General features: G+C 71.5%; 52 protein-coding genes and 2 pseudogenes (2 of these 54 only partly in view). 27 read left to right on the plus strand and 27 right to left on the minus strand.

Annotated features, from left to right (window positions below; all coding sequences use genetic code 11):
- Nucleotides 1-829 carry the 5' portion of a M28 family peptidase gene (locus OG738_RS26730; RefSeq protein WP_329044966.1) on the minus strand. Its footprint begins 812 nt before the window's first position, so only the first 829 of its 1,641 coding nucleotides appear in the window; it begins with the start codon at nt 827-829; its stop codon lies beyond the left edge, outside the window.
- A 742-nt stretch (nt 830-1,571) separates the two neighbouring features.
- Here OG738_RS26730 and OG738_RS26735 point away from each other — a divergent pair.
- On the plus strand, nt 1,572-2,516 hold the full coding sequence (locus tag OG738_RS26735; RefSeq protein WP_329044967.1) for a LysR family transcriptional regulator: 945 nt from the start codon (nt 1,572-1,574) through the stop codon (nt 2,514-2,516).
- Here OG738_RS26735 and OG738_RS26740 read toward each other — a convergent pair.
- Together OG738_RS26740 and OG738_RS26745 are read right to left on the minus strand one after the other, a co-directional pair.
- A complete protein-coding gene (locus OG738_RS26740; protein ID WP_329044968.1) occupies nt 2,494-3,999 on the minus strand; it encodes a FadD7 family fatty acid--CoA ligase in 1,506 nt (501 codons plus the stop codon). The two genes, OG738_RS26735 and OG738_RS26740, sit on opposite strands and share 23 nt — an antisense overlap.
- Before the next feature lies 1 nt (nt 4,000).
- Nucleotides 4,001-4,780: a YoaK family protein gene (locus OG738_RS26745; protein ID WP_329044970.1), complete on the minus strand. Its 780-nt coding sequence runs from the start codon at nt 4,778-4,780 to the stop codon at nt 4,001-4,003.
- Between the two features lie 160 nt (nt 4,781-4,940).
- Between OG738_RS26745 and oxc the strand changes: the two genes are divergently transcribed.
- Both oxc and frc read left to right on the plus strand, forming a co-directional pair.
- Entirely contained in the window at nt 4,941-6,710 is a 1,770-nt protein-coding gene (gene oxc, locus OG738_RS26750; protein WP_329044972.1) for an oxalyl-CoA decarboxylase, read from the plus strand.
- A gap of 35 nt (nt 6,711-6,745) precedes the next feature.
- Complete coding sequence (gene frc / locus OG738_RS26755) at nt 6,746-8,002, plus strand: formyl-CoA transferase (RefSeq protein WP_329044973.1); 1,257 nt, start codon at nt 6,746-6,748, stop codon at nt 8,000-8,002.
- A 338-nt stretch (nt 8,003-8,340) separates the two neighbouring features.
- On the opposite strand, the gene OG738_RS26760 is transcribed toward frc, so the two are convergent.
- The 4 genes and pseudogenes from OG738_RS26760 to OG738_RS26770 all read right to left on the minus strand — a co-directional run bounded on the left by OG738_RS26760 (nt 8,341) and on the right by OG738_RS26770 (nt 11,984).
- Nucleotides 8,341-9,888 (minus strand): MFS transporter, encoded by a 1,548-nt coding sequence (locus tag OG738_RS26760; RefSeq protein ID WP_329044974.1) that lies wholly within the window; start codon nt 9,886-9,888, stop codon nt 8,341-8,343.
- A gap of 58 nt (nt 9,889-9,946) precedes the next feature.
- On the minus strand, nt 9,947-10,615 hold the full coding sequence (locus tag OG738_RS26765; protein ID WP_329044976.1) for a signal peptidase II: 669 nt from the start codon (nt 10,613-10,615) through the stop codon (nt 9,947-9,949).
- Between the two features lie 453 nt (nt 10,616-11,068).
- Nucleotides 11,069-11,338: pseudogene (locus OG738_RS44720) on the minus strand (KUP/HAK/KT family potassium transporter); the annotation flags it as partial.
- A 151-nt stretch (nt 11,339-11,489) separates the two neighbouring features.
- A complete protein-coding gene (locus OG738_RS26770; RefSeq protein WP_329044978.1) occupies nt 11,490-11,984 on the minus strand; it encodes a hypothetical protein in 495 nt (164 codons plus the stop codon).
- A 133-nt stretch (nt 11,985-12,117) separates the two neighbouring features.
- On the opposite strand from OG738_RS26770, the gene OG738_RS26775 reads away from it, so the two are divergent.
- On the plus strand, nt 12,118-12,504 hold the full coding sequence (locus OG738_RS26775; protein ID WP_329044980.1) for a response regulator: 387 nt from the start codon (nt 12,118-12,120) through the stop codon (nt 12,502-12,504).
- Here the strand turns inward: OG738_RS26775 and OG738_RS26780 are convergent.
- Nucleotides 12,482-13,135 carry a response regulator transcription factor gene (locus OG738_RS26780; protein WP_329044982.1) on the minus strand — a complete coding sequence of 218 codons (654 nt, stop codon included), beginning with the start codon at nt 13,133-13,135 and terminating at the stop codon, nt 12,482-12,484. The two genes, OG738_RS26775 and OG738_RS26780, sit on opposite strands and share 23 nt — an antisense overlap.
- A 35-nt stretch (nt 13,136-13,170) precedes the next feature.
- Between OG738_RS26780 and OG738_RS26785 the strand changes: the two genes are divergently transcribed.
- From OG738_RS26785 to OG738_RS26800, 4 genes are all read left to right on the plus strand, one after another.
- Nucleotides 13,171-14,592 carry a CHASE3 domain-containing protein gene (locus OG738_RS26785; RefSeq protein WP_329044984.1) on the plus strand — a complete coding sequence of 474 codons (1,422 nt, stop codon included), beginning with the start codon at nt 13,171-13,173 and terminating at the stop codon, nt 14,590-14,592.
- Nucleotides 14,593-14,897: 305 nt separating this feature from the next.
- Nucleotides 14,898-17,234, plus strand: a complete 2,337-nt coding sequence (locus OG738_RS26790; protein WP_329044986.1) for an FdhF/YdeP family oxidoreductase — start codon at nt 14,898-14,900, stop codon at nt 17,232-17,234.
- Nucleotide 17,235: 1 nt separating this feature from the next.
- Nucleotides 17,236-17,415, plus strand: a complete 180-nt coding sequence (locus tag OG738_RS26795; protein ID WP_329044987.1) for a hypothetical protein — start codon at nt 17,236-17,238, stop codon at nt 17,413-17,415.
- Between the two features lie 86 nt (nt 17,416-17,501).
- Nucleotides 17,502-18,605 carry a lysylphosphatidylglycerol synthase transmembrane domain-containing protein gene (locus OG738_RS26800; RefSeq protein WP_329044988.1) on the plus strand — a complete coding sequence of 368 codons (1,104 nt, stop codon included), beginning with the start codon at nt 17,502-17,504 and terminating at the stop codon, nt 18,603-18,605.
- Nucleotides 18,606-18,736: 131 nt separating this feature from the next.
- Here OG738_RS26800 and OG738_RS26805 read toward each other — a convergent pair whose 3' ends face one another.
- The 3 genes from OG738_RS26805 to OG738_RS26815 form a co-directional block, all read right to left on the minus strand.
- Nucleotides 18,737-19,204 (minus strand): DUF6069 family protein, encoded by a 468-nt coding sequence (locus tag OG738_RS26805; RefSeq protein WP_329044990.1) that lies wholly within the window; start codon nt 19,202-19,204, stop codon nt 18,737-18,739.
- 122 nt (nt 19,205-19,326) lie between these two features.
- Nucleotides 19,327-20,526, minus strand: coding sequence for a cytochrome d ubiquinol oxidase subunit II (locus OG738_RS26810; protein WP_329044991.1), 1,200 nt, complete (start codon nt 20,524-20,526; stop codon nt 19,327-19,329).
- On the minus strand, nt 20,519-21,883 hold the full coding sequence (locus OG738_RS26815; RefSeq protein WP_329044992.1) for a cytochrome ubiquinol oxidase subunit I: 1,365 nt from the start codon (nt 21,881-21,883) through the stop codon (nt 20,519-20,521). Before OG738_RS26815 ends, OG738_RS26810 begins: the two co-directional genes overlap by 8 nt.
- A 187-nt stretch (nt 21,884-22,070) precedes the next feature.
- On the opposite strand from OG738_RS26815, the gene OG738_RS26820 reads away from it, so the two are divergent.
- Nucleotides 22,071-22,334 (plus strand): DUF2180 family protein, encoded by a 264-nt coding sequence (locus tag OG738_RS26820; RefSeq protein ID WP_329044993.1) that lies wholly within the window; start codon nt 22,071-22,073, stop codon nt 22,332-22,334.
- Nucleotides 22,335-22,650: 316 nt separating this feature from the next.
- On the opposite strand, the gene OG738_RS26825 is transcribed toward OG738_RS26820, so the two are convergent.
- The 5 genes from OG738_RS26825 to OG738_RS26845 all read right to left on the minus strand — a co-directional run bounded on the left by OG738_RS26825 (nt 22,651) and on the right by OG738_RS26845 (nt 29,227).
- Nucleotides 22,651-24,123: an MFS transporter gene (locus OG738_RS26825; RefSeq protein ID WP_329044994.1), complete on the minus strand. Its 1,473-nt coding sequence runs from the start codon at nt 24,121-24,123 to the stop codon at nt 22,651-22,653.
- Entirely contained in the window at nt 24,120-25,898 is a 1,779-nt protein-coding gene (ftsH, locus tag OG738_RS26830; protein WP_329044995.1) for an ATP-dependent zinc metalloprotease FtsH, read from the minus strand. Before ftsH ends, OG738_RS26825 begins: the two co-directional genes overlap by 4 nt.
- 137 nt (nt 25,899-26,035) lie before the next feature.
- Nucleotides 26,036-27,076 carry a S1C family serine protease gene (locus OG738_RS26835; RefSeq protein WP_329044996.1) on the minus strand — a complete coding sequence of 347 codons (1,041 nt, stop codon included), beginning with the start codon at nt 27,074-27,076 and terminating at the stop codon, nt 26,036-26,038.
- Nucleotides 27,077-27,263: 187 nt separating this feature from the next.
- Nucleotides 27,264-28,496 (minus strand): sensor histidine kinase, encoded by a 1,233-nt coding sequence (locus tag OG738_RS26840; RefSeq protein ID WP_329044997.1) that lies wholly within the window; start codon nt 28,494-28,496, stop codon nt 27,264-27,266.
- Between the two features lie 41 nt (nt 28,497-28,537).
- Entirely contained in the window at nt 28,538-29,227 is a 690-nt protein-coding gene (locus OG738_RS26845) for a response regulator transcription factor (RefSeq protein ID WP_329044998.1), read from the minus strand.
- Between the two features lie 121 nt (nt 29,228-29,348).
- Here OG738_RS26845 and OG738_RS26850 point away from each other — a divergent pair, with 121 nt between their 5' ends.
- The 6 genes and pseudogenes from OG738_RS26850 (at nt 29,349) to OG738_RS26875 (ending at nt 32,757) form a co-directional block, all read left to right on the plus strand.
- The gene (locus OG738_RS26850) at nt 29,349-29,711 is read left to right on the plus strand and encodes a hypothetical protein (RefSeq protein ID WP_329044999.1); all 363 of its coding nucleotides are present in this window, start codon (nt 29,349-29,351) and stop codon (nt 29,709-29,711) included.
- Nucleotides 29,708-30,646, plus strand: coding sequence for an FAD:protein FMN transferase (locus OG738_RS26855; RefSeq protein ID WP_329045000.1), 939 nt, complete (start codon nt 29,708-29,710; stop codon nt 30,644-30,646). The genes OG738_RS26850 and OG738_RS26855 overlap by 4 nt, the downstream gene beginning before the upstream one ends.
- Complete coding sequence (locus OG738_RS26860) at nt 30,643-31,224, plus strand: ferric reductase-like transmembrane domain-containing protein (RefSeq protein WP_329045001.1); 582 nt, start codon at nt 30,643-30,645, stop codon at nt 31,222-31,224. The genes OG738_RS26855 and OG738_RS26860 overlap by 4 nt, the downstream gene beginning before the upstream one ends.
- Nucleotides 31,221-31,822, plus strand: a pseudogene (locus OG738_RS26865) (NADH-ubiquinone oxidoreductase-F iron-sulfur binding region domain-containing protein); the annotation flags it as partial. The gene OG738_RS26860 and the pseudogene OG738_RS26865, both read left to right, overlap by 4 nt.
- A gap of 165 nt (nt 31,823-31,987) precedes the next feature.
- Nucleotides 31,988-32,551, plus strand: a complete 564-nt coding sequence (locus OG738_RS44725) for an NADH-ubiquinone oxidoreductase-F iron-sulfur binding region domain-containing protein (RefSeq protein ID WP_442875956.1) — start codon at nt 31,988-31,990, stop codon at nt 32,549-32,551.
- Nucleotides 32,548-32,757: a ferredoxin gene (locus OG738_RS26875; RefSeq protein WP_329045003.1), complete on the plus strand. Its 210-nt coding sequence runs from the start codon at nt 32,548-32,550 to the stop codon at nt 32,755-32,757. Before OG738_RS44725 ends, OG738_RS26875 begins: the two co-directional genes overlap by 4 nt.
- Here OG738_RS26875 and OG738_RS26880 read toward each other — a convergent pair.
- The gene (locus OG738_RS26880; protein ID WP_442875811.1) at nt 32,738-33,313 is read right to left on the minus strand and encodes a DoxX family protein; all 576 of its coding nucleotides are present in this window, start codon (nt 33,311-33,313) and stop codon (nt 32,738-32,740) included. The two genes, OG738_RS26875 and OG738_RS26880, sit on opposite strands and share 20 nt — an antisense overlap.
- Nucleotides 33,314-33,590: 277 nt before the next feature.
- On the opposite strand from OG738_RS26880, the gene OG738_RS26885 reads away from it, so the two are divergent.
- Nucleotides 33,591-34,169, plus strand: coding sequence for a hypothetical protein (locus tag OG738_RS26885; protein WP_329045004.1), 579 nt, complete (start codon nt 33,591-33,593; stop codon nt 34,167-34,169).
- On the opposite strand, the gene OG738_RS26890 is transcribed toward OG738_RS26885, so the two are convergent.
- The 4 genes from OG738_RS26890 to OG738_RS26905 all read right to left on the minus strand — a co-directional run bounded on the left by OG738_RS26890 (nt 34,166) and on the right by OG738_RS26905 (nt 38,082).
- Nucleotides 34,166-34,474, minus strand: coding sequence for a hypothetical protein (locus OG738_RS26890; protein ID WP_329045005.1), 309 nt, complete (start codon nt 34,472-34,474; stop codon nt 34,166-34,168). The two genes, OG738_RS26885 and OG738_RS26890, sit on opposite strands and share 4 nt — an antisense overlap.
- Nucleotides 34,475-34,591: 117 nt before the next feature.
- Nucleotides 34,592-35,533 (minus strand): acyl-CoA dehydratase activase, encoded by a 942-nt coding sequence (locus OG738_RS26895; RefSeq protein WP_329045006.1) that lies wholly within the window; start codon nt 35,531-35,533, stop codon nt 34,592-34,594.
- On the minus strand, nt 35,530-36,900 hold the full coding sequence (locus OG738_RS26900; RefSeq protein ID WP_329045008.1) for a 2-hydroxyacyl-CoA dehydratase subunit D: 1,371 nt from the start codon (nt 36,898-36,900) through the stop codon (nt 35,530-35,532). The genes OG738_RS26895 and OG738_RS26900 overlap by 4 nt, the downstream gene beginning before the upstream one ends.
- Nucleotides 36,901-36,921: 21 nt before the next feature.
- Nucleotides 36,922-38,082: a 2-hydroxyacyl-CoA dehydratase subunit D gene (locus tag OG738_RS26905; protein ID WP_329045009.1), complete on the minus strand. Its 1,161-nt coding sequence runs from the start codon at nt 38,080-38,082 to the stop codon at nt 36,922-36,924.
- Between the two features lie 88 nt (nt 38,083-38,170).
- Here OG738_RS26905 and OG738_RS26910 point away from each other — a divergent pair, with 88 nt between their 5' ends.
- Nucleotides 38,171-39,178 carry an NAD(P)H-dependent flavin oxidoreductase gene (locus OG738_RS26910; RefSeq protein WP_329056849.1) on the plus strand — a complete coding sequence of 336 codons (1,008 nt, stop codon included), beginning with the start codon at nt 38,171-38,173 and terminating at the stop codon, nt 39,176-39,178.
- A 7-nt stretch (nt 39,179-39,185) separates the two neighbouring features.
- Here the strand turns inward: OG738_RS26910 and OG738_RS26915 are convergent, their stop codons facing one another.
- From OG738_RS26915 to OG738_RS26925, 3 genes are read right to left on the minus strand one after another with little or no spacing between them, the layout of a single operon-like run.
- Nucleotides 39,186-39,947, minus strand: coding sequence for a PaaI family thioesterase (locus OG738_RS26915; protein WP_329045010.1), 762 nt, complete (start codon nt 39,945-39,947; stop codon nt 39,186-39,188).
- 28 nt (nt 39,948-39,975) lie between these two features.
- Complete coding sequence (locus tag OG738_RS26920; protein ID WP_329045011.1) at nt 39,976-40,821, minus strand: PaaX family transcriptional regulator; 846 nt, start codon at nt 40,819-40,821, stop codon at nt 39,976-39,978.
- Nucleotides 40,822-40,877: 56 nt separating this feature from the next.
- Entirely contained in the window at nt 40,878-41,660 is a 783-nt protein-coding gene (locus tag OG738_RS26925) for an SDR family NAD(P)-dependent oxidoreductase (protein ID WP_329045012.1), read from the minus strand.
- A gap of 150 nt (nt 41,661-41,810) precedes the next feature.
- Between OG738_RS26925 and OG738_RS26930 the strand changes: the two genes are divergently transcribed.
- The 4 genes from OG738_RS26930 (at nt 41,811) to OG738_RS26945 (ending at nt 48,289) form a co-directional block, all read left to right on the plus strand.
- Nucleotides 41,811-43,457, plus strand: coding sequence for a class I adenylate-forming enzyme family protein (locus OG738_RS26930; RefSeq protein ID WP_329045013.1), 1,647 nt, complete (start codon nt 41,811-41,813; stop codon nt 43,455-43,457).
- A gap of 22 nt (nt 43,458-43,479) precedes the next feature.
- On the plus strand, nt 43,480-44,766 hold the full coding sequence (locus tag OG738_RS26935) for an MFS transporter (RefSeq protein ID WP_329045015.1): 1,287 nt from the start codon (nt 43,480-43,482) through the stop codon (nt 44,764-44,766).
- Complete coding sequence (locus OG738_RS26940) at nt 44,763-46,586, plus strand: AMP-binding protein (protein WP_329045016.1); 1,824 nt, start codon at nt 44,763-44,765, stop codon at nt 46,584-46,586. The genes OG738_RS26935 and OG738_RS26940 overlap by 4 nt, the downstream gene beginning before the upstream one ends.
- A gap of 83 nt (nt 46,587-46,669) precedes the next feature.
- Nucleotides 46,670-48,289, plus strand: coding sequence for an AMP-binding protein (locus OG738_RS26945; protein ID WP_329045017.1), 1,620 nt, complete (start codon nt 46,670-46,672; stop codon nt 48,287-48,289).
- Here OG738_RS26945 and OG738_RS26950 read toward each other — a convergent pair.
- Nucleotides 48,276-48,824: a TetR/AcrR family transcriptional regulator gene (locus tag OG738_RS26950; protein WP_329045019.1), complete on the minus strand. Its 549-nt coding sequence runs from the start codon at nt 48,822-48,824 to the stop codon at nt 48,276-48,278. The two genes, OG738_RS26945 and OG738_RS26950, sit on opposite strands and share 14 nt — an antisense overlap.
- Nucleotides 48,825-48,944: 120 nt before the next feature.
- Between OG738_RS26950 and OG738_RS26955 the strand changes: the two genes are divergently transcribed.
- From OG738_RS26955 to OG738_RS26970, 4 genes are read left to right on the plus strand one after another with little or no spacing between them, the layout of a single operon-like run.
- Nucleotides 48,945-50,054 carry a LuxR C-terminal-related transcriptional regulator gene (locus tag OG738_RS26955; protein WP_329045021.1) on the plus strand — a complete coding sequence of 370 codons (1,110 nt, stop codon included), beginning with the start codon at nt 48,945-48,947 and terminating at the stop codon, nt 50,052-50,054.
- A 53-nt stretch (nt 50,055-50,107) separates the two neighbouring features.
- The gene (locus tag OG738_RS26960; protein WP_329045022.1) at nt 50,108-51,076 is read left to right on the plus strand and encodes a zinc-binding dehydrogenase; all 969 of its coding nucleotides are present in this window, start codon (nt 50,108-50,110) and stop codon (nt 51,074-51,076) included.
- A 10-nt stretch (nt 51,077-51,086) separates the two neighbouring features.
- Entirely contained in the window at nt 51,087-51,869 is a 783-nt protein-coding gene (locus OG738_RS26965) for an enoyl-CoA hydratase/isomerase family protein (protein ID WP_329045023.1), read from the plus strand.
- A 60-nt stretch (nt 51,870-51,929) separates the two neighbouring features.
- Complete coding sequence (locus OG738_RS26970) at nt 51,930-53,558, plus strand: AMP-binding protein (RefSeq protein WP_329045024.1); 1,629 nt, start codon at nt 51,930-51,932, stop codon at nt 53,556-53,558.
- Here OG738_RS26970 and OG738_RS26975 read toward each other — a convergent pair.
- Entirely contained in the window at nt 53,542-53,943 is a 402-nt protein-coding gene (locus OG738_RS26975) for a MaoC/PaaZ C-terminal domain-containing protein (protein WP_329045025.1), read from the minus strand. The two genes, OG738_RS26970 and OG738_RS26975, sit on opposite strands and share 17 nt — an antisense overlap.
- On the minus strand, nt 53,940-54,365 hold the full coding sequence (locus OG738_RS26980; RefSeq protein ID WP_329045026.1) for an FAS1-like dehydratase domain-containing protein: 426 nt from the start codon (nt 54,363-54,365) through the stop codon (nt 53,940-53,942). The genes OG738_RS26975 and OG738_RS26980 overlap by 4 nt, the downstream gene beginning before the upstream one ends.
- A 63-nt stretch (nt 54,366-54,428) precedes the next feature.
- On the opposite strand from OG738_RS26980, the gene OG738_RS26985 reads away from it, so the two are divergent.
- Both OG738_RS26985 and OG738_RS26990 read left to right on the plus strand, forming a co-directional pair.
- Nucleotides 54,429-55,598 (plus strand): acyl-CoA dehydrogenase family protein, encoded by a 1,170-nt coding sequence (locus OG738_RS26985; RefSeq protein ID WP_329045027.1) that lies wholly within the window; start codon nt 54,429-54,431, stop codon nt 55,596-55,598.
- Nucleotide 55,599: 1 nt separating this feature from the next.
- A protein-coding gene (locus OG738_RS26990; protein ID WP_329045028.1) for an AMP-binding protein crosses the window boundary here: on the plus strand, nt 55,600-56,014 show its 5' portion. The gene runs 1,463 nt beyond the window's last position; only the first 415 of its 1,878 coding nucleotides appear in the window; it begins with the start codon at nt 55,600-55,602; the stop codon falls past the right edge of the window.

The raw sequence follows: 56,014 nt of genomic DNA on the forward strand, positions 1-56,014 counted from the left end.
CGTCGGCGTTGGGGTTGACGACCGCCTTGACGGCGAGGTTGAGCACAGGCAGGGCGGTCGCGCCCTGTACCGCCGCATTGTACTGGTTGAAGAGGTCCTGGCCGGTCGCGAACGAGGTGAACGAAACCGGGATCGTCGGGACGATCCGGTTGCCGGCGGCGTCGGACAGGGTGCCGTTGAGCACGGCCGTGCGTCCCGGGTTGCCTTCGTTGAAGATGACCACGCCGGTCGCGCCGGCGGCCTGTGCGTTCTGGACCTTGACGCCGAAGGGGCACGTGCCCCGCTGGATCAGCGCGACGCGACCCGGGACGAACCCGGTGAAGTCACCGGCCGTGCAGCCGCTGGCCGAGCTGGGGGCCGGTGTCGGCGGGATGACGATGCCGCCCGCGGGCTGCAGGGCCGCGGTCGTGGACCCGGTGGCCTGGCCCGGGTTCCAGTCGGTGACGGCGGTGTAGTCGTGCGATGTCGGCGATACCTCGCTGAACGTCGGCACGGCCGTGTAGGCGAAATAGAAGAACTTGTAGTTCTGGATCGTGACGTCGTAGCCGGCTTGGCGCATCACCCTGGCGACGTAGTCCGCCGACGCCTTGTAGCCCGGCTCGCCGGAGTTGCGCGACGGATGGCCGTCGGGTCCCGGGTTGGCGTTGGCGATCCCCTGGAAGACCCGCATGTGGTGCCAGAGATCGTCGGTTCTGATGCAGGGCACCAGTTTGCTCGCCGTGTTGTTGACCCGGTCGGCGCAGCCGGGTGGCCCGCCGCCCCCGTCCGGCGCGGCAGCGGCGGCTTGCGCTGTCGTGAACCCCACGACGAGCGCGGCAACCGCGGCCACGACGCCGACCCGACCCGATGAACCCCGCAGAAAACCGGACATTCGGCAGCTCCCATCCTGAGCGATCCGCATTCGCCAACCGACCGAACCTTCCCACCGTCCCACAGTCTGGACCAACTGGCCAGATGCACATTTCGTGACGAATAGTCACGTCCTGGATTCAGGGTTCGGGAAAACGATTTCAGGATCTCGAATGTGGGTTAGTAACTGTTCGAAAAGCGAATCACGCCGGGAACGATGAACGCGCGGTGTATCCGAAGTCGGAGAGCAGATTGACGCCGTTGACGGCGCGGGAGCGCGCGGAGCTTGAGATAGCGGACGCGCCAGGCGACGTCCCCCGGGGGTGTGCACGGGATGGCCGACACCCTGGAAGGACTCGCCCTCGACGCCCGCGCTCGCCGCGCCGAGCCGGTTGCGGGCTCAGAGTCCGCTGACGAGAGCGTGCATGGCGTTGAGGATGTCCGCCGGCTTGGCCCGCTCCCGGGCCACTTGCGACAGTGCGGACCGGATCGCCCCACGAGGAGTTCGCCGATCGCCTCCGGCGGGGCCGTCGTCTTCACGTGGCCGGCCTTCTGCGCCTCGGTGAGGTCCTTGGCACCACGGCCTGGCGTCCGGCTGGGCGTTCGCGATTCCGGTTAGCGGGTAGGCGAATTGGTGCCAGCGGTGCAGACAGCGCGACCGGCGGCGGCGATGGTGGCGGAGGTGCGGCGTCACTGCCGGCGGCGCGGTCAGGAGGATGTTCATGCTGTTCCGTCAGTTGGAGTACTTCGTGGCGGTGGCCCGGGAGAAGCATTTCGCGCGCGCCGCGGAGGCCTGTTACGTGTCCCAGCCCGCCTTGTCGGTGGCGATCGCCAAGCTCGAGCGGGAGCTGAACGTCACGCTGATCAACCGGGGGCACAACTACCAGGGCCTGACCCCGGAGGGCGAGCGGCTGGTCGGGTGGGCCCAGCGGCTCCTCGCGGAGCAGGAGGCGTTCAAGGCGGAGGCGGCCGCCGTCCGGTCGGGGGTCACCGGGACGCTTCGCGTCGGCATGGAACCGACCGCGTCGACCACCCTCGCGCTTCCGCTGGCGGCGTTCTGCGCCGAGCACCCGCGGGCCAGCGTGCGGATCAGCTCGCGGCGGTCCGCCGCGGAACTGCGCCGCCGGCTGGAGGCGTTCGAGCTGGACGTCGCGATCGCGCACTTCGCGCCGGATGACTGGGAGGGTCTGGAGGCGGTGCCGCTGTACACGGAGCGGTACCTGCTGCTGGCCGCCGAGGGGTTGCTGCCGGGGACCGAGTCGCTGACGTGGGCGGACGCGGCCCGGCTCCCGCTCGCACTGCTTGAACCCGACATGCGCATCCGCCAGGTCATCGACCGCGCGTTCGCGGAGGGCGGGGCCCGGGTGACCCCGCAGCTGTCCACGGACTCGGTGGCTTCCCTGTACGCCCAGGTCAGTGTCGGTGCGTGCGCGACGATCGTGCCGCACACGTGGCTGGGGGCGATGCCGGTGCAGGACGGGATCAGGGCCGTTCGCCTGGTCGCCCCGGATGCTCGCGCACAGGTCTCGGCGGTGGTCCACGCGGGGCCGTGCGGGTCGGTCACGGCACGCGCTTTCGTGGCCGCGACGCGGGGCCTGGCGCTGGACGACTTCTTCGGCACGGTTCTGCCGGCCGGTGGCGGGGTCAGTGCCCGAACCGGGCGGTGACCGCCTTCCGGTCGAGCGCGCCCTTCGGCGTGTGCGGCAGGGCGTCGACGATGTCGATCCGGTCGGGCACCTCGAACGCCGGCAGCCTGCCGCGGCAGTGGTCGAGTATCCCCAAGGGCGTGACGTCCGCGATGGCGTGCTCCGCCGTGACGACCACGGCGGCGCCGACCCGTTGCCCGTAGACCGGGTCGGGGATGGCGAACACGGCGGCCTCCAGCACGCCCGGACACCCGGCGAGGACGTCCTCGACGTGCTCGGGCGCGATCTTCTCCCCGCCACGGTTGATGAGGTTCTTGATGCGCCCGGTCAGGAACAGGTACCCGTTCGCGTCCAGGCGGCCGAGGTCTCCGGTGCGGAACCAGCCGTCGACGAAGCTTTTCGCCGTCTCGGTGGGGCTGTCGAGGTAGCCGCGGGCGACGGTCGGCCCCTGCACCCACACCTCGCCCTCGTCACCGGTCGCAACATCCTGCCCGTCCCGGTCGAGCAACCGGACGTCCACGCCGGTCGCGCGGCCGCACGAGCCCTGCACCAGGGACCCGAGGGGCTCGGCGGCGGCCTGGTGCGCGGTCTCGGTCATCCCGTACGCGCCCAGCAGTGGTACGCCGAGCAGCCGTTCCATCGCCCGTGCGGTGGCCGTGTTGAGGGGAGCGCTGCAGCTGCGTGCGAACCGCAGTGGTGCGACGCCGGGACCGGGGAAGTCGCGTGCGGCCCGGTTCAGCAGGATCTCGTAGATCGTGGGGACGGCGGTGAACCACGTCGCGCCCGCCGCGCGCAGGTCGTTCCAGAACGTGTGCGCCGAGAACCGGCCGGTCGCCGGCAGCAGCACGCGGCCGCCGGTGGCGAGGGAGGCCAGGAGCGTGGTGAACAGCCCGTGACCGTGGAAGAGCGGCATGACGGCGACCGTCGCGTCCGCGGGGCCCAGTTCGTAGGTGGTGCAGATGTTCCGGATGGACGCGGCCACGTTCGCGTGCGTCAGCGGCACCGCCTTCGCCCGGTTGGTGGTGCCCGCGGTGAACAGGACGAGCGAGTCGTCGTCGGTGAGCCCGTGGTTCGCGTGGCGCGGCCCCGGCGGCGCGGTCGTGTCGAGGGTGGCCGTCGCGGCGGCCGCGTCGACGCGCAGTGGCCAGCTGGGGATGGCGGCCTGCCCCGGGCCGGTGGTGATCACCGCCCGCGCGCCGACCGCGCCGACGCGGGCCGCGAGTTCCGCCGGCGGCAGGGCGGGGTCCAGCGGAGCGACCACCCCGCCGGCCCGCGCGGCGCCCAGGAGCCCGACGACGAACTCGGCGTTGTCGGCGCACACGAGACCGACCGGGTCGCCACGCCGCAGGCCCGCACCGCGCAGCCGGCCGGCCACTTCGTCGACCATGGTGGCCAGGGCGCCGTAGGAAATCGGTGTCCGGTCGGCGGTGACCACCAGTGCCGTGGTGCTGCGCACCTGCCGGTCGAGGAGATCGGCGATCTCGGTGCTGGTCGTCGTTTCCATTTCACCACTCCTGGGAATCAGCTTGCCGTTGAGTCTTTTTCAGCGCCGCCGAGGCAATCACGATCACACCCGCGATCACGAGCACCGGGAGCACCGGTGCGTAGAAATGCGCGTGGCCGACCAGCCACGCCCCGGCCAGTGCCCCGGCGACCATGCTCACGAGGACTCCGGCCAACCGGCGCGCCACATGTCCCTTCAACGACCACGACGCGAGGCCGCTGGTCAGGCTGATGAGGGTCGCCGACGCCGCGGTGGTGGAGACGGCGGGCACGTGGAGCGCCCGGATGGCGTTCATCTGCAGCCCCATCCCGAACGCGTTCAGGCCGAGCAGGGCGTAGGTCACCGCGGGGGAGGGCGAGGTCGCCATCCACACCACGAGGAAGCCGACCTGCGCGAACAGAACCGCCACGAGCGTGCGGGACACCCCGGTGGGCCACACCGTGAAGACGTTCTCGTCCTCCACCTCCTCGTCCCCGTCGAACCGCCGGAGCAGCCACATCGCCACCGCGGCGCCCGCCATGAACGCGGCGAGGGAGACGATCACGGAGACCGGGTTCGGGCCGGCCGGTGGTCGCACACCGGCGAGGCCGAGTCCGAGGAACACGACGTTCCCGGTCTGGAACCCGGTGAACACCTTCCCGAAGGACAGGAAGCAGATCGCGTCGTAGATACCCGCCGAGAACGCCAACGCCACCAGTAGCCGGTCGCGAACGGCCACGAGCTTCGGCGTCGCGTGCACCGCGGCGTGGTCGACGTGCCGATCGGATAGCTCAGCTGTCATCATTCCTCCTCATTTCCTCATTCGCGAGTTTGTGCCCGCACGCGGCCACGCGTCCAATGAAATCCCTGTATCGAGCGATTACCGGTCAATCTTGAAAACGCGACCGCTCGCGCCGGAATGTGGACGTAACGGCACATCCACCGAAACAGGAGGACTCCGGATGACCACGACTTCCGAGCCGGCGGTGACGCCGGACGCCGGTGCCGCCCGGCCCGCGCTGACCGACGGGTACCACCTCGTCGTCGAAGCGCTCAAGCTCAACGACGTCGACACGATCTACGGCGTCGCCGGTATTCCCATCACCGACCTGGCCAGGGTCGCCCAGGCCGAGGGCATCCGCTACCTCGGCTTCCGGCACGAGAGCAACGCCGGGCACGCGGCCGCGGCGGCCGGCTTCCTGACGAAGAAGCCGGGCATCTGCCTCACGGTGTCCGCGCCGGGCTTCCTCAACGGGTTGACCGCACTCGCGAACGCCACCACGAACTGCTTCCCCATGGTGCAGATCTCCGGGTCCAGCGAGCGGCACCTCGTCGACCTCAAGCGCGGCGACTACGAGGAGATGGACCAGATGTCCGCGGCGGAACGGTTCGCCAAGGCCGCCTACCGGGTGGACCGGGCCGAGGACATCGGCCGCGGCGTCGCCCGGGCGATCCGCACGGCGGTCTCCGGCCGGCCGGGCGGGGTCTACCTCGACATCCCGGCCGCGGTGCTCGGCGAGGTCGTCGACGCGGCGGTAGCCGGGACGCTGTGGGGTGTCGTCGATGCCGCGCCGCGCCAGTTGCCCGCGCCCGAGGCCGTGGACCGGGCGATCGCCCTGCTCGCCCACGCACGCAAGCCCCTCGTGGTGCTCGGCAAGGGAGCCGCCTACGCCCAGGCCGACACGCAGATCCGGCGGTTCGTGGAGACCACGGGCCTGCCGTACCTGCCCATGTCGATGGCCAAGGGCCTGCTGCCCGACGACCACCCGCAGTCGGTGGCCGCGGCCAGGTCGCTGGCGCTGCGCGAGGCCGACGTGGTGCTCCTGGTCGGCGCGCGGCTGAACTGGCTGCTCGCGCACGGCGAGGCACCGCAGTGGAACCCGGACGCGGCGTTCATCCAGGTCGACATCCAAGCGTCCGAACTGGACAGCAACCAGCCGGTGGCCGCACCGCTCGTCGGCGACGTCGGCTCGGTGATGGCGGCGCTGCTCGACCGGCTCGCGCCTCCGCAGGTCACGGTCCCGGAGCCGTGGCGGCGCCAGGTCAGCGCCCCGCAGGCATGGCGGGACCGGCTTTCGGACAAGGTGGCGCAGAACGCGGCCAGGATGGCCACCCGCCTCGCGGCCGACCCGCACCCCATGCGGTTCGACGGCGCGTTGCGGGCGATCCGGGACGTCGTCCACACGCGCCCCGAGGTCTACGTGGTCAACGAGGGCGCCAACGCGCTCGACATCGCCCGCAACATCATCGACATGCGGGTGCCGCGCCATCGCCTCGACAGCGGTACCTGGGGCGTGATGGGCATCGGGATGGGCTACGCCATCGCCGCCGCCGTCGAGAGCGGCGCGCCGGTGGTGGCCGTCGAGGGCGACAGCGCGTTCGGGTTCAGCGGGATGGAGCTGGAGACGATCTGCCGCTACCGGCTGCCGGTCGTCACCGTGATCCTCAACAACGGCGGGATCTACAAGGGAGACGGCGTCAACCAGGTCTCCCCGGACCCGTCCCCGACCACGCTCATGCGGACCGCCCACCACGAACTGCTCATCGAGGCGTTCGGCGGCAAGGGTTACCGCGTGACCACGCCCGCCGAGCTCGCCGACGCGCTCACCGAGGCCCTGGACTCCGGCGGCCCCGCGCTCATCGACTGCGAGATCGACCCGACGGACGGCACCGAGAGCGGCCACCTCACCAACCTCAACCCGGCGGGCATCACCGTCGTGCCGGCCAAGTGACCCGGCGAACCGCTACTTCGAAGGAGACGGAAATCATGACCGAACTGCCTCTCACCGGCACCAAGGTGATCGACTTCACCGGCGTCCAGGCCGGCCCGGCGTGCACCCAGATGCTCGCCTGGTACGGGGCGGACGTCCTCAAGGTCGAGCGCGTCGACGGCGGGGACGTGACCCGCACCCAGCTGCGTGACATCCCCGACGTCGACGCCCTGTACTTCACCATGCTCAACAGCAACAAGCGGTCGCTCGCGATCAACACCCGGACGCCGGAAGGCCTGGCCGTCATGGAGCGGCTGATCCGGGACGCCGACATCCTGGTCGAGAACTTCGCGCCGGGCGCCATGGACCGCATGGGACTTTCGTGGGAGCGTATCCAGGAGCTCAACCCGCGCCTGATCTTCGGCTCGGTCAAGGGCTTCAACGACGAGTCCTCCTGGGCCGACCTGAAGGTCTACGAGAACGTGGCGCAGTGCGCCGGCGGCGCCGCTTCGACCACCGGCTTCTGGGACGGCCCGCCCACGATCAGCGCCGCGGCGCTCGGTGACAGCAACTCCGGGATGCACCTGCTGATCGGCCTCCTCACCGCGCTCGTCGACCGCGAAAAGACCGGCAAGGGGCAGAAGGTGTCGGTGTCCATGCAGGACGCCGTGCTCAACCTCTGCCGCGTCAAGCTGCGCGACCAGCAGCGGCTGGAGCGCGTCGGCTACCTGGAGGAGTACCCGCAGTACCCGAACGGGACGTTCACCGACGTGGTGCCGCGCGGCGGCAACGCGGGTGGCGGCGGGCAGCCCGGCTGGGTGCTGAAGTGCAAGGGCTGGGAGGACGACCCCAACGCCTACATCTACTTCACGATCCAGGAGCAGAACTGGGCCCGCACCTGCGAGGCCATCGGCAAGCCGGAGTGGGTGGCCGACCCCGAGTACGACACGGCGCGGGCCCGCGAGACGCACATCTTCGACATCTTCGCCGAGATCGAGAAGTGGCTGGCCGACAAGACCAAGTACGAGGCGGTCGACATCCTCCGGACCTTCGGGGTGCCGTGCGCGCCGGTGCTGTCCATGAAGGAGATCGCCCACGACGCCGACCTGCGCAAGAGCGGCACCGTGATCGAGGTCGAGCAGAAGGGGCGCGGCACCTACCTCACGGTCGGCAGCCCGGTGAAGTTCTCCGGCTTCACCCCCGAGATCACCGGCGCACCGCTGCTCGGCGAGCACACCGACGAAGTCCTCGCGAGCCTCGGCTACGACGCGGACGCCATCGCCCGGTTGCGGACCGAGAACGTCGTCGCTTGACCGTCCCGCCGAGCGCCCGGTGTGCGGATGCCCGCACACCGGGCGCTCGGCGTGCGCCCGGCCTGGTGCCGGGCGGCATGGCGGCCACGGAGGAATTGAGCCGGGCCCCGTGCTGGTCGTGGAGGACGACACCGAACTCGTCCGGATGATGACCACGTTGCTCTGACTGCGTTCCCGAGGCCGGCGCCCGCCACCTCATCGTGGTCCTGGAGAACCTGCTGCTCGCCGCGGACCGGGACGGCGAACGTGTCATTCCGTTCGCTCTCGGGTTTCTCGCCGAGGATGTGACCGTCGCAGTGGTAATTGCCTGGCCGTGGTGACACCCTTGCCGCAGCGAATCACGCCTGGTGGCGCGGAGAGAAGGTCGTCGTCGCGCCGGCTGCTCCCGGGGTGGCGATGCCCGGCACCGTGGACAGCGGGCGGGCGACGCTCTCCAGGGGCACGCGTTCGGCGCGGATGCCGAAGACGAGCTCGGCGACGCCGCCGATGACCATGACGCCGCCGCCGACGAGGTAGCCGACGAACAGGCGGGCCGGGTCGGATCCGGTGCCGATGAGGTCGCCGTAGAGCACGGGACCGACGGCGCCGAAGCACTGTGCGACGGCGAAGAACACCGCGATCGCCTGCCCGCGGACCTCGAGGGGGAAGATCTCGCTGACCGTGAGGTAGGCGGCGCTGGCGCCGGCCGAGGCGAAGAAGAAGATGACGCACCAGGCGATGGTCTGGGTGACCGCGGTCAGCAGGCCATGGTCGAACAGGTACGCGGTGACGGCGAGCAGCACGCCGGAGAGGAGGTAGGTCCCGGCGATCATCGGCTTGCGCCCGATCGTGTCGAACAGGCGCCCGATCGTGAGCGGGCCCAGCAGGTTCCCGGCCGCGAACCCGATCAGGTAGAGCGGCGCGTCGGCGCCGTCCACGCCGTAGAACTTGGTGAGGACCAGTACGTAGGTGAAGAAGATGGCGTTGTACAGGAAGGACTGGGTGATCATCAGGGTGGCGCCGAGCACGGACCGGCGCCAGTGCTGGACGAACAGCACCCGCAGCACGGCTGCGTACCCCACCTTGACCGGTTCGACTTCGATCGCGTCGTGCGGGTCCACCGGCGGCAGTGACCGTCCGGTCGCCGCTGCCCGCGCCTCGATCGCCGCCATGGCCCGTTCGGCCTCGGCCGCGCGGCCGTGCATCACCAGCCAGCGCGGGCTCTCCGGCAGGTTGCGCCGAACGTAGATGATCGCGACGGCGAGGACGGGGCCGAGCAGGAAGCCGAGCCGCCAGCCCCATGACGGGGGGAACACGTGCAGGAGCAGCAGGGTGCCGAGCGTGCCGAGGATCGCACCGGCCCAGTAGGTCCCGTTGACGCCGATGTCGACCCGGCCGCGGTACCGGGCGGGGATCATCTCGTCGATGGCCGAGTTGATCGCGGCGTACTCGCCGCCGATGCCCATGCCGGCGACGAGCCGCGTGGCGAACAGGAAGACGACCCAGCCCGTGCCGTGGCCGAGCGTCAGCGCGGTCAGCCCGCTGCCGACCAGGTACACCCCGAGGGTGACCACGAACAGCCTGCGCCGCCCGAGCCGGTCGGACAGCCTGCCGAACACGAGGGCGCCGACCACCTGGCCGACCAGGTAGACGGTGGCGATCATGCCGACCGCGGTGGTCGACATGCGCAGCGTGTCGGCGTCCCCCAGAACCCCGCCGACGGAGCTGGCGACGGTGATCTCCAACCCGTCGATCACCCAGGCGACACCGAGTGCCAGCACCAGGCGGGTGTGGAAGCGGGTCCACGGCAGCCGGTCCAGGCGCGCTGGGATCCGGCTGCGGACGACTCTGGACGATGCGTCGGCGACGGCGGCCTTTCGCCCGTGCGGTGCGGAGGAAGTCCTCATCGAGCACCTCGGCGAGCCGGCTTCCCGGTGAAGACGGACAAGGTTCTGTTCCGCACGTTCACGCTCCACTCCCTGGTGCGGTGATCCCGCCGTAGTTCGCGACGCCGAGCGCCACGGCGACGATCAGGCCGGTCGCGCCGACCGCGACCGCGATGCGCACTCGTGCGCGCACTTGGCTGAACGCGCCCGCCGCCGCTGCCTTTGCGCCGGCCGGCACGGCGGTCATCCACCGGTAGCCGAGTGCCGGCAGGAAGACCACCGTCGCGGCGATGATGACGAAGTCCGCGACGTTGAGGTAGTAAGCGCCGACGTGGATGAAGTCCACGGCCCCGCGAATGCTGCCCGGCGCGGTGACGCAGTGCAGGCCGAGGCGGTCGAGCAGGTTGCTGCTCCAACCGCCGACCGCCAGGGCCGCGGTGGTCCGGAGGACGACCGGGTAGCGGTTGCGCGCCAGGACGAGGACGGCGGCGGTCAGGACGAGGGAACTCACGAGGTCGAGCAGCCCGCCGGTCACGCGATTCGCGAACCAGGCGCCGACCGTGGACCCGACGAGCGGGTCGCCGCCGAAATTGATTTCCGCGTCGGAGACATCCCGCCAGGCCCACCACTTGGTCGCCTGGTCCACGATGACCACCGCGGCGACGAGGAACACGACCGTCCACTGTGGCCTGCTGAGCGTCGTTTCCCGGGGCGGGTCGAGGACGGCTGCGCCGATGTCGGGGTTCATGGGATGTCCTCCACGTGGTCCGCGAATGAGGGGCTCGCTCCCAGCGTCGCGTCCCGGTGCCCGTCGGACATCGCTGCCTGCGGCCGACTTTGACGGTGGCCAGCGGGGAATCCGGGCTTCCTGCGGGCTGCCCCCGCGGCCCCCCGCTGGCAGGGGGGACGACACCTGCCAGCGGGGAGGAACGGAACCGGCGTCTCCGGTGCGGTCGCGCGGACCTGAGTTCTCCCTACCCCGTAACGGGTTCGTCCACGGCAGAGCGACGGCGGCACGAACTCCGCTCGGAGCGCAGACGCCGTGAACGACAACGCCGCACCGACACAGTTCCTGGACCAGTGCGGGATCGACCACGCAGCCACCCCGTCCCGGGTGTCGAGGAAGTCCGCCACGGGCGATGCGGCTCGGCCGGCAGCCCCATGGCGTGGTGGCCGCGGGCTGGAGCGGAACCTCGGTGCTGAGGACGATGGTCCGCTGCCTGGGCAGGTTGACCATGAGGGCCTTGCCCGGGCCGTTGTTGGCGAGTGCGACGAACAGCCGTTTGCGCCACGCAGCCATGCCTGGTGTGCCGTCGCGGAGCACCAGCGGGCGGGACACGAAGCAGGTGGCCTCGTCGGGGGCGAAATCCGTTTCCGGGTACCGGCCGGCGACGTGGCGCAGGACATCGGGCAGGTCCGGCGTGTCCAGGAAACCGAACGTCACGGCGAGGTGGACGGTGCCGTCGTCCACACTCCGGCCACGGCACGTGTGGCACCTTTGCCGTGCGGCTGGACACGATCACGACGCGCTCGTGCCGGACGTGGTTGCCGGCGACGTTGGCCCGGAACGCCGGCGGGGTGCTTCGCCGAGACGCGATTCCCTTGCCTGGAAAGGTATGGGGTCATCCCGCCAGTCCGCCCAGTGCCGCACTGAGACCGGCGATGATCACGCCGGCCAAAGTGATCGAGGCGACCGAGGACAGGAAGCGGGTGCCGAAGAAGCGCCAGCGGATCCAGGCCAGTGCGAGCAGTTCGAACGCGATCACGCACACCGCCACGATCAACGCGGCCTGGTAATGGGGGATCAGGAACGGCAGCGTGTGCAGGATTCCGCCCAGCAAGGTGCCCGCGCCGGTGATCGCGCCGCGCACGTAGGGGTTGCCCCGGCCGGTGAGGTCGCCGGTGTCGGACAGGCCTTCCGAGAACGCCATGCTGACGCCCGCGCCGAGCGCGGTCGCGAGGCCCGCGAAGAACGCGTAGTGCGGGCTGTGCGTGGCCAGCACCACGGCGAAGATCGGCGCCAGCGTCGACAGTGAGCCGTCGATGAGTCCGGTCATCGCGGGCTGGATCCGCTGGAGCAGCACCGAGCGGGTCGGTGCCGGAATGAGGGCCGTCATCACGCCTCCGTCGTATTGTTGGGTCTCCTTCCAGCGTGCGGCTCCAGGCGGCGCACGTCGTCACCGCTAGCGGCGACCTCGGATTCCGGGTAGCCGCAATGCAGGGCGCCCGCGCACTTGAGATGCTGGTCTCGTGGTGAGCTGCATCATCGTCGACGACAACGCGGCGTTCCTGAACGCCGCGCGGCGATTGCTGCGGCGGCAGGGGATGACGGTCGCGGGTGTCGCCTCCACCGGAGCGGAGGCGCTGCGGCTGGTGGCGGAACAGCGGCCGGACGTGGCGCTGGTGGACATCGGCCTGGGCGCGGAAAGCGGTCTGGAGCTGGCCGGGCGGCTGGACGGGGTCCGGACCATCCTGATCTCGACGCGGTCCGGACAGGACTACCGGGACCTGATCGCCGACAGCCCCGCCATCGGGTTCCTGCCCAAGACGATCCTGTCCGCCCGCGCGATCCTGGACCTGCTGGACGGTGGCCGGGACGGCAGCAACGGAGCGCCTACTGGGCATCCAGGAACGTGACCACGGCCAGGACCCGCCGATGATCGTCCCCGGTTTCGGGCAGGTTCAGCTTGGAAAGGATGCTGCGTACGTGCTTCTCCACGGTGCCCTCGGCGACCCACAGCCGCTTCGCGATGCCGGCGTTGGAGCGGCCCTCGGCCATCAACGCCAGCACCTCCCGTTCCCGCGCGCTGAGCACCGCGAGCGGATCCTCTTTGCGGCGCACCGACACCAGCTCTCGCACCAGTGCCGGGTCCACCACGGAACCGCCGCGGGCGACGCGGTCCAGCGTGTCGAGGAACTCGGCTACGTCGGCGACCCGGCTCTTGAGCAGATAGCCGATGCCGCGGCCGCTGGCCAGCAGCTCCATGGCGTGCTCGACCTCGGCGTGCGCGGACAGCACCAGGATCGCGGTGCCGGGCAGTTCCGCGCGGATGACCCGCGCCGCCGCCAGGCCCTCCGTGCCGTGGGTGGGCGGCATCCGGATGTCCACGACCACGAGCTCCGGCCGGTGCTCGCGGACCACGTCGAGCACCCCGGGGCCGTCCCCGGCCTGCCCCACCACCTCGTAACCGGACCGGGCGAGCAGGCTCGCCAGCCCCTCGCGGAGGAGCACGTCGTCGTCGGCCAGGACTACCCGCGTTGCGGTCATACCGCGCATTATCGACCAGCGTGGGAGCCGGACGGGTGCGCGACGTGCGCGGCGGGCTGACCTTTCGCCTGGTCGTGGCCAGCGCCGTGCTCGCGGTGGTGGTCGCGGTGGCGTTCGCGGTCCTGCTGTCGTCGGTGGGCCGGCTGCGGGACCTCCAGCAGGAGGCCGGCCGGTCCGGCGAGGTCCTGGTCGGCGCCAACCACCTGGAGAAGCTGGTGGTGGACCTGGAGGCCGGCCAGCGCGGGTTCATCATCACGGCGCAGGAGGCGTTCCTGGATCCGTGGACGACCGCGCGGGCGGCGATTCCCGGGCAGGTGCGCGAGCTGGCGGCGCTGGTCGCGGACAACCCCACCCAGCTGGCCGCCGTGCGGCAGATCGACCAGACCATCACCTCCTACCTCGACGACTACTCGATCCCGCTGCTGAACACCACCCGCACCAACCCGGCCGCCGCGCGGACCATCGCCGTCACCCAGGAGGGCAAGGCCCGCATCGAGACCCTCCGCGCCGACTTCGACCGGTTCGGTGCGACGGAAACCACCAAAGCGGATCAGCGGCAGGCCCAAGCCGCGGCGGCCGACCACCGGGCGAGCGTGGCCGCCGCGTTCGGGCTGGCCGGCTCGCTCGCGCTCGTCGTGGCCTTCGGGGCCTATCTCACTTGTGCCATCGCCCGCCCGGTGCGCCGGGCCGCGGTCATGGCCGGCCGCATCGCGGGCGGTGACCTGGACGTCCAGCTCCCCGGCCACGGCCCCGGCGAGGTGGGCGTGCTGGAGCGCAGCTTCAACACCATGGCCGCGTCGATGCGCCGGAACCGGGCGGAGCTGGCCGCGTCCCGCGCCCGCATCGTGGCCGCCGGCGACCAGGCCCGTCGCCGCATCGAACGCGACCTGCACGACGGCATCCAGCAACGCCTCGTCTCGCTCGTGCTGGATCTGCGCACCGTCGAGGCCGAGCTGCCCGAGGACAACGCCGTGCAGGCGGGGCAGGTCGCGGACGGGTTGGCGGCCGCGCTGGACGAGTTGCGCGAGCTGTCCCGCGGCATTCACCCGGCGATCCTGTCCGAGGGCGGGCTCGGCCCCGCGCTCAAAGCCCTCGCCCGTCGCTCGCCGGTGCCGGTCGAGCTGGACCTGGACGTGCCGCAACGACCGGCCGAGCCCGTCGAGGTCGCCGCCTACTACGTGGTGTCCGAGGCACTCGCCAACGCCGCCAAGCACGCCGAGGCCACGGTCGTCACGATCGAGGCACGCTCCACAGTGGACCGCCTGTGCCTGAGGGTCCACGACGACGGCGTCGGCGGCGCGAGCCCCACGCCGGGCTCCGGGCTGGCCGGGCTGGTGGACCGGGTGGAGGCACTCGGCGGCACGCTGAAGCTGACCAGCCCGCCGGGAGACGGCACCGAACTGACCGTCGAACTGCCCTTGCTGCCCGCCGGCGCGGCGCCGGGGGACGCCCGCTAGGCCCGGTGCTCGGCGAGCAGCCGGCGGTCGCCCCGTCGGCGGTGACGCCGGCGACGTGACGTCGTCCGCCGGCACCAGGTCGACGCCGTGTTCGAGGGTGTCTCCGGCACGCGGGCGAGCGGGGATCGCACCCGCGGTGACCACGCTGCGCACGACGGCATCGGTACCACCGGTCGAACCGATCACCCACCAGCCGAGCCGGCGCCTTACCGCTAGCCGGTAGCGGGATTGGCCGCTGGTCGGGAAGGCAGCACGGCCGCGGGGTGGAAACGTGTTCGGTGCGCACCGGCAGAGAGGAAACGCCCATGTCACAGACGGACGAGCCCGAGGACCGGATGCTCGGCGCGACACCGGGGGAGCCGGCGCTGGGCCGGGGACCGGTGCCTCGCGGTGACCACGCGCGGCACGAGTACCACCATCCCGCCGCCGGGTGGGGTGCGGCCCGCAGCGTCGCCCAGGTGCTGAGGCGCGCGGGTGAGCCGGTGGACGGCGTCCGCGCGCTGTTCGTGATGAACCACGAGAACGGTGGTTTCGACTGCCCCGGGTGCGCGTGGCCGGACGACCCGACCGGGCTGCGCCTCGACATCTGCGAGAACGGCGTCAAGCACGCGACCTGGGAGCTGGCGCCGGCGCGGGCGAACGCGGAGTTCTTCGCCGCGCACACCGTCCGCGAGCTGGCGTCCTGGACCGACTACGACCTGGAGGCCGTGGGCCGGCTCGCGGAGCCGCTGTCCTACGACCCGGCGACGGACCGGTACGAGCCGATCTCCTGGGACGACGCGTTCGCGCTGGTCGGCGACACGCTGCGGGCGCTGGACAGCCCGCACCAGGCGTCGTTCTACACCTCGGGGCGGCTGTCCAACGAGGCGACGTTCCTCTACCAGCTGTGGGTGCGTGAGTTCGGCACGAACAACCTGCCGGACTGTTCGAACATGTGCCACGAAGCCAGCGGCCGCGCGATGACGGCGGCGATCGGCAGCGGGAAGGGCACGGTCGACCTGCACGACTGGGAGGCCGCCGACGCGATCTGGGTGCTGGGCGACAACGCCGCGTCGAACGCGCCGCGCATGCTGACCTGGCTGGCCGAGGCCGACCGGCGCGGCGCCCAGCTCGTCCACATCAACCCGCTGATCGAGGCGGCGTCCCGGCGCACGATCGTGCCGCACGAGTTCGTCGACATGGCGACCTTCCACACCACGCGGGTCGGCACGATGACCGTGCAGGTGCGGATCGGCGGCGACCTGGCCCTCCTGCGCGGCGTCGCGAAGGCGGTCTTCGAGCAGGACCCGGCCGCGCTCGACCACGACTTCATCGAGCGCTACACGCGCGGCTTCGCGGACTACCGCGCGCTGGTCGAGGCCACCCCGTGGGCCGACCTGGTCCGGGGCTCGGGCGTCCCCGAGGCGCGGATCCGCGAGCTGGCCGGCTCCTACCTGCGCTCGGAGCGGCTGATCATCGCCTGGTGCCTGGGCGTCACCCAGCACGAGCACGGCGTCGACACGGTGCGGGAGATCACCAACCTGTTGCTGCTGCGCGGCCACATCGGCCGGGAGGGCGCGGGTCCGTGCCCGGTGCGCGGGCACAGCAACGTGCAGGGCAACCGCACCTGTGGCATCACCCACCAGCCGCCCGAGCAGTTCCTCGACCGGCTCGCCGAGGTGTGCGGCATCGACCCGCCCCGCGAGCACGGCCTGGGCACCGTGGACACGATCGAGGCGATGCGCCGCGGCGACGTGAAGGTCTTCGTCGCGCTGGGCGGGAACTTCGCCCTGGCCACGCCGGACCAGCGGTACACGTACGCGGCACTGCGCACCTGCGAGCTGACCGTCCAGGTGAGCACCAAGCTGAACCGCAGCCACCTCGTGCACGGCCGGCGCGCGCTGATCCTCCCGTGCCTGGGCCGCACCGAGAAGGACCTGCAGGCGAGCGGCGAACAGGGCGTCACGGTCGAGGACGCGATGTCGATGGTGCACATCTCGTCCGGGATGCGGAAACCCGTGTCGCCGCACCTGCGGTCGGAGCCGGCGATCCTGGCCGGCATGGCCAGGGCGACGCTGCCGGACAGCGCGACACCGTGGGAGGAGTACGTCGCCGACTACGACCGGATCCGCGACACCATGGCCCGGGTCCTGGACGGATTCGAGGACGTCAACCGCCGCGCCCGCCAACCCCACGGCTTCCGCATCCACCAGTTCGCCCGGGAGCGGGTTTTCCGCACCCCATCGGGGATGGCCGAGTTCTCGCACCCACCGCTGCCCGACGACGTCGACCCCGGCGACGGCCGGCTGGTGCTGGCCACGATCCGATCCCACGACCAGTTCAACACCACGATCTATTCGAACGACGACCGCTACCGCGGCCTCAAGGGCCTGCGCACGGTGATCTTCATGAACGAGCACGACATGCGCGAGCGCGGCCTCGAGCAGTTCGCCCTCGTCGACGTCACCAGCTTCTCCAAGGACGGCTCGACGCGGACCGTCCACGGGTACCGCGCGGTCCAGTACGAGATCCCGGCCGGGTGCGCGGCGGGCTACATGCCCGAACTGAACGTCCTTTGTGGCATCGCCGACGTCTCGACCCAGAGCGAGCAGCCGGTGACCAAGCACCTCGTCGTCACGGTGACACCCGCACACGGGAGCTGACATGGACTTCGCCGCGTCGGCCTTCGCGCCCCTGGGCTTCTTCGGCTTGGGCGGACGTGGCGCTGTGGATGCGGTCAGCCGGTCCGTGGCCCGCGGCTCCATGCCGCCGGCGTCGTCCGCCGACGCGGACCTGACCGGCCGGCACTGGGCGACCGCTCCGCGGGGACGGCGGGCATGCTGACCCCGCGCCGGGCGCCGGTGAAGACGGGCGAACTGCCTGCTGCGACGCCGGGACGGCGACGCCCTCCGGCCGGCGGGGAAGCTCTCGTGGACACAGTGGACGGTGCGCGCCGGAGCCGGCGACGCTGGGTTCGTCCGGTCGCGGGCACGGTGGTGGCGGGTGTGCTCGTCGTCGCCGCGGTGACCCACCCGTCGGTGGTGACCGCGACGCTGCGGGTCCTGGTCGCGGTGCGCCCGGGCTGGCTGACGGCCGCGGTGCTCGTCGAGGTGGTGTCCGTGCTGGGAATCGCGCAGCTGCACCGGGTCCTGCTCGGCGCGGCGGGTGCGACGCGGCCCCGGACCGGGGACTACCTGGCGGTGACCTACGTCGGCGGTGCGGTCAGCAGCAGCCTGCCCGGCGGGCCGGCGCTCGCGATCGCCTATGTCTACCGGCAGCTGCGGGCTCGCGGTGTCGCGGAGGCTTCGGCCGCGTGGGCGCTGGTCGTCGCCGGTGCCGTGTCGACCGCGACGATCGCGCTGGTCGGCGGCACGGTGCTCACGCTCGCGGGCCACCTCACCGCCGTGACGGTGGTCCTCGGCGCGGCCGAGGTCGCGGCGGTGCCCGGGCTGATCGCCCTGGTCCGGTGGGCGGCGCGACATCCGCGCCCGGTGATCCGGTTCGCGTCCGCGGTGCTGGGCCGGTTCAACCTGCTGCGGCGCCGGCCTGTCCACACTGGACGCGAGCGGGTGGTCGCCGCCGCGTCGACGCTGAACGGCATCCGGCCGGCCTGGCGGCACTGGCTGGGCGCGGTGAGCTGGTCGGCGGTCAACTGGTGCGCCGACGCCGCGTGCCTGGCGCTGTGCCTGCTCGCCGTCGGCGCCGCGCTGCCGTCACCCGGCGCACTGGTGCTCGCCTACGTCGCCGGTGTGGTGACCACCACGCTGGCCGTGACACCGGCCGGCCTCGGGACGACGGAGGCCGCCATCACCACGGTGCTCGTCGCACACGGCAGCCCGGCCCAGCCCGCGCTGGCCGCCGTGCTGCTGTTCCGGCTCCTCAGCCCGGGCCTGAACACGGCCGTCGGCACGGCGATCGCCGCGATCCGCCGATCGCCCGGACCCGACCGGCCGGCCCGGCAGCCGGTTCGCGAAGGACTGGGTACCGGGGGAGGCGACCCTGAGCGGGATCGAGTCGGTGGCGTGGGCACTTGAGCAGGCCGGGCGCGACGTCGTGCGCGGGTGGGACACTGCGGGTTCGCAGGGTCGGCCGCCACCGGGCAGTGGCGCACAGCGACGAGGGACGTGCTGGGTGGCGACAGGGCCGGCAGACGTGTCGCCGCGGCTCAATCCCGGGGGAACGGCTGGACCGCCTGCTTGGCGGCGAAGGTGACCAGGATGCGGATCGCCGTCCCGATCGCGAGGTACAGCGCCGCGTTCGCGAACTGGACGGCCTCGCCGACGTGGACGGTGTACGGCCAGATCACGAAGGCCAGTGTCACCAGTCCCTCGATCCAGCCGAAGAACGCCATCGGGCGCGGCGCGAGCCGCAGGAGCACGTGCGCGACCGCGGTGGCCAGCAGGCTGCCGAGCACCGCGAACATCGCCAGCCAGGTCGCGCCGACGTAGTCGATCACGCTGTCCGCGTTGCCGGGCGCGATGACCGGGACGTCGAACACCCCGCGGACGACCAGCGCGCAAACGACCGCGACGAGTGCGGCGACCACGGCCGTCGCCGCGCCGCCGGTCCACAGGCTCCGCGAGTCGATCTTCGGCGGTTGCTGCTGCCGCTGTTCGAACCGTGTGTCCGTCATGTCTCGCTCCCATCGGCTGGTCCGTTCTCCTCACCCCAATGTGCGCTTCCGCCGATGCGGCGAGCATTGCTGTTACCAGGCATTCACCGCACCTGGACAGCAGGGGTTCGCCCGCCCGACCGTCAGCGATCGAGGTCCGCGTCCGCCGTGGCGAGCCGGAACGTCGCGATCGCGGCGGCGGCCAGGCAGAGGACGCCGAGAGCCAGGAGCCAGCCGATGTCGGCGAAGACGGTCAGTGCCGCGCCGACGAGCAGGGTGGCGCCGGCGAAGACCGGCAACGCCCGCGATGGCCCCGGATGGCCGGCGGTCGGCGGCTCCGGGACGACGCCGGGCCGGGATGCCGGATCCAGGCGACCGCGGAGGAAGAGCCGGAACAGGAGGATCAGGGACGGGACCAGCACCACCGCGCCCACGGCGACGACGACGGTCACGGCGACCAGCGTGGCGCGGTCGGCGGCGGCCTGGTCGATGGTGAGTCCGGGGAGGACGTACGGGCGTTGGGCCAGGGCCCAGCCGGCGACGATGGCGCCGACGGCGAGTGCCGCTGAGACACGGGCCCACCCGAAGCGGTTGCGCCACACCAGAATCAGCGTGACCAGACCGACCACAGTGGACAGTGCGACCATGCCGGCGCCGGGGCTGTGGGTCAGGCCGGTGTACAGGCCGGGTGCGTTGGCGCGGATGACGAGCAGGCCGCCGAGCGCGAGCGCGCCCGCGCACAGGCCGGACACCAGGGCGCGGGTGCGGAAGTGGCGCGTCAGAGCCCGCTCGCCCGACCGTCGCGCGTCGGCGGCCAGGTAGACGGCGGCGAGGTGGGCACCGGTGGCGACGGCCAGCGCGCCGGTCAGGATCGAGGTCGGGTTGAGCCAGCTGGTGACGAGGTCGCCGGCCGCGTTGCCGACCGGGACGCGGCCGGAGGCGATGCCGCCCACGACGGCGCCCAGTGCGAACGGCGTCAGGATCGACGACAAGGCGAACACGTTCTCGATCGCGTGACGGCCGGGTGCGTCGTCGAGCTGGCCGCGCAGCGCGTAGGAGGCGCCGCGCAGGATGATCCCCAGTGCGGCGATGAACAGGGGAACCGCGAGGGTCGAGGTGATCGAGCCGTAGGCCAGGGGGTAGGCGGTCCAGCACACCACCAGCACGAAGATCAGCCAGACGTGGTTGGCCTCCCAGACCGGGCCCATGGCGTGCCGGGCGTGGTCGCGGACCGAGCTCCGGCCGGTGAGAAGGGTCCACAGACCGGCGCCGAAGTCCGCGCCGGCGAGCACGGTGTACGCGGCGAGACCGGCGAGGATGAACAGCATCGGGACGTCAGCCATCGTGAGCCACCTCCGCGGTGTCCAGCGGTGCCCGGCTGAGCCGGCGGAGCAGCCACGCCACGCCGCAGGCCAGCGCCAGGTACACCAGGGCGAGGGCGCCGTAGCCGATCGGGATCCCGGACGCGCCCGTGACCGCCTGGTCGGTGTGCATGACGCCGTAGACGATCCAGGGCTGGCGGCCGACCTCCGTGGTGATCCAGCCGGCGATCAGCGCGACCACCGACAGCGGACCGGCCGCCACGACGGCGCGGTAGAACCACCGCGAGCGGGGCAGCTGCCTCCGCCGGAGCCGGATGTACAGGTACACCAGCCCCAGCAGCGCCAGCAGCGTTCCGATGCCGACCATCGTCTGGAACGCGAAGCGGACGACGTTGACCGGCGGCTGCTCGGCCAGCGGCACGGCGTCCAGGCCCTGGACCGTCGCGTTCGGGTTGTGGAAGGCCAGCAGCGACAGCAACTTCGGGATCGCGATGCCCCAGACCACCTCGTGGCCGTCGTACCAGCCCAGCAGGTGCTCCGGCGCGCCGTTGGTGGTCTGGGCCAGCCCCTCCATGGCGGCGAGTTTCGTCGGCTGGTACTGGCCGACCTCCCTTGCCGCCCAGTCACCGACGATCACCTGCAGCGGCGCCGCGACCGCCGCCGCGGACAGCGCGACCGTCAGCGCGGTGCGGTGGTACCGATCCCGGCGGCCCCGCAGGTATCCCCAGGCGTACGGGACGGCGAGCAGGAAGCCGGCGACGATGTAGGCGGCGAAGTACATGTGTGCGAACTCGTGCCAGAAGAAGGGGTTGCCGAACAGCGCCTGCCAGGGGTGCACGTCGACGACCCGGCCGTCCCGCACGGCGAACCCGCCGGGATGGTTCATCCAGCCGTTGACCGACAGGACGAACATCGAGCCGGCGACACCGGCGACCGCGACCGGGAGCCCGAGCAGGAAGTGCTTCCGGGGGGACAGCCGGTCCCACCCGTAGACGTAGATCGCGACGAAGATCGCCTCGATGAAGAACGAGAACCCTTCGAGGGTGAACCCGAGGCCGAACACGGCGCCGAAGTCCGTCATGAACCCCGGCCACAGCAGACCCAGCTCGAAGCTGAGGATGGTCCCGGTCACCACGCCGACCGCGAACAGCGCCAGCATCACCTTCGACCAGCGCCGCGCCAGCGTGCGGAAGTGGACGTCCCCCGTCCGCAGGTACCGCCACTCGCAGAACAGCACGAGCACGGGGAAAGCGATCCCGAAGCACACGAGCGGGATGTGCACCGCCAGCGACAACGCCTGCATCTGCCGAGCCTGGAACAGATAAGCCTGGTCGACCGGGGCGAAGCCGCTCGCCGAGGCCGAAGCGATCGCGATCATGGATTGCTCCTCACTGCCGGACACCAGCATCCTCTTCGGCGGCCGGTCCGGCTTCCCGGACAGCGGCAGGCCTTCGCTACCGGCTACCTGGAAGGGAGAACGGCCGCTGACCGTGCAGACCGGAGCCGGTGCCGTCGCGAGACTGGAGGGAGTCCACCGAAAACCCCCACGAACAAGGAGAAAGCCGATGCGCTGCCTCGACTGTGCGAGCAACGGCGACGACCGGCCCGCGATCGGCATGTGCACGACCTGCGGCGCCGGCGTCTGCGAGTCGTGTGTCCGCGTCGGGCACCAGTCCCTCCGGGACTTCACGGGTCTCGCGCCGATGGACGGCTCCATCATCGAGATCCGCAAGCTCGCGTGCCCGCCCTGCGCGACGGCGCTGGGCGCCCATCACGCCGGCCGCTACCACTTCGCGGCGCCGGCCGGACACGGGCCGGGGATCCGGTAAGCAGGCGTGCCACACTTCGGGCCCCCGGAGCCGACTTTCGGCTCCGGGGGCCCGAATGCGTGGAACAGGGGGCACGGGCACTCGACCGGAGTCCGTGCACACCCGCGCCCGGCACGGCGGCGCCGGCTCACGACTCACGCCGCGTGCACGTCGAGAAGCGGGTGCGAAGGCCCGGTGGTCGCGAGACGGAACGGCAGCGGTGGCCAGGGCGTCGAGCAGCGCGGTGCTGATCGAGCCACCCACCTGCCGGCCGGCCATCCGCACGCCGAGCGTCGCGCGGCTCATCGCCGCGCATCCGGGGTCCCTTCCTGGTGGTTCACGACCTCGCCGCGGTGGGCGCCGGCGCGGCGGTGCGCCGCCGGATGAGTTCGGCGACGGCCAGCAGCAGCGCCAGCGCCATGAACCCCGCGGCGGCCAGTACGGCGTCGGAGACTGCGGCCGGGTAGTCGCTCCCGCTGGTGAGGAGGACGTGGTAGAAGATCGTGGTGAGCGCGGCCGTGCCGATCGCCGCGCCGACGCGCTGCGCGGTCTGCAACGCCCCGCCGGCCGCACCCGCCATGCTCACCGGCACGTCCTGCAGGGTGAGGGTCATGTTCGGCGAGGTCACCATCCCGCCGCCGAGGCCGGCCAGGAACAGCGGCGCGACGGTCACCCAGTACGACGAGCCGGCAGAGGCGTGCCGCAACAGCAGCGCGGTGACGGTCAGCCCGATGATCCCGGCGGCCAGCCCGCACACGGTCACCCACCGCCCCAGCCGGGACACGAGCCGGCCGGCGATCACCGAGGAGATGGTCACGCCCAGCGCGAACGGGGTCACCGCCAGGCCCGACCGCAGCGGCGTGTAGCCCAGGCCGTCCTGGAAGAAGAGCGCGAGCACCAGCCAGATGCCGGTGAACCCGACGAAGTAGACCAGACCGATGCCCGTCCCGGCGGGGTAACCGCGGGTGCGCAACAGCTGCGGGTTCAGCAGCGGCTGGTGCCCGCGCCGGCTGGTCCGCGCCTCCCACCACGGGAAGAGCACCAGCAGCAGGGCCGCCACCGGCCAGAGCGGCCACAGCCGGTGCGCGCCGCCGTCCCCGGCGTCGACCAGCGGGATCAGCAGCGCGAGCACGCCGCCGCCGAGCAGCAGCGCGCCGACCAGGTCCAGGTGCACGTCACGCCACCCGCCACCCGCCGTGGCGGGCACGAGCCGGGCCGCGAGCACCAGCGCGACGAGGCCGATCGGCACGTTGACGTAGAAGACCCAGCGCCAGGCGTCCGGGCCGGCGACCGCGCCCAGGATCACCCCGCCGATCACCGGGCCGGCCGCGGTGGCGAGCCCGATGGTCGCGCCGAGGACCCCGAACGCGCGACCGCGTTCGGGGCCGGAGAACAGTTCCTGCACGAGGCCGGAGTTCTGCGGGATGAGCAGGCCGCCGGCGACGCCTTGGACGAGCCGGGCGGCGATCAGCAGCCCGGCGGTGGGCGCCGCACCGGTCACCGCACTGGCCACCGTGAACGCGGCCAGCGCGATCAGGAACATCCGCCGCCGCCCCAGGACGTCGCCCAGCCGGCCGGCCGGCACCAGGGTCAGCCCCAGTGTCAGCGCGTAGCCGGACACCACCCACTGCACGGTGGCCGCCGGCGCGGAAAGGCCTCGCTCGATCGAGGGCAGCGCCACGTTCACGATGCTCACGTCGAGCAGCACCATGAACGCGGCCAGCTGCGTCACGGCCAGGGCGTGCCAGCGGCGCCGATCCGGCGCCTCGCTTCGCGCGGCCGGGCCGGTTCGTTCTCGTGCCGTCGTCATGGCTGTCTCCTGGTGACCTGGTCGAGGACCATGTCCACGTCCATGCCGTCGATGGTTTCCCGGTCCAGCAACAGTTCGGTGAGGTCGTCGAGCGCGACGCGGTGGCCGGTGAGAAGGGCGACGGCGCGGTGCTCGGCCTCGCGGAGCAGCCTGGTCACCTCGCGGTCGATCAGCCGTTGCGTGGCCTCGGCGTAGGTGCGGCCGGTGACCTGCTCGCCACCGAGGAACGTCGGCCGCTCGGCGCCGAAGCCGACCGGGCCGACCGCGGCGCTCATGCCGAACTCACGCACCATTCGGGTGGCGAGGGCGGTCGCGCCGGCCAGATCGTCGGCCGCGCCCGTGGAGACCGCGCCGAACACGACGAGCTCCGCGGCCCGGCCGCCCATCCGGATGGCGAGCGAGTCGTGCAGGTAGCCCGCCGAGTACAGGTGCCGCTCGTCGACCGGAAGCTGCTCGGTCACGCCGAGGGCCTGGCCGGCCGGCAGGATCGTCACCTTGGCGACGGGATCGCCGTGTTCGGACAGCGCGGCGACCAGCGCGTGGCCGCTCTCGTGCACCGCGACCGCGTGCTTTTCCTCCGGCAGCAGGGCGTTCGAGCTGTCCCGGTGGCCGAGCAGGATCCGGTCGCGCGCCTCGGCGAAGTCCAGCGCGTCGAGCACGTCGCGGCCGCGGCGCACTGCGAAGATCGCGGACTCGTTGATCAGGTTGGCGAGGTCGGCGCCGGAGAACCCCGGGGTGCCCCGGGCGACGACGGTGAGGTCGACGTCGTCGTCGAGCAGCTTGCCCTTGCTGTGCACCGCGAGGATCGCGAGGCGTTCCCGTTGCGTCGGCAGCGGGATGACGACCTGGCGGTCGAAGCGGCCCGGGCGCAGCAGCGCCGGGTCCAGCACCTCGGGCCGGTTGGTGGCCCCGATCACGACGACCCCGGTGGCCGGGTCGAAGCCGTCCATCTCGGCGAGCATCTGGTTGAGGGTCTGGTCCCGCTCGTCGTTGCTGACCAGCTGCCCGCCCCGCTTGTGGCCGATCGCGTCGATCTCGTCGATGAACACGATGGAGGGGGCGCGTTTGCGTGCGTCGGCGAACAGGTCGCGGACGCGGGCCGCGCCGACCCCGACGAACATCTCGACGAAGCTCGAGCCGGTGACCGAGATGAACGGCACCCCGGCCTCGCCGGCCACCGCCCTGGCCAGCAACGTCTTGCCGGTCCCCGGCGGCCCGACCATCAGCAGGCCCTTGGGACCGACCGCACCCGCGCGCCGGTAGCGTTCCGGGTTGCGCAGGAAGTCGACCACCTCGGTGACCTCCTGCTTGGGACCGTCGTAGCCGGCGACGTCGGCGAAGGTCGTCGCCGGCCGCTCGGTGTCGAACACCTTGCCCTTGGCGCGGCCGATCCCGCCGAGCCGCGCCATCTGCCGGCGCGCCGAGCGGCCCATCCAGAGGAACAGGCCGACCACGACGATCAGCGGCAGGAAGTTCAGCAGGGTCGCGAGGATCGACGACTGCGCCGGCTGCGTGGTGACGGCCACGTTGTGGGTGTCGAGCAGCTGCGCGAACTGCGGATCGGCGATCCCGGGCGGATAGCTGGAGGTGAAGGCCGTGCCGTTGGTGAGCGTGCCCGAGATGTTCCCGTCGGGCCCGATCGCGACCGACCGCACCTGGTTCGCCGCGATGTCGGTCTTCAGCTGGGAGTAGCCGACCTGCTCCGCGCTGCCGCCCGAAGACCCGGACGGGACGAAGAACAGGGCCAGGGTGGCGATCACTCCCGCCAGCAGCAACCACTTCCGCCACCTCGGTGGGGGCGGCGGCGCGGGCCGCCGGCCCGGCGGTGGGTCCGGCGGCCGGTCACCGGTGTGCTGCCGGGCGCCCCTCGAACCGACTGACCTGCTGATCATGGTGATCCCCTTTCCGGCAATCAGCCGGGGTACTGGCCGAGGGTGACCTGAACGGTCTGCGACGTCCCGTCCGGCGTGGTGACCGCCACCGGCACGGTCTGGCCGGGCTTCAGGCCGGCGACGGTCTCGGCGAGCGTGGTCGGGTCGGGCGTGGGGGTGCCGTTGACCGCGGTGATCACGTCCCCGGTCGTGATGCCCGCGCGCGCGGCGCCGCCGCCCGCGTCCACCTCGGTCACCAGCACCCAGCCGCTGGTCGTCGCGCCGACCTGCACGCCCAGGTACGCCCGGTTGGTGTCGGTCACGGTGCCCGTGTTGACGAGCTGGATGGCGATGTTGTGCACCATGTTGGCCGGGATGGCGAAGCCGATGCCCGGGGCGGCGCCGCCGCCCAGCTGCGGGTCCGTGGCCGCGAGGGTCGGGATGCCGACCACCTGGCCGTCGAGGTTCACCAGCGCGCCACCCGAGTTGCCCGGGTTGATCGCGGCACTGGTCTGGATCACGTTGGGCAGCACGACCCCGTTGTCCTCGCTCACGGTCCGGCCGAGCGCGCTGACGATTCCCTCGGTGACACTGCTCTTGAGCCCGAGTGGGTTGCCGACCGCCATGACGACGTCGCCGTCGGACAGGTTCTTGGAATCGGCGAACGTGGCGGCCTGCAGGCCGGGGGCGGTGATGTGGAGGACGGCCAGGTCGTCCGGCTGGAAGCTGCCGATGAACTTCGCGGCGTACTGCTTGCCGTTGGCCAGGGTGACCTGCAAGGAGTTGCCGCCGGCGACCACGTGGTCGTTCGTCACGATGTCACCCCCGGTGTCGAAGACGATTCCCGAACCCAGACCCTGGCTGGTGGTGATCTGCACGACCGACGGACCGATGTCCTTGACGACGTTGACGAACTGCCCCTGCACCGCCTGCGCGGCCTGCGCGACGGGCGTGGTCCCCTCGGTCGACCCCGTGGCACCCGGGGCGGAAGAATCGCAACCGGCCAGGAACACCAGTGCGGTCGCGGCGGTTCCGCCGACGACGAGTGTCCTGAGTCGATGGTGTCCGCTCGAGGTGGTCATGTCCCTGGCCTCTCTGTGGGTGAACGTCTGCTGTCAGCGTCGCGGCCGGACCGCCTGACGTCTGCGCGGCCAGCGGGAAACCGTGCTACCGGCTACCCGGAATCCCGTGGCACCGCTGCCTACGACGGAATCTCGGGACCGAGGAAGAGGGTGCGTGTTCGGGGAGGTGGAAGGCCTGCGCCCAGGATCAGCCGGTCGGGCGGGCTGAATCCCGGGAACCATGATCGGCGGGTGCCAGCGGCAGCGTGAGGGTCAGCAGTGCGCCTCCGCCGGGGTTGTCGCCGGCCGAGACGTGGCCGCCGTGGCGGGCGGCGATTTCCCCGACCAAGGCCAGTCCGATGCCGTAGTGGCGGCGAGGTGAGGTGCCCTCGAGCGCGCCGTCGCGCCGGGTGGAGGAGAACCGCTCGAACAGGCCGGGCAGCACGGCCGCGTCGATTCCGGGCCCGTCGTCGCCGACTTCGAGCACGCCCGTGGTTCCCGACCGCCTGGTGGTGATCGTGACCGAGGAACGGGCGTGGGCCACGGCGTTGTCGACCAAGGCGGTCACCGCGCGGAGGAGACCGCCGCGGGTGCCGCGGACGAGCACCGGCGCCGCCGCCGGGTGCGCCTCGATGGTGACGGAACGCTCGACGGCGGCCGGGGCGCCGGCCGCGGCGGCCCGTGCGGCGACCTCCACCAGGTCGATCGTGGCGGTGAGCCCGTCCGTGCGGACGTCGGCGGCGAGCAGGAGGTCCTCGAGGATGTCGGTGAGGTGCCCGGCGTCCGCGACGACGCCGTCGACCTCGGCGGTCAACCGTTGAGGATCGGCGCCTTGCCGCAAGTGCCGGCGCAGCACCTGCGCGCGGGTCGACAGCAGCGTCAGCGGGGTGCGCAGTTCGTGACTGGCGTCGGCCACGAAGCGCCGTTGCAGGCCCAGCGCCGCGGCCATCGGCGCCACCGCGCGTCGTCCCAGCCACACACCCGTGCACATGGCGAGCAGCAGTCCCAGGCCGCCGCTGGCGAGCATCGCGGCGAGCAAGCGGTCGCGCTCTTCGTGGCCGGCGCGCAGGTCCAGGGCCGCCTGGACGACTTGCCCGTTCCGTACCCGCGTGTACACCCGGTAGTCCGCGCCGTTGCTCTGGACGTCGCCGGTTTCGGCGACGCCGGTTCTGGCGACGGCGGCCAGGGCCGCCCGGTCGGGCAGGACGGCGGGGGCGCCCGGTGTCGTGCTCAGGCCGCCCGGTCCTTGGATGGCCAGCCACACCCCGGCCGGTGGGTCCTGCACGTCCTCGGCCTGTGCGGTGGTCTGCTGGAGGAGCGTGGTGGCGGCGCGCTGCTGGCTGTCCAGCACCATGAACACCGCCAGTGCCGAGAGCAGCACGACGATCGCCGTGACGGAACACCCGACCTGGACGCCCAGCCGCCACGCCGCTCGTCGCACCAGCCTCGCTTCGGGCGAAGCCGGCGTTCGCGGCCGCCGGGTCACGGGGTGCCCAGCTGGTAGCCGCGGCCGTGGACCGTGGCGATCACGGCGCGTCCGAGCTTGCGACGCAGGTAGGACACGTAGGTGTCGACGATCGCCTCGCTGTCGGCCTCCGGGAAGGCCAGGCTCAGCAGATCGCGCCGGGTGAACACGCGGGAGGGACGGCCGGCGAGGGTGGCCAGCAGCGCGCATTCCCGTTCGGACAACCGGACCGGCTCGGACAGGCCGTCCGCGCGGTCCGGACCCGGCACCACCTGGCGCGTGTCCAGGTTCAGTCGCCCGGTCCCGACCGGCAGGATCCGCGCGACGTCGAGGTGGCGACGGCGCAACGCACGCAGCCTGGCCAGCAGTTCGTCCACATCGAACGGTTTGGCCAGGTAGTCCTCGGCGCCGGCGTCCAGGCCGGCCACCCGGTCGGCGGGGTTGCCGAGCGCCGAGAGCACCAGCACCGGGGTCGTCATGCCCTGGCCGCGCAAGCGGGTGAGCACGTCGAGTCCGTCCAGCGCGGGCAGTCCCCGGTCGAGGATCACCACGTCGTAGTCCCGCACGAGCCCGAGGTGCAGGCCGCGGTGTCCGTCAGTGGCGGTTTCGACCTGGTACCCCTCCTCGGTCAGCAGGTCGGTGAGGAGCCCGACCAGCTCAGGGTTGTCTTCGACCAGCAGAACCCGGCCGGAGCCCGCGGTGTCCATGCCGCCATGGTGCCAAGCCCGGCCGCTCCCGGCACCCGCGCCGCGACCGCGGCTTCCCAGATTTTCCCCAGGACTCCTGTCGACACTGGGCCCAGGGACCACCGGAAAAAGGGAGAACTTCGTGAACGACCGGCAACGCGCCCGCCGGGCGGCCCGTGCTCGGGGCCGCCGCCACACCGCCGCGGCGACGTGGGCCGCGGGCCTGGGCGGTACCGTCCTGGCCACGGTCTTCGGCGTGACGCTCGCCCAGCACGCCACCGCCGCGACGAGCGTCCCCGGCTCACCATCGCCTTCCGCGCCGGCACTGACGCCGCCTGCGCCGGCGGGCACTTCCGCGCCGCTGGTGACCACCCCCGGCCCGGCTTCGACCCCGGAGGCCCGGCCGCACCCCACGGCCTCGGCGCCCCGCGTCATTCACCCTCCCGCGCAGCCACCGGCCACCGGCGGCCACGGCGGCACGGCCGGAAGCTCCGGCGGATCATGACCACGACCACCGGGTCGTTCGCCCGTTCGCGCTTCCGCGCCCTGGGCACCACCGCCGAACTCACCGTCACGGATCCGGCGCGCCTGCCCGCCGCCGAGGAGCTGCTCCGGGCCGAGCTCCAGGCCGTCGACCGGGCGTGCAGCCGGTTCCGCGGCGATTCGGAGATCTCGTCCCTGCTCCGGCACCCCGGCTCGCCGGTCCGGATCAGCCCGCTGCTGGCCGAGGCGCTGCAGGTGGCGCTGCACGCCGCCGAACTCACCGATGGGCTCGTCGACCCGACGGTCGGTCAGGCCGTGTCCGACCTCGGCTACGACCGCGACTTCGACGAAATCGACCGGGACGCGGCCGCGGCGGCCACGCCGGCGGGTGCCGTTTCCGGGTGGTGGCGGATCATCCTGGACCACGCCCGTCGCGAGGTCGTCGTGCCCCGTGGCGTGCAGCTGGACCTGGGGGCCACCGCGAAGGCGTGGGCCGCCGACCGGGCGTGCGCCGCGATGGCGCGCGAACTCGGGTGCGGGGTGCTGGTCGGGCTGGGCGGCGACATCGCGGTCGCCGGTCCCGCTCCGGCCCAGGGATGGCAGGTGGTCGTCGGGGACGACCACGCCGCCACCGATCCCCGCCGTGACCCGGTGATCGCACTGGCCGGCGGCGGCTTGGCCACGTCGAGCACCGGGTGCCGCACCTGGCGGCGCGCCGGCCGGACCGTGCACCACATCGTCGACCCGCGCACCGGGGACATCCCGGACGTCTGCTGGCGGACCGTCAGCGTCGCCGCGGCCACCTGCGTCGACGCCAACACCGCCAGCACCGCGGCCGTCGTGCTCGGCGCGCGGGCACCGGCGTGGCTGGCGCGGCGCCGCCTGCCCGCCCGGCTGGTCACCATGGACGGGCACGTGGTGCGCGTCGCTGGATGGCCGGAAGGAGACCCGGCATGACCGCGTTGTGGTACGCCAGCCGGGCGACCGGGCTGGCCGCGCTGGTGTTGTTCACCGCCGTCGTGGTTCTCGGCACCGTCACCAGTGCCCGCGTCGCGTCCCCGAGGTGGCCCCGCTTCGCCATCGCGGCGGTGCACCGCAACCTGTCCCTGGTGACCGTCGTGTTCCTGGCGGTCCACATCGCGACGGCGGTCATCGACCCCTACGCGGGCATCGACCCCTACGCGGGCATCCGGTGGATCAGCGTCGTGGTCCCGTTCGTCTCGGCCTACCACCCCGTGTCGCTCGGGGTCGGCACCGTCGCGTTCGACCTGCTCGTCGCGGTGATCGTGTCGAGCCTGCTGCGACCGCGGATCAACGCCCGGCTCTGGAAAGCCGTGCACTGGACGGCGTACTTGTGCTGGCCCGCGGCGGTGGTGCACGGCCTGGAGATCGGCGGCGCCGATTCCGGTCTGACGTGGGTCCGCGCGCTGCTGGCGTCCTGCGTGATCGCCACGGTGGTCGCCGTGCTCTGGCGCGCGACGGTCCGCCACCCCGACACCGAGGCGCGGCGCGGAACACTGGGAGACGTGCGATGACCACCGCGCGGTACTCCAGGACGGACGGCGACGAGACCTTCGCGCCCGACCCGTCGTCTCCGCGGCGGCTGCTGGCGGGCTGGTCGCACACCCGGCAGCCGGCCGGCCTGGCCGCGCACCTCACCCGGTACGGCTCGGTGCCCCTCGAGCGCTACGCCGGGGGAAGTGGGCGCGAGCGCTTGCTGGCCGCGGTGGACGCGTCGGGCCTGCGCGGGCGAGGCGGTGCGGGGTTCCCCACCGGCCGCAAGCTGCGGGCCGTCGCGCAAGGTCGCCGTCCCGTCGTCGTGGCCAACGGGTGCGAGGCGAACCGGTCAGCGAGAAGGACCACGCACTGCTGAGCGTCGCACCCCACCTGGTCATCGACGGCGCCGTGCTGGCCGCCGCCGCGACCGGCGCGTCCGAAGTCATCCTGTGCGTGCACCGGAACGACCCGGTCACCGCCTCCGTCGGCAGGGCGCTGGCCGAGCGGCCCGGCGGCGAGATCCCGGTACGGCTGGTGCCCGTACCCGGCCGCTACGTGGCCAGCGAGGAGTCGGCGCTCGTCAACTTCCTGAACACCGGCGACGCGCGGCCGACCGCCAAGCCGCCGCGGCCGTTCGAACGCGGGGTGCGCGGCCGTCCCACCCTGATCGACAACGTCGAGACGCTCGCGCACCTGGCCCTGATCGCCCGGTACGGCCCGGACTGGTTCCGCGGCTGCGGCACCCCCGAGTCACCGGGCACCACCCTGGTCACGCTCGGCGGCAGCGTCGCCGGGCCGGGAGTGTACGAAGTCGCGCTCGGCACGCCGGTCGCCGACGTCCTCGCGCTGGCCGGCGGCCCGGACGAACGTCCCCAAGCGGTCCTGTTCGGCGGGTACGGCGGCGCGTGGCTCCCCGCCCCCGTCGCGGTCCACCAACGACTGACCCACGAGGACCTGCGCGCCGCCGGCGCCACGCTGGGGGTCGCCTCACTGACCGTGCTGCCCGCCCGGGCCTGCGGTCTGGCCGAGACCGCCCGCGTACTGCGGTACCTGGCCGGCGAATCGGCCCGCCAATGCGGACCGTGCATGTTCGGCCTGCCCGCCATCGCCGAAGACTTCACCGCCCTCGTCCTCGGCGGCCGCGGTGCGGCGCAGGCCGGGCAACGGCTCCGGCGCCGGCTCTCGGTCATCCCCGGGCGCGGCGCCTGCGCCCATCCCGACGGCGCGGTACGCCTGGCGGCCGGCGCTCTGCGGTGTTTCGGCAACGACCTGCGCGCCCACCTCGCGATGCGCCCGTGCGCGTGGGCCGCTCAGCCCTCGCTGCCGCTGCCTGACTGGGACCGGCGAAGCGGAGATTGGACGTGAACGGCAAGCAGGTGGAGGTCGACCCGATCGCCTGCCGGGCGCACGGAGTCTGCGCCGAGCTGCTGCCCGAAGTGATCGACCTCGACGAGTGGGGCTACCCGATCCTGCTCGACCGTCCCGTTCCGGCAGCGGTCCTGCCCGACGCGCGGGAAGCCGTCGCCGCCTGCCCGACGTTGGCACTCCGCCTCACGAATCGGCGCCGGTGAACCGGTCAGCGGTCGACGGGTCGGCGGTGACCGGTGGCCGCGACCCGCGCTTCGGCGCCCGTCCGGCTTCCGGCCGGGTCCACAAGCGACTCAGCGCAAACCGGCCCGGGCCGGTGAACGCGATGATCAGCAGCGCCCAGCAGAACAACGCCGCCGCCTCCCCGCCGTTTTGGATCGGCCACAACCCGTGCCACAAATGCACCGTGAAATACGTGAACGCCATCGAACCCGATCCCAGGATCGCGGCCGCGCGGGTGGCGGCCCCCACCATGACCAGGCCACCGCACACCAGCTGGATCGCCGCGGCCCACCAGCCCGGCCACTGCGCTACCGGAGTCGTCGCGTGCGCACCGAACAACCCGAACAGGCTCTTGATGCCGTGACAGGTGAACAAGAAGCCGATCACGATCCGGTACAGCCCGACGACGTGTTCGCGTGCGGGGTGAAGACGAAGCATGTGCCCTCCTGTTGCCACGGTTTGCGGCACGGTGAAACGCCCGCGGAAACGGGAAGAGAGTTGGTGGTCCGACTTCCGGAGTTCTGGCGTGGCCGCCATCAACGGGAAGCAGCTTGATTACGTATACCGTTGTTGACGATCGCGAGGATCCGACGAAAGTCGCAGTCGGGCGAAGTCTTACCGGCCTCTTACCCGGTGTGGCAGCTCGCGTCGGCCGACCTGGTGGACCCACTGCGCCGACCGGCCGCGCGCGGTGGGTTTCGCGTCGGCAGGCCGGGGCGGCATTCTTACTCTATTCTCACCGTTGTTACACCCGGTGTTCACTGGGCTCCGCCAAGATGATCACGTTCGCGGAAACCGACTCGCAAAGGACGTCATGACGACGATCAACGGCCTGCCGGCCCACATCCTGCTCGTGCACGCGATCGTCGTGCTGCTGCCGTTGAGCGCACTGCTGCTCGTGCTCAGCAGCCTCTGGCCGAAGGCGCGCGGCAAGCTCGCCGGACCCAACGCCATCCTGGCCGTTCTCGTGACGATCCTGGTGCCGATCACCACCGACGCGGGTGAATGGCTCGACCGGCGCGTGGCGAACACGCCCTTGCTGCGCGCCCACACCGAGCTCGGCGACACGGCCCTCTACGTCGCGATCCCGGTCGCCGTGCTCGCGCTCGTGGTGTGGTGGCGCCAGCGCGAACACACCGTCGCCGCACCGGATTCCGCCAAGTCCGAAGTGGACGGCGAAACGGCGGGGACCGGCGGTGGAACCGCCACCGCCGTTCGCCGTAAGACCTATCTCGCCCCCGCGTCGACGACGGTCACGACGGTGATCGCGGTTCTCGCCGTCCTCGCGGCCGGGGCGGCCTGCTACGACATCTACCGCATCGGTGACTCCGGCGCGCAAGCGGCCTGGCAAGGGAACTTCAGCCAGAACCCCGCCCCGGGCGACGGTCACTAGGCAAGCAAGGGGTTCGGTGTCCTGTCCTGGGTAGCCCGCTCTTCCGGCGCACGAGCTCGAGGATGTGTTCCGGGGAATGCGCGAAGGCTGGTGGCGCGGGTGCCGGGAAAAGCGGTCTGGGCGAGGCGGGCGAGCGAGTCGCCCGGCCACAGCTGGATGAGCAGACGGGCGCCGCGCTCGTAGAGGACGCTGGTGGCGTCGTGCCGGCGGACCGGGTGGGTGACCGGGTGGACGAGGTCCTCGCAGACGGCTGCGGCGGTGCGCAGGGCGCGGCCGCCGCGGTTGCCGGCCCAGACGGCGCCCATGCCGTACCCGCGCGGAAATGCCGTCCCCGTGCCACCAGGGTGTCGGTCGTTGCACCCCATCGTCCAGCGTGGACTCGGTCGTGCGGGGTCAGGAGCGCCGCGACCTGCGGCGCAACGTCATCGTGGACCCGCCTCGCTGAGTGGATGCAGCTTGATCGACGCACCCAGGTGAACGGATCCGCCGGCGTGGCCGGCGCACTCGGCGCAGGAATGGCCGGACGGCGCCGGCGGGAACAGCCGCTCGCTCGTGTCGGCGTCGCCGTCCGGAGGAGCACCGCGCTTCCCGGAAGACTCCATGGCCAGCAAGGCCGCGCCGTAGGCACCTGTGATCTGCGGGTGCTCGGGCACCCCGACTTCGAGGCCCAGGGCCCGCTCGAGAAAGCGTACGGCCGCCGCGTTCTGGGCGACACCGCCGGTCATCACCACCGGCGCGTGCCGGCCCACCTGGGCGACCAGCGCCAGGGTTCGTCCCGCGACCGCTCGGTGCACCGACGCCGCGATGTCGGCCGTGGAGTGGCCCTCCGCCAGCATCGAGATGATTTCCGTTTCGGCGAAGGTGGCGCACATGCTGCTGACCTCGAGGTTCTCGCTCCCGGTCAGCGCGAGCTCGCCGAGATCGCCGATGTCGCACTCGATGGCCCGCGCCAGGACTTCGTAGAAGCGGCCGGTGCCGCTGGCGCAGCGGTCGTTCATCGCGAAGTCGTCCACCAGCCCGTCGCCGTAGACGGTGATGGCCTTGCTGTCCTGGCCGCCGATGTCGATGATCAGCTTGACGCCCGGGCACATCGCCGCGGCGCCGCGGGCGTGGCACGTGATCTCGGTGAACGTCCGGTGCGCCCCGGGCACGAGCTTCCGCCCGTACCCGGTCGACACCGTGGCCGAGACGTCGTGTTCGGCGATGCCGGCTTCCGCCAAAGCGGCGTCGACGGCACGCTGCATTCCCGGCCGGCTCACCGCGCCCATCTGGACGACGCTGTGGCCGGCGAGGGAACCGCGACCGTCCACGACGACGGCTTTGGCGGTGGTCGATCCGAGATCGACACCCAGGTAATGGGTCATGAGACGGCCGAGTAGTCCTCCGGCAGCGCACCACGCTCGCGGCGGACGTCGATCGCCTCCAGCATGGCCACCAGCCGGCTCTCCAACACCCCGTCCTTGTAGAAGGAGGCGTCCGCGACGTCGCCTTCGAAGAAGATGGACGGAATACCGAGGTTGTCGCGTGCGGACTTCGCCAGCAGCCGCTGTGGCCCGGTGAAGGCGCGGCACGTGCGGGTCGAGTGGAAGACGATTCCGTCGAGGCCGTAGTCCCGGCAATCGCGCAGGGTCAGGTAGTCCAGGGTCTTGGCCCCGTGGTTCGTCGGGCACAGCAGGTAGTGCTGCGCCATGCCGCGCAACGGGTCCGCGGTGTCGATGAGGTGGGGTTCCTGCCAGAACGCGTTCTGGATGTAGCGCCCGGCCAGTACCGACGCGCCGTATTCGGCGAACTTCCTCGACAGGAAGCCGAGTTTGTTCCAGTTCATGATGCCGTCGAAGTACAGGCGGTACTTCTCCTCCTTCACGGCGGAGACGCCGTTGTCGACCCGGTCCTGGATCTCGTCGCGCACGGCCGCGAAGTAGTCCACCAGGTCCTGGTTGCCGGGGAGGAAGTTGATGGGGGCGACGCTGGCGATCCAGTCCCAGAAGGTGGCCGGGGCGGGGGTGGCCTTGCACAGTTCGAGGCCTTCGCGGCGCAGCTCGGCCGCGCGCTTGATGTGGGTCATGCTTTCGGACAGCGCGTCGTAGTCGAAGGGCCGGCCGGTCTGGTGCTCGAGGAAGCTGATGAGTTCGCGCAGCTGGTCGGTGACGAACGTGGACGCGTTCTCCCACTCTTCGCCCCGGAGGTAGCCGGCGTCGGGCTGGTTCCCCCAGAGGTACGGGTGGGAGATGTTGAAGATCGGCAGCTCCTTGCCGAAGATCCGGTAGGAGATGCCGTCCCACTGCTGCCCGGTGCTGCAGCCGGCGTAGTTGTTGACGAAGAAGTCCGGCGCCGGCAGCTTGGCGGCGAGCACCTCCTGGTCGTGCACGCCGACGACGCCGGTCTGGTCGCCTTCGGTGCCCTGCAAGGTGAGTACGGAACAGCCGAGGTGCGTCCGCGAGTACGAGCAAAGCTCGGAGTTGTAGCCGTACTCCGCTCCGGCCAGCTGCGCCGGACCCTCCAGCCGTTGCGCGGCCAGGCGGGCTGCGAACGCCTCGCCGTGGCACCACGCCAGGCCCGCGGCCTGGAAGATCGGGTTCAGCGCGCCGCCGTTGTACCAGACGATCTGCTTGCCCCGCTCCCGTGCGGTGAACAGATCCTCCCAGTAGTCCGTGATCATCTGGCCGCCCCGGCGGGTCACGCCCAGCCGGTTGCTCTTGTCCTCTACGGGCTTTTCGATGGTTTCCGACATTCGTCCTCCTGGGTGGTGGTCTCAGACCCGGACCGGCCGCCGCCGCCGGGCGCGTTCGACCACGGCTTCGATCCGGGTGCGGAAGGTTTCCAGCGGCATGCCTTCGTGCTCGGTTTCCAGCTGGAGCTGGGGAATGCCGGCGGCTTCGAGACTCTTCCGAAGTTCGGGGTAATAGAGCATGTGGGGCTCGCAGAACTTGGGCATGAGGTGGATGACGGCTTCGGCCCCGTTGTGGCGGACGGCGTCGACGAGGTAGGTGTCCCAGTCGACGTCCTGCTGGACGCGGGTCGGGCACGGGATGGTGACGTTGCGCCGCGCGTACCATTCGCCCAGAGCCTGCACCGGATCGCCGTCCTCGGCCACGTCCGTGGAGACGTACCGCCGACCGTAGTAGAGGTCGTCGTCGACGACGATCGCGCCGCTGTCCTCGATGACTACGAGCAGCTCACGCCGGGGCGCGTGGCACAGGTGGCCGGACAGGTGCACCCGCACCCGGTCGTCCCGTTCGGCGGCACGAGGTTCCGCCAGCACCGCGGCGAGGAGCGCGTGGTGCTCGCCGGGGTCCATGACCATGCTCGACGCGATGATGTCCTGGAGCTCGACCGGGCTGAAGGCGGCGTTGCCCGCACTGCGCTCGTCGAGCAGCCGGCGCATGAGCCGGCGGTCGCGGTTGTACGCCTCGATGCTCGCGCGGAGCGCTTCGGGTTCGACCGGGTTTCCGGTGAACGCCTCGACTTCCGCCCGGATCCGCCGCATCGTCTCGGCGATCTTGTCCGACGCCCACGGGTCGTTCATGGACGAGTTGAGCATGCCCAGGAAGACGGTCGTGTCCGGCTGCACCGCGCGCACGATGTCGGCGGCGCCGATCAGCTGGACGCAGTGGTCGGCCGTGAAGATCCCGTCGTAGACCGCCAGCCGGCCGGTCGCCGCCTGGTCGGCGAGGTTGCGGGTGTAGCCGCAGTAGAACTCCGCCAGCAGCGCGCGGCCTTCGGTGATCGGCTGCTGGTCGTCCGGGACGATCACCGGCAGTGCGCACGCCGCGTGCCCGAGTTCGCGGGGGAAGTTCATCGGCAGCACGCCCAGCACCGCCGCACCCGGGTGCTCGGACCGCCACCGCGCGATGTACGCACGCGGATCGCGTGCCGCCGCCACCAGTCGGGTCATGGCTGCCGCGTCGATCATCAGCGTGGTTCCTCTCGTGGGCGATACGGGATACTCTACGCATCGAGTAACTCAATCGCAATCGCCGTAGAGTATTGGAGTGCATCGCATGCAGCCGATCGCCAACCGCTACACCCGGCTCGTGGGCATCGACCACCCGATCGTCCAGGAAGGACTCGGGCCGTTCCGCACGCCCCGGCTGGCCGCCGCCGTATCGGAAGCCGGGGGACTGGGCACGGTTTCCATGCCCGGCATGCCCGAAGACATCGCGGCCGGCGCCCGGACGTTCCGCGAGCACATCCTGGAGTGCGCCTCCCTCACCGACCGGCCCTTCGCGGTGAACATCCCGGTCGGAGTCGACAGCAACGGCGACGTGCTCCCGTTCACCGACAGCTATCTCCGCACCGCCCTAGAAGTGCGCGAGGCCGAACCCGAGGTCGCGCGGCGGCTGCGCGTGATGACCACGTCGGCCGGCTTCCCGGGGAGGTACGTCTCGCTGATCAAGGACGCCGGAATGGTCCACCAGCACAAGGTGGGCTCGACGCGACAGGCCGTGAAGGCGGCCGAAGCCGGCGTCGACGTCGTGATCGCGGCGGGGTTCGAAATGGGCGGCCATGCACCGAGCAAGGCGGTCCACACCTTCGTGCTCGTGCCGAACGTGACCGAAGCCGTCGATGTCCCGGTCCTGCTCACCGGCGGGGCCCGCGACGGCCGGGGGCTCGCCGCGGCGCTCGCCCTCGGTGCCGACGGGGTCGCGATGGGGACGAGGTTCATCACCAGCACGGACAACTCGGACTGGCACCCGGCGTACCTCCAGGCCCTGCTGGACGCGCGGGAAGGCGACGACGTCGCGTTCGAAGGTGTCTACGGCCCGTGCCGCGGCCTCCGCAATGCCGCGTCGCAAAGCCTCGCCGACCACGCCGGAACCGACCCGGTCGAGCTGACCCGGTGGAAGATCGAGTCGATGCAGCGCGCGCAGACCGAAGGCGACACCGTGAACAGCCTGGTGATGACCGGTCAGGTGGCGGCCGGGATCACCGACCTCATCACGGTCGCCGAGTTCGTGCCTCGCATGGCCGCCGAGGCGGCCGAAGTCCTGCGGTCCCTGGCGTCGTAGCCCGGTGTCAGTCCGGGATGTGGTGGTGCACCGTCGCGACCACGCACGGTTTGCCCGCCCGGTTGGCGCCCGTGACCCGGGTGACGGCCATCCGCCGGCCGGCGGTCACGACGTCGGCCCGGAAGGTGGCGATCTCCCCGTGCGGGAGCGGGCGCGGGTAGGTGGCCGTCAACGACGCCGGGACGAAGTCCGGCCGCGCGAGCGCCGCGCCGGCCGTGAGTTCGGCCAGCCACAACGAGATCCCGCCGTGCAGCGTGCCGATCGGGTTGACCAGGTCGTCGCCGACGTCGACCCGCAGCTCGGCGCGTCCGTCCGCGGCGGACACCTGTTCGCGGATCTTGTCGAGGAGCCCGGCGGTCGGCGTGCCGGTGGGCCGGCCCTCGGGCGGCGGCCCGGAAAGCTCTATGTAGCGTCCCCACTGGCGGCAGCGGGACACCAGCCGGCCCTGCTCGTCGAAGATCGATCCCTCGGCGAGGCCCGCTGCCGACGTCGTGTGCACCGTTCGCCCCTCGGCGCGCAGGGTCGTCCCGTCGACGGGTGGCAGCTGGAAGAAGTCGAGGGAAATCTCGGCGCTCACTGACCAGAGTCCCGCGGGCGCGCCCACGATCAGGGCGTACCCGAGGACGTTGTCCGCGAGCACGCCCAGCGAACCCGCGCTGCTCGACCACGGCCCGGTGGTCATCTCGGCCCGGACTCCGTCGTCGAAGACCGTGACCGCGAACAAGGCTTCCGGGCCGCCGCCCACGACGACTGCAGCTGGTGGATTCAACGAGATTCCCTTGGTGATCGTGAGCGGGTCAGACGGCGTTCAGCTCGCCGAAGCGGCGCCGGACGATCGGCGTCCACTCCGCGCGGAAGGCTTCGATCCGCCGGGCCACCCGCCGGCCGACCCAGTCGGGCAGCAGCGCCTCCGGGAGCTGCGGATCCACCCGCGGGAACTCCTGCCACTCGCTGACCAGCCGGATGTGGGCGGTCAGGATCTCGTCGTCGCCGTCCGGGCGCAGGTCGTTCATGGCCGCCCAGACCTCCTCGTACCGGGTCCGCAGCGCGTCGAGGTCCCAGCCCCGCGCCACGATCTCCTCGCGGGGGAGCCCCACCGCGTCCAGATTGCCGGTGAAGGCGACCGTGTGCTGCCGGAGGTCCAGTTCGTCGAGGAGCCGGCCGACCTCTCCGGCGCGTTCGACGTGCGGGGTCAGCCACAGCCCGGGCACGGGGTTCCCGAATCCGGCCCAGGTGAGCCCGGCGTACAGCGGACGCCGGGCGCTGCGCAGCGACTGCGGGATGCTGGTCCACAGCGCCAGCCAGGTGCCGTCCCAGCTGCTGAAGGGGTCGCTCAGCGAGTAGACGCGACCGGACCCGGTCTCGAAGATGTGGATCAGCTTGTCGCTCAACGTCCAGCGGACTTCGCGGCCGTGGCGCTCCGGGACGATCCACTCGGAACCCGACGCCCGGGCGATGGCCTGCCGCGCGGTCTGCTCTTCGAAGCCCGCCGCTTTGAGGATGTGCACCAGCGTCGCGGTCCAGACGGGCTCCTCGGTCGGCCACACCAGCTCACCGAGGATCGTGATCAGCAGTGACCGCGCGCTTCCGTGCGCGAGCGCCGAGTCGGTCGACGGCGTCTCGAGGGCCCCAGGGGTCGGCATGGCTGGAGATTCTACAGGCCGTGTGACCGGATTCGCAGCCGTGTATGGCGAACACCTCAGGCGGCGGAGATCCCGCCGTTCACGCTGATGGCCTGGCCGGTGAGCTTCGCGGCCGCGGGGCCACCCAGGAAGACGATGAGCGCGGCGAGGTCGGCCGGCTCGGCGACACCCAGGTGCGCCTGGCTCGCGGCCTTCTCGAACAGCTTCTTGCTGAACCCGTCCCGCAGGACGTTGTCGGCGGTCGGCGTGCCCGAGATCAGGGACGGCGTCACGGCGTTGACGCGCACCCCGTCGCGCTTCGCCTCGATGGCGGTGACCCGCGAGAACATCACGATGGCCGCCATCGCGGCGCCCAGCACGGCCTCCCCTGGGGTAGCCACCTTGGCGGCGTCGGACGCGATGTTCACGATGCTGCCCCCGCCCTGCTCCCGCATCAGCGGCAGGACCGCCCGGGTCAGGTGCATCGGCGGGAGCGCCTGCCGGGTCAAGATCCCCTCGACGTCGGCCTGCGGGGTCAGGTGCAGTAGTTCCGGCCGATAGGTGGCGGTCGTCGAGTTCACCAGCACGTCGATGCCCGCCAGGGTCCGGTGCGCCTCGGCGACGGAGGCGTTGACCTGGGCGAGGTCTTCGGCGTCGGTGGGGATGAACACCACCTCGGCGGCCGGGTGCCGCTCCAGGACGCGTTCGCGGGCGAGCTTCCCGCGCTCGGTGTTGCGGGCGAGCAGGGCGATGCGCCGGACGCCGGCGTCCGCGAAGGCCAGCGCGGTGGCCAGTCCCACGCCGGAGGTGCCGCCGGTGATGACGACGGCGGAGTCGGGGTAGTCGCGGACGAGCGGCATGGATACCTCCGGTGATCTGCTGATCAACTACGTATGATGCAACCTCATTGCTGAGTCTGTCATATAAATTCCGGTCAGACCATTCCTATTGTCGGACCGTCGAGGTAGTGTCCGGTGGCCCCGGTCACACCACGTACAAAGGAGTAAGGGATGGGCGGCGTGCGGGTTCTCGAAACGTCCTACTGGCCGGCCGAGCCGGGCGAGGTGCACGACGTCACGGTGTGCGACACCCTGCGGCACGCCGCGGCGACCGTGCCGGACCGGGTGGCGCTGGTCGACTGCGCGAAGGATCCCGGCGCGCGGAAGTCGTGGACCTACGCCGAGTTCCTCGCCGACGCCGAGCGCGTCGCTCAGGCGCTGCTGGAGAAGTTCGAGCCCGGCGACCGGATCGCCGTCTGGGCCCCGAACAGCGCGGCGTGGATCGTCCTGCAGCAGGGCGTGGCGCTGGCGGGCATGGTGCTCGTGGCGCTCAACCCCGCCTACCGGGCCCGGGAAGTCGGCTTCGTGCTCCGCCAGTCCGGGGCCGTGGGCATGTTCTGCCCCGCCGGCCACCGCGGGTTCGACATGCGCGGCATGCTCGACGACATCCGCGGCGAGACCCCGGAGCTCCGGGAGATCGTCACGTTCGACGACTGGGACGCGTTCGTCGCGAGCGGTGACCCGGCGCGCGAACTGCCCGTCGTGCGTCCGGGGGACGTGCTCCAGATCCAGTACACCTCGGGGACCACCGGCTTCCCCAAAGGGGCGATGCTGCACCACAAAGGACTCGTGAACGAGGCCCGGCACGTGGCCGAGCGGGCCGGGATGGCCGATGGCGGCGTGTACGTCAACGCGATGCCGATGTACCACATCGGCGGCGGCGCGGTGACCTCCCTCGGGGCGTGGGCCAAGCGCGGCACGTTCGTCATCCTGCCCAGGTTCGACCCCGGGCTGCTGCTCGAGGCGTTCGAGACCTACCGCGGCACGCACACCCTGGTGGTCCCGACCATGCTGATCGCGCTGCTGGACCACCCCGATCTCGTGACCCGCGACCTGTCGAGCCTGCGGACGATCATGAGCGGCGCGGCGGCGGTGCCCGCGGCGCTCGTGCGCAAGACGCAGGCCGCGCTCGGCTGCCAGTTCAGCATCCTCTTCGGACAGACCGAAGCCCACGGCGTCGTCAGCCAGACCCGGGTCACCGACACCCCGGAGGACCAGGCGGAGACCGTCGGCCAGCCGCTCCCGCAGCTCGAGGTCAAGATCGCCGACCCGCTGACCGGCGTCCCGGTGCCGCTGCACGAGAGCGGTGAGATCTGCTGCCGCGGCTACCAGAACATGCTGGGGTACCACGGCATGGCCGCGGAGACGGCGGCGGCGATCGACGCGGACGGCTGGCTGCACATGGGCGACATCGGCGCCATGGACGAGCGCGGCTTCCTCAAGATCCGCGGCCGCAGCAAGGACATGATCATCCGCGGCGGGATGAACATCTACCCCGCCGAGATCGAAGGCACGCTCCAGGAACACCCCGCGATCGAATACGCCGCGGCGATCGGCGTGCCCGACGCGACGTGGGGCGAGCAGATCGGCGCGGTGCTTCAGCTCCGGGCCGGGTTCGAGCGCCCGTCGGTGGAGGAGCTGACCGGCTTCCTGCGGTCCCAGCTCGCGCCGCACAAGACGCCGGTGTTCTGGGCGTTCGTCGACGAACTGCCGGCGACCCCCAGCGGCAAGATCCAGAAGTTCGTCCTCCGCGAGCGCGCCGAGCAGGGCTCGCTCACCTTCGACGTCATCCGGTCGACGAGCGCGACCACCCGCTGACCCCGGTTCGAGTGGAGTTGACATGGCAGCACCCAGTCCCCGTCGGGCGGCCTCGGCCGCGTTCCTCGGCTCCGTCGTGGAGTACTACGACCTCGTCATCTACGGCACCGCTTCGGCGCTGGTGTTCGGAAAGCTCTTCTTCCACGGCGCCGGCCCGCAGGTGGCGCTCGTGCTGTCCCTGGCGACGTTCGCCAGCGGCTACCTCGTCCGCCCGCTCGGCGGCCTGCTCTTCGGCTACATCGGCGACCGGCGCGGCCGGCGCACGGCGGTGCTCCTGACGATCGCGCTGATGGGCGTCGCGACGGTCCTCGTCGGCCTGCTGCCCGGCTACGAAGCGATCGGTCCACTGGCGCCGGTGCTGCTGGTGGTGCTCAGGCTCGGTCAGGGGCTGGCCGTCGGCGGCGAGCTCGGGGGAGCCGTGCTCATCTCGGTCGAGCACGCCCCCGCAGGCAAGCGCGGCTTCTACGGCAGCTTTTCGACGGCGGGTGCCCAGGCCGGCACCGTCCTGGCGACCGCGGTGTTCGCGCTCGTCACGCTGCTTCCCCAGGCCCAGCTCGAATCCTGGGGCTGGCGGGTCCCGTTCCTGGGCAGCGCCTTGATCGTCCTGGTCGGCCTGCTGCTGCGCTACGGCCTGGAAGAGACGCCCGACTTCGTCGCGTCCGGCGAGCGAGCCAGGCCGATCCGCACCGCGCTCACGCGGTATCCGCGCGCCATCCTCGGCATCGTCCTCGTGATGGCCGGGATGATGTCGATCTGGTACGTCCTCACCATCTACAGCCTCAGCTACGCGGTGAACACCGCCGGGGTCGACCGCACCACGATGCTGTGGGTCATCACGGTTGCGACGTTCCTCGTCGTCGTGATGAATCCGGTGTGGGGCGCGCTGTCGGACCGCGTGCACCGCGGCCGCCTGCTGGCCGCCGGCCTGCTGGTGGAAGGCGGCCTGCTGGCCGTTTACTTCGTGGCGCTGGACAGCCGCAGCGTGCCGTTCATCTTCGGCGCTCTGCTCGCGGTCGCCGGACTCGGCCACGCGGCCGCGAACGGGATTTTCCCGGCGTTCATCGTGGACTGCCTGCCGACCGAGGTCCGCTACACCGCGGGATCTCTCGGCATGCAGGTCGCCGGAGTGATCGCCGGCTTCGCGCCGCTGACCGCGGTCGCGCTCGAAGACTCCGTGTTCGGGATCTGGACGATCATCGTCGTCTGCCTCGCGCTGTGCGTCGCCGGCGCGGGCGCCGCCCTCGCCCTGTACCGGTCGCGGGAAACGCTGCCGGCGGCCGTGCCGGTGGCCGTCGCGGTGGAGTCGTGAACCGCAGGTCCGAACCGGTGCGGCGCCGGCTGACCTCGCTCGCGGACGTCGCGGCCGTCGAATCGTGCCCACCGGAGGACCTGCGTCCCGCCGACACGATCCTCGGGTGCCTGTCCGCCGCGGCCGCCCTTGACCCGGAGAAGCCGGCCATCGTGCTCGTCGAACCACCGGATTTCCTTGCCCCGGCGCGGATCGTGACCTACCGGGAGCTGGTGCGCGAGGTCGAGCTGTCGGCTCGCCTGTTCCGCGCCTGCGGTGGCGTCATCGCGTTGATGCTGCCGATGGTGCCCGAAGGGCTGACCGCGCTGTGGGGTGCGGCTACGTCGGGCGTCGCCGTGCCGCTCAACCCGTTCCTCGAACCCGCGTCCCTGCACCGGATCCTGAACGAGGTCGGCGCGACGACGCTGGTGACCACCCCGGAGATCGCCGAGGGCAAAGAAGATCCGCGTGACCACGTGCCGAGCCTGCGACACGTGTTCCACGTCGGCGACGACTTCGCCGCCGCCGTCCGCGCGCACGAGGACGACGTCCAGGTCTTCGACCCCGATCCCGACCGGATGGTCATGGCGATGCCGACCGGCGGCACCACCGGCACCCCGAAGCTCGTGCGGATGACCCAGCGCGGGCAGCTCACCGTGGCGTGGAACGTCGGCGCCCTGATGGGTTCGGAGCGCGCCGGCGTCGTCGGGCACGGGATGCCGAACTTCCACTGTGGAGGGTCGCTTTCCCTGGGCCTGCGCGCGATGCTGTTCGGCCAGACCCTGCTCACGCTCACCACGGCGGGGTTCCGTTCGCGCGAGGTCGTGGCGTCCTTCTGGGACATCGCCCGCCACTACCGCATCACCTCCCTGCTGGCCACGCCGACGACGGCGCGAGCCATCCTGGACGCGGGCGGCGACGCCGAAGGGCACTGCTTGGCCGACTTCCACGTCGGCGGCAGCCAGCTGCCGGTCGCGCTCGCCACGGAGTTCCACGACCGCTTCGGCGTGTGGCTGCGGGAAAACTGGGGCATGACCGAACTGCACGGCACGATCACCGGGCACTACAACGACGGCACCCGCCCGCGGATCGGGTCCGCGGGCCGGGCGTTGCCGCACTTCCGCGTCCGTGCGGTCGAACTCGACGGGGCCGGCGGAGTCGTCCGCGAATGCGCGCCCGGCGAGCGTGGCGCGCTGGTCATCGGCGGACCGTCCGTGACCGACGGATACCTCGACAGCGCGCAGGACGCCGCGCTCCACGTCCGCTACGAGGGCACTCGGTGGGCCGATACCGGCGATCTGGGCACCGTCGACGAGGACGGCTATGTCTGGATTTCCGGCCGGGCCAAGGACCTCATCATCCGCGGCGGCCACAACATCGATCCCGGGCAGATCGAGGAGGCGCTGTCCCGCCACCCGGACGTGAGCATGGCGGCGGCGGTCGGGCGGCCCGCCGCAGGCAAAGGCGAGGTGCCGGTGGCCTACGTCGAGCTGAAGAACGGAGCCGCGGCGCGACCGGAAGCGCTGCTGGCCTTCTGCCGCGCGCACGTGCAGGAGCGGGCCGCCGTGCCGGTCGAGGTCGTCGTGCTGGAGCGGCTACCGGTGACGCCGGTCGGCAAGGTCGCCAAACCGGCGCTGCGCCGGGACGCGTTGCGCCGGGAGATCCGGGCGCTGGTCGCCGAGCTGTCGGGCCGCGAGCACGACCACGGCGTGCACGTCGAAGACTCCGGCCCCCGGCCACGCGTGATCGTCTCGCTGCCGGAAGGCGGTCGGGGATTCGCTGACCTGCTGAGCAGCCGGCTGGCGGCCTACGAATTCCTGAGCGAAGTCCGGGTCGGCTGACTCTTGCTCTAAAAGGTCAGTCCATTATATCGTTCGACCAGTTTCAGTGTGGTGTGGATCACTGATGGTCGGAAGGGCTGCCGATGACGCACGCGATCTCCGTTCACGACCGGTACGCCGAGGCCGACATCAAGGCCTTCTACGAGGCCGGGTTCTGGCGTCCGGAAGGCCTTTCCGCCCTGTTGGACGGCCAGGCCGAGGCTCGCGGCGGCAAGGTGTTCGTCTCCGACGGCACGAGTGAACTCACCTACGCCGACCTCCGCGACCAGGCACTGGCTCTGGCCGGCGGGCTGGCCGGGCTCGGCGTCGGCCACGGCGACCGGGTCGCGGTGCAGCTGCCCAACTGGACCGAGTTCTTCGCGGTCGCCGCGGCGGTCAGCCGCCTCGGCGCGGTGCTCGTGCCGATCATGCCGATCTACAGGGCCGAGGAGGTCGGCTACGTCCTGCGGCACTCCGGCGCCAAGGCGGCGGTCACCTGCCGCGAGTTCAAGGGGTTCGACCACCTCGCGATGTTCACCGCGCTGCGGGAGGACTGCCCGGACCTGGCGGCGATCGTGGCGGTCCGCGGTGACGGCGACGTCCGGCTCGACGACCTCTATCGGCCCGGCGCCGAGCTGGGCCCGGCGCCGTCGCCGGACGACGGCTTCCTCATCGTCTACACCTCCGGCACGACCGCGCGGCCGAAGGGGTGTTTCCACACCTTGAACACCGTGCGCGCCAGCGCCGCCGCGATCGCGCGCAGTGTCGGCTACGGCGAGGACGACGTCCAGTTCGGACCGTCCCCCGTCACCCACAGCACCGGGCTCGCGACCAGCTTCCTGCTGCCGCTGCTGACCGGCGCCGCCTCGCACCTGATGGAGGCCTGGGATCCGGCCGAAGCGTGGCAGCGGATCGCGAAGTACGGCTGCACCGCCGCCGTCACCGCGACGCCGTTCCTGCAGATGCTCATGGGCGCCTACGACCCGGACCGGCACGACGCGGCCAGCCTGCGCCTGTGGGTCTGCGCGGGCTCGCCGATCCCGGGCTCCGTCGTCCGGCGCGCGGGGGAGCAGTTCGCCGGCTGCCGGGTCCTGAGCCTCTACGGCCGCTCGGAAAACTTCCTCACCACCATGTGCACGCTCGACGACGCCCCGGACCGGTCGGCGACGTCCGACGGCTCCGCGATCGCCGGGGCGTCGGTGACGATCGTCGACGAACTCGGCGAGGAAGTACCGAGAGGCACCCAAGGTGACATCACGTACCGAGGTCCGAGTCACATGCTGGAGTACTACCGGGACCCGGAGCAGACGGCCGCGTTGTTCACCGCCGACGGCCGGTCGCGCTCGGGCGACCTCGGCGTGATGGACGCCGACGGCTACGTGCGCGTCACCGGGCGGCTCAAGGACATCGTCATCCGCGGCGGGCTCAACATCAGCGCCCGAGAGCTCGAGGAATTGCTCGTCGAGCACCCGCGGGTCGCCGCCGTCGCCGTCGTCGGGATGCCCGACGAACGGCTGGGGGAACGCGTTTGCGCCTATGTCGTCCCGGCCGGTGAGCCGCCGTCGCTCGCCGACTTGACGGACTACCTGCGCTCGAAGGACGTCGCGACCCCGAAGCTGCCCGAACGGCTCGAGCTGCTCGACGAACTGCCGATGACGGCGACCGGGAAGGTGCGCAAGCACGTGCTGCGCGACGACGTCCGGCGGAAGGTCACTCCAAAGTAGACAGTCCGGTCGTCGCGTACCCGGTGATCAGATCGGCCAGCGACGGGGTATTCGCCAGCGCGGTGGGCCAGTAGGCGACCGAGAAGATGACGCCGAGGCAGGCCTGCGTGCCGGCCGCGACCTCGGCGGGACTCGCCCCGGGGAAGCGCCGGGCCACCGTGGCTTCCCAGCGGGCGAGGTACTGGCGGCGGCGCCGGTCGAACTGGCGCTTCCACGGCTCGACCAGCGAGCGGTCCTCGCGCTGGTAGACGTTCACCAGGTGCCGGTGGGAGAGGGTGAACCCGACGTGGTGGCGGATCAGCCGGTCCAGGTCCTCGGCCGGGTCGTCGTGCACCGGCGCGGTGGCGCTGAGCAGCTCGTCGAGCGCTTCGTTGAACAGCGAGGCGAGGATTTCGTCCTTGCCGGAGAAGTGCCGGTAGAGCGCGGGCCCGCTGAGCCCGGCCCGCTTGCCGAGTTCGTCGACGCCGACCCCGTGGAAGCCCTTCTCGAAGAAGACGGCAGCGGCCGTATCCAGGATCTTGCGCTCCCTGTCCACCCGCCGAACCTAACACAGGATTGTGAACGATCGTTATTGTCGGGCTACCATCGGCAGCGACTCCCGATCGCGACGAGAGGGGCACGACGACGTGCGCGCACACCTGCCGGGCTCGCGGCCGTGACCACTCATGGCCGGGCCTCCGAGCTGCTCACGAGGGTGCGGAACGCCCTGGAGCGAGCCGGGGCCCCGTCGGCCAGAGCGAGCGATCCGGAGTCCGCCGAAGTCGCCCTGACCGCCGCCGCGGGAGAGCTGAGCGAGCGGCTGACGGCGGGAACCGCGGATCCGGCTGGGACCGGCGCGTTGCTGGCGGAGGTCTACGCGCTGCGGCACGAACTGAGCGAGTTCCGCGAGGGCGAGCGGGCGCGGCGCCGGGCGGCACTCGACGCGAGCCTGGCCCGGCTCGGCGCGGTGACGGACTCCGACGAGCTGCTCGACCGGGCGTGCGAGGCGGTCGTCGAGGGCTGCGGGTTCGGCCGGGTGATGCTGTCGCGGGTGGACGGCTCGCTGTGGCGGCCGTGGAAGTCCTACGCGGTCGGCGACCGGGAGGCGGAACGGACGTTCCGCGAGTGGATCACCGCGATCCCGGAGATCCGCCTCGACAACATGCTGCTGGAGACCGAGATGGTCCGCAAACGGCAGCCAGCCCTGGTCACCGACCCGGCGCACGACCCGCGGGTGTACCGGCCGCTCCTGCGTGCGTCGGCGCTCACGTCGTACGTCGCGGCGCCGCTCCTGCCCACCGGGCGCGTCATCGGGTTCCTGCACGCCGATCACGTCGACAGCCCCGTGACCGCGCTCGACCGGGACCTGCTGTGGGCCTTCGCGCTCGGCTTCGGCCGGCTCTTCGAACGGGCCGTGCTCCTGACGCGGCTGCGGGTGCAACGCGAGCAGGTGCGGGTCGCGATGCGGACCGTCGAAGCGGTCCTGGACGACCTGGCGTCCGCCGAGATCGACCTGACCCGGCACGCCGCCGTCGCCGAACTGCGGCCGTCGCGCACGCGGCCGCGCTCGTCGGCCGCGCTCGAGGCACTGCTCACCGGGCGCGAGCGCGAGGTGCTCGCGCTCATGGCGACCGGGGCGACCAACAACCGCATCGCCGACGAGCTCGTCATCACCAGCGGCACGGTGAAGTCGCACGTCAAGCGCATCCTCCGCAAGCTGGGCGCGGAAAACCGGGCGGAGGCGATCTCGCAGTACCTCCGGCTGACCATGGCCGATCCCTCTTGAGCGCGCCTCCGACTTGAGGTCTAATGGTCAGACCGTAATTGAGGAGGTCTGGCGTGCGTGCGGTGGTGCTGCGGGAGTTCGGGTCGACGGGGTGCCTGCGGCCGGCGGAGGTGCCCTCTCCGGCCGGGCGGCCGGGCGAGGTGGTCGTCCGGTTGCGGGCGAGTGCGCTGAACTGGCACGACGTCCTGGTCCGGCAAGGTCGCTATGGCTCGCCCCTGCCGCACGTCCCCGGAGCCGACGGTGCGGGAGTGCTGGACACCGGCGACGAAGTCGTGATCCTGCCGTCGCTGGGCTGGGGTGCCGGCGAGGCCGCTCCAGCGTCCGGCTTCGAGATCCTCGGCGACCACCGGCCCGGTACGTACGCCGAGGCGGTCTCGGTGCCGGCGGAGAACGTCGTCCCCAAGCCTCGTGGCTACAGCTGGGCCGAAGCGGCAGCACTGCCGTTGGTCGGCGTGACAGCTTTCCGGGCCTTGTTCACGCGAGCCGGGCTGCGAAGTGGTGAGTCCCTGCTGGTGCTCGGCGCGGGCGGCGGCGTCGCCACGACCGCGGTGCTGCTGGGTGCGGCGGCCGGGGCGACCGTCTGCGTGACGTCGTCTTCGGACGCGAAGATCGAGCAGGCGCGGGAGATCGGTGCCACCGCGGGTGTCCGGTACACCGAACCGGATTGGCCGACCGCGGCCCGCGAACTCACCCCAGGTGGCTTCGACGTCGTCCTCGACCCGGTCGGAGCGTGGCAGGACTCGCTGCGGGCGCTCAAGCCCGGCGGGCGGCTGGTCGTGCTCGGGGCGTCGCGCGCCGAGCAGGTGCCGCTCGACGTGCGGTCGTTCTACTTCGGGCAGTTCAGCCTGCTCGGCACGACCATGGGCAGTCCCCGCGACTTCGCCGCGCTGCTGGCTTTCCTGGCGGAGCACGACGTTCCGCCGCCGGTCGTCGACCGGACGTTCCCGCTCGACGAGGCCGCGGCCGCGCACGAGTACCTCGAAAGCGGTGACGGCTTCGGCAAAGTCGTCCTGACGCACTGAAGGAGCACGCATGCCGGAACTGGTGCGCTATCGGACCGACGAAGAGGGCGCCGCCTGGGTGACCCTCGACGACCCGAAGACCCGCAACGCGCTGAGCGACGAACTCCTCGACGAACTCCTGGCCGCGCTGGAGACGGCGAAGGCCGACGACGGAGTGCGGGTCGTCGTGCTGGAGTCGTCGCACGAACGGATCTTCTCCTCCGGCGGCAACCTGAAGGCGTTCGCCGACGACCGGCCGCCGATCGCCAAGTACGCCGGGCTGGACCGGTTCCCGCGGCTGTTCAAGCTCATCGCCGCCCTCGGCAAGCCGGTGCTCTGCGCGGCCGGCGGCGACGTCCTCGCCGGGGCGTTCGGGCTCGCGCTCGCCTGCGACCTGGTCGTGGCCAAGGAGTCCGCGCGGTTCGGCTGCCCCGAGATCAACGTCGGCGCGTTCCCGTTCATGATCTCCGCGCTCATCTTCCGCAACGTCGGCCGCCTGAAGGCCAACGAGCTGATGATGCTGGGGGACACGGTCTCCGCCTCGGAAGCGGCAGCGCTCGGAGTCGTCAACAAGGTCGTCCCCGACGCCGAGTTCGACGAGACCGTGCGGGCTTGGGCGCATCGCGTCGCCGGGAAGTCACCCCTGCTGATGAAGCTGGGCAAAGACGCTCTGGCCTCGACGCGCGACCTGGACCTCGGCAAAGCCCTGGATGTGCTGCAAGCCCAGCTGGCCCTCGCGTTCACGACGGAAGACCTGGTCGAGGGCGTGCGGGCGTTCCGGGAGAAGCGCGAACCGGTGTGGCAACGGCGTTGACGTTTTGGTCCAACCATATTACCGTCGAACCAGAATCGCCGAGATCGAGGATGATCGCCGATGATGACGGTCCACGACCGCTACTCCGCCGAAGAAATCCGGCAGTACTACGCGACCGGCCGCTGGCGCCGGGAAACCCTCTCCGACCTGCTGGACGCCCAGGCCGCCGAACGCCCGGACAAGGTCTTCCTGACCGATGACACCGAATCCCTCACGTTCGCGCAGCTGCGGGACAGCGTCCTGCGGCTCGCGATCGGCCTGCGGGAGCGGGGAATCCGCGCCGGGGACCGCGTCTGCGTCCAGCTGCCGAACTGGGTCGAGCTGGTGCAGGCCGCGGCGGCGTTGTCGCGCCTCGGCGCGATCATGGTGCCGATCATGCCGATCTACCGGCGCGACGAAGTCGGCTTCATCGCGCAGAACGCCGGCGCGCGCATGGTGATCACGGCCGAGACGTTCAAGGCGTTCGACTACGCCGGCATGTACCGCTCGCTCGGCCTCGAGCAGGTCGTCGTGGTGCGCGGCGGCGGACCCGCTGGGACAACGGCGTTCGAGTCGTTGTTCGCCGACGTCGACCCCGCCGCCGCTGCGGCCGAACTCGGCCCGGCCGCGGATCCCGACGACCCCTTCGTCATCGTCTACAGCTCCGGGACGACGTCGCGGCCCAAGGGCTGCGTCCACACGTTCAACACCATGGCCTGCGGTTCGCGGCTGCTGGCGACGGCGTTCGGTTACACCGCCGACGACGTCCAGTTCGGGCCGTCCCCGATCACCCACACGACCGGCCTGGTCACCAGCGTCTTCCTGCCGCTGATGCACGGCGCCGGCTCGCACCTCATGGCCGCGTGGGAACCGCGCGCCGGGGCGGAGCACATCCGCCGGTTCGGCTGCACCGCGGCGGTGACCGCGACGACGTTCCTGCAGATGCTCATGGACGGCTACGACCCGGCCGAGCACGACGCCGGCAGCATGCGGCTCTGGGTGGCCGCCGGCGCGCCGATTCCCGGCACCTTCGTGGAGCGGGCGCGGCGGCTGCTGCCGGACTGCCGGATCCTCAGCCTCTACGGCCGTTCCGAGAACCTGACCACGACGACCTGCACCGTCGACGACGACCCCGCGCGCTCGGTGACGTCCGACGGCCGGGCACTGCCGGGCAGCTCGGTGAAGATCGTCGACGAGCTGGGCGCGGAAGTGCCCCGCGGCACCGAAGGCGACATCGACTACCGCGGACCAACGCACATGCTCGGCTACCTCGGCAACCCCGCCGAGACCGCGGCGCTGTACACGCCCGATGGCTACTCGCGTTCGGGCGACCTCGGGGTGATGGACGCCGACGGCTACGTGCGGGTGACCGGGCGGCTCAAGGACATCGTGATCCGGGGCGGGATGAACATCAGCGTCCGGCAGATCGAGGACCTGCTCGCCGACCACCCCGCCGTCGCGGCGGTCGCGGTCGTGGGCATGCCGGACGTGCGCCTGGGGGAGCGGATCTGCTGCTACGTGGTCCCGCGGCCGGGCCGCTCGGTCACGCTGGACGAGATCAAGGAGTTCCTCCTGGGACGGGACTTGGCGATCCAGAAGCTCCCGGAGCGCCTCGAAGTGGTCGAGCAGCTCCCGATGACGGCGACCGGCAAGATCCAGAAGCACGTGCTGCGCGCGGACATCGCGGAGAAGCTCAAGATCGCCGTGTGATCGTGGCGCGGGCCCGGATCACGGGCTCGCCGCCGCGGGTCACTGCCAGTTCCAGCTCGGCGCGTCCACCGTCCACAGTGGTCACTTCGCCGCTGAACCGCAGGACGTCGCCGAGGAACACCGGGGCCACGAACCGGACCTCCAGCTCGCGCAGGTGTTCCACGCCCGCCCAGTCGCTCAACCAAGCCGCCAGCATTCCCGCGTGCAGCTGACCCATCGCGAGCACACCCGGAAACCCCGCGGCCTCGGCGAACGCGGGGTCGTGGTGCAGGGGGTTGAAGTCTCCGCCCGCGCCCGCGAACCGGACGACGTCGGTCTGCGTCACCGGCCCGATCTCCCGCGCCGGGACCTGCTCGCCCACCGTGACCCGCACCGGTGTCCTCATGCTTCCGCTCCTCGCTCGATCAGCGTCTCCCGCACGCACACCACGCTCTCGCCCGCCGTGTCGACGTAGTCGGTCTCCAGGGTCACGATCCGCAGCGCGCCCTTGCGCCGGTCGCCGACGACGCGACGGACGCCGTGCAGCCGGTCGCCGGCGAGCAGCGGGCGAAGGTAGGTCCACTTGACCGAGCCGACGACGACACGTTCGAACGCCAGGCCCACCTTCTCGACGAAGCCACGCTGGTCGCGGTGGTGCCCGGCGACCACGACGTGCGTCGGCGTCGCGGGGACGCGGGGGAACCCCGCGGTCTGGGCGGCTTTCTGGCTCACGTGGACCGGATCCTCGGCGAAGGTCGCGCGCGCGAACTCCAGGATCTTGCCCTGCTCGACGTCGAAGGTGACCTCGTCGACGAAGTCCGGTGTCACTAGCCCTCCCGTTTTGGTCAGACCTATATTAACATCAGACCCTAAGGACATGAAGGGGTGCTGATGGATCTCGCGGACTCGCCCGAGGAGGCCCGGTTCCGGGCCGAAGTCAGGAAGTGGCTCGCGGACGCGCTGCCGCGCCTGCCCTGGCCGGAGCCGCCGGACCTCGAAGGCAAGCTGCCCTTCTGGCGACAGTGGCAGACGCTCCTGTTCGACGCCGGATATGCCGGGCTGTCGTGGCCGAAGGAGTACGGCGGCCAGGGTGCCGGCGAGAAGCTCCGCGCGATCTTCACCGAAGAGACCGACCGCGCGGGCGCGCCGGAGCGGCTCAACATCATCGGCGAGGACTTCGCCGGCCCGACGATCGCCGGCTTCGGCACGGAGGCGCAGAAGGAGCGGTTCCTGCGTCCGATCCTCACGGGGGTCGAGATCTGGTGTCAGCTGTTCTCCGAACCGGAAGCCGGTTCGGATCTCGCGTCCCTGCGCACGAAAGCCACGAAGGTCGACGGCGGCTGGCAGATCCAGGGGCAGAAGATCTGGACGAGCCGCGCCCAACTCGCCGCGCACGCGATCCTCCTCGCCCGCACCGGCGGCGGCCCGCGCCACAAGGGCATCACGTACTTCCTGCTCCCGATGGACAGTCCCGGCGTCACGGTCCGACCATTGGCCCACATGCTCGGCGAGGCCGAATTCAACGAGGTCTTCCTCGACGACGTGTTCGTGCCGGACGACCTCGTGGTGGGGGAGGTGGACGGCGGCTGGCGCGTCGCGATGGGGACACTGGGCTACGAGCGGGTGGCCATCGCCACCGGCCGCGTCAACACCAAACGCGCGGTCGACGACATCATCGCCGACATCGCCGGCCGGACCGGACCGGACGGCCGTCCACTCGGGACGGACCCGCTGATCCGCCAGCGCGTCGCCGACCTGTACGGCCGGGCGCTCACCCACTACCTGATCGGGCAGCGGGTCGTCACGCAGGCCAGCGAAGGCGAGCCACCGGGGCCGGTGACGTCGATCGGGAAGCTGTACTTCTGCCCGCTGGTCGAGGACCTGGCCGACTTCCGGCTGTCGCTCGACCCGCTGGGCGGCCAGCTCGGCCTCGACGAAGAGCCGGACGCCCGGTGGCTGCGGCTGGCCTACCAGGCGCGCGGCACGGCGATCGCCGGCGGCTCGACCTTCATCCAGCGCAACATCGTCGCCGAGCGGATGCTCGGCCTGCCGAGGAGCTGACGTGTACACCTGGACCCCGACCGAGGACTACGTCGAGCACGCCAACGTCACCCGGCTCGCCCGGGCGCACGGTCTCGGCTCGATCGCCGAGCTGCGCAAGGCGTCGGTGGCCGACATCGGCTGGTACTGGGACGCGGTCGTGCAGGATCTGGGGCTGCCGTTCAGCAAGGCGTACGACCAGGTCGTCGACCTGTCACGCGGGATCGAGTACCCGGACTGGTTCGTCGGTGGCGAGCTGAACATCGCCGAAGCCTGCCTCGACCGCTGGGTCGAGGCAGCTCCCGACCGGACCGCGGTGGTGCACGAAGCCGAGGACGGGCGGGTCCGATCGCTGACGTTCCACGAACTCGGCGCCGAGGTCGCGCGCGTGGCAGCCGGGCTTCGCGAGCTGGGCATCGGCCGTGGCGACGCCGTCG

It is taken from the genome of Amycolatopsis sp. NBC_01488 (genome assembly GCF_036227105.1).
In the GTDB taxonomy this organism is placed as follows: domain Bacteria; phylum Actinomycetota; class Actinomycetes; order Mycobacteriales; family Pseudonocardiaceae; genus Amycolatopsis.

Excerpts from the sequence above, each read along its gene's own strand:
- OG738_RS26735 (WP_329044967.1), top strand. The coding sequence starts at position 1,572 with ATGCTGTTCCGTCAGTTGGAGTACTTCGTGGCGGTGGCCCGGGAGAAG.
- OG738_RS26740 (WP_329044968.1), bottom strand. The coding sequence starts at position 3,999 with ATGGAAACGACGACCAGCACCGAGATCGCCGATCTCCTCGACCGGCAG.
- OG738_RS26745 (WP_329044970.1), bottom strand. The coding sequence starts at position 4,780 with ATGACAGCTGAGCTATCCGATCGGCACGTCGACCACGCCGCGGTGCAC.
- oxc (WP_329044972.1), top strand. The coding sequence starts at position 4,941 with ATGACCACGACTTCCGAGCCGGCGGTGACGCCGGACGCCGGTGCCGCC.
- frc (WP_329044973.1), top strand. The coding sequence starts at position 6,746 with ATGACCGAACTGCCTCTCACCGGCACCAAGGTGATCGACTTCACCGGC.
- OG738_RS26760 (WP_329044974.1), bottom strand. The coding sequence starts at position 9,888 with ATGAGGACTTCCTCCGCACCGCACGGGCGAAAGGCCGCCGTCGCCGAC.
- OG738_RS26765 (WP_329044976.1), bottom strand. The coding sequence starts at position 10,615 with ATGAACCCCGACATCGGCGCAGCCGTCCTCGACCCGCCCCGGGAAACG.
- OG738_RS26770 (WP_329044978.1), bottom strand. The coding sequence starts at position 11,984 with ATGACGGCCCTCATTCCGGCACCGACCCGCTCGGTGCTGCTCCAGCGG.
- OG738_RS26780 (WP_329044982.1), bottom strand. The coding sequence starts at position 13,135 with ATGACCGCAACGCGGGTAGTCCTGGCCGACGACGACGTGCTCCTCCGC.
- OG738_RS26790 (WP_329044986.1), top strand. The coding sequence starts at position 14,898 with ATGTCACAGACGGACGAGCCCGAGGACCGGATGCTCGGCGCGACACCG.
- OG738_RS26795 (WP_329044987.1), top strand. The coding sequence starts at position 17,236 with ATGGACTTCGCCGCGTCGGCCTTCGCGCCCCTGGGCTTCTTCGGCTTG.
- OG738_RS26805 (WP_329044990.1), bottom strand. The coding sequence starts at position 19,204 with ATGACGGACACACGGTTCGAACAGCGGCAGCAGCAACCGCCGAAGATC.
- OG738_RS26810 (WP_329044991.1), bottom strand. The coding sequence starts at position 20,526 with ATGGCTGACGTCCCGATGCTGTTCATCCTCGCCGGTCTCGCCGCGTAC.
- OG738_RS26815 (WP_329044992.1), bottom strand. The coding sequence starts at position 21,883 with ATGATCGCGATCGCTTCGGCCTCGGCGAGCGGCTTCGCCCCGGTCGAC.
- OG738_RS26820 (WP_329044993.1), top strand. The coding sequence starts at position 22,071 with ATGCGCTGCCTCGACTGTGCGAGCAACGGCGACGACCGGCCCGCGATC.
- OG738_RS26825 (WP_329044994.1), bottom strand. The coding sequence starts at position 24,123 with ATGACGACGGCACGAGAACGAACCGGCCCGGCCGCGCGAAGCGAGGCG.
- OG738_RS26835 (WP_329044996.1), bottom strand. The coding sequence starts at position 27,076 with ATGACCACCTCGAGCGGACACCATCGACTCAGGACACTCGTCGTCGGC.
- OG738_RS26845 (WP_329044998.1), bottom strand. The coding sequence starts at position 29,227 with ATGGACACCGCGGGCTCCGGCCGGGTTCTGCTGGTCGAAGACAACCCT.
- OG738_RS26855 (WP_329045000.1), top strand. The coding sequence starts at position 29,708 with ATGACCACGACCACCGGGTCGTTCGCCCGTTCGCGCTTCCGCGCCCTG.
- OG738_RS26860 (WP_329045001.1), top strand. The coding sequence starts at position 30,643 with ATGACCGCGTTGTGGTACGCCAGCCGGGCGACCGGGCTGGCCGCGCTG.
- OG738_RS26880 (WP_442875811.1), bottom strand. The coding sequence starts at position 33,313 with ATGGCGGCCACGCCAGAACTCCGGAAGTCGGACCACCAACTCTCTTCC.
- OG738_RS26885 (WP_329045004.1), top strand. The coding sequence starts at position 33,591 with ATGACGACGATCAACGGCCTGCCGGCCCACATCCTGCTCGTGCACGCG.
- OG738_RS26890 (WP_329045005.1), bottom strand. The coding sequence starts at position 34,474 with ATGGGCGCCGTCTGGGCCGGCAACCGCGGCGGCCGCGCCCTGCGCACC.
- OG738_RS26895 (WP_329045006.1), bottom strand. The coding sequence starts at position 35,533 with ATGACCCATTACCTGGGTGTCGATCTCGGATCGACCACCGCCAAAGCC.
- OG738_RS26900 (WP_329045008.1), bottom strand. The coding sequence starts at position 36,900 with ATGTCGGAAACCATCGAAAAGCCCGTAGAGGACAAGAGCAACCGGCTG.
- OG738_RS26905 (WP_329045009.1), bottom strand. The coding sequence starts at position 38,082 with ATGATCGACGCGGCAGCCATGACCCGACTGGTGGCGGCGGCACGCGAT.
- OG738_RS26910 (WP_329056849.1), top strand. The coding sequence starts at position 38,171 with ATGCAGCCGATCGCCAACCGCTACACCCGGCTCGTGGGCATCGACCAC.
- OG738_RS26920 (WP_329045011.1), bottom strand. The coding sequence starts at position 40,821 with ATGCCGACCCCTGGGGCCCTCGAGACGCCGTCGACCGACTCGGCGCTC.
- OG738_RS26925 (WP_329045012.1), bottom strand. The coding sequence starts at position 41,660 with ATGCCGCTCGTCCGCGACTACCCCGACTCCGCCGTCGTCATCACCGGC.
- OG738_RS26930 (WP_329045013.1), top strand. The coding sequence starts at position 41,811 with ATGGGCGGCGTGCGGGTTCTCGAAACGTCCTACTGGCCGGCCGAGCCG.
- OG738_RS26935 (WP_329045015.1), top strand. The coding sequence starts at position 43,480 with ATGGCAGCACCCAGTCCCCGTCGGGCGGCCTCGGCCGCGTTCCTCGGC.
- OG738_RS26945 (WP_329045017.1), top strand. The coding sequence starts at position 46,670 with ATGACGCACGCGATCTCCGTTCACGACCGGTACGCCGAGGCCGACATC.
- OG738_RS26965 (WP_329045023.1), top strand. The coding sequence starts at position 51,087 with ATGCCGGAACTGGTGCGCTATCGGACCGACGAAGAGGGCGCCGCCTGG.
- OG738_RS26970 (WP_329045024.1), top strand. The coding sequence starts at position 51,930 with ATGATGACGGTCCACGACCGCTACTCCGCCGAAGAAATCCGGCAGTAC.
- OG738_RS26975 (WP_329045025.1), bottom strand. The coding sequence starts at position 53,943 with ATGAGGACACCGGTGCGGGTCACGGTGGGCGAGCAGGTCCCGGCGCGG.
- OG738_RS26985 (WP_329045027.1), top strand. The coding sequence starts at position 54,429 with ATGGATCTCGCGGACTCGCCCGAGGAGGCCCGGTTCCGGGCCGAAGTC.